Source organism: Chloroflexota bacterium (assembly GCA_016197225.1).
Classification (GTDB): Bacteria; Chloroflexota; Anaerolineae; order Anaerolineales; family VGOW01; genus VGOW01.
This window is the reverse complement of record JACPWC010000085.1, coordinates 1-57671: the sequence shown is the minus strand read 5'-3', so window position 1 is coordinate 57671 and position 57671 is coordinate 1. Positions and strand designations below refer to the sequence as shown.

51 protein-coding genes (1 of these 51 running past the window's edge) are annotated in these 57671 nt (G+C 58.2%); 41 read left to right on the top strand and 10 right to left on the bottom strand.

All coding sequences use genetic code 11. The annotated features are described in order from the left end of the window. The 3 genes from pstA to tatA all read left to right on the top strand — a co-directional run. Window positions 1–636, top strand: the 3' portion of a protein-coding gene (gene pstA / locus HYZ49_15315; GenBank protein MBI3243652.1) for a phosphate ABC transporter permease PstA. It extends 210 nt beyond the left edge of the window; 636 of the gene's 846 nt are visible here — the last part of the coding sequence; the start codon falls outside the window, past its left edge; it ends in the stop codon at window positions 634–636. A 3-nt stretch (window positions 637–639) separates the two neighbouring features. Continuing rightward, window positions 640–1389, top strand: coding sequence for a phosphate ABC transporter ATP-binding protein (locus HYZ49_15310; protein MBI3243651.1), 750 nt, complete (start codon window positions 640–642; stop codon window positions 1387–1389). Window positions 1390–1467: 78 nt separating this feature from the next. Beyond that, window positions 1468–1635 carry a twin-arginine translocase TatA/TatE family subunit gene (tatA, locus tag HYZ49_15305; protein ID MBI3243650.1) on the top strand — a complete coding sequence of 56 codons (168 nt, stop codon included), beginning with the start codon at window positions 1468–1470 and terminating at the stop codon, window positions 1633–1635. A gap of 8 nt (window positions 1636–1643) precedes the next feature. Here tatA and HYZ49_15300 read toward each other — a convergent pair whose 3' ends face one another. Both HYZ49_15300 and HYZ49_15295 read right to left on the bottom strand, forming a co-directional pair. Continuing rightward, window positions 1644–2510: a winged helix DNA-binding domain-containing protein gene (locus HYZ49_15300; GenBank protein ID MBI3243649.1), complete on the bottom strand. Its 867-nt coding sequence runs from the start codon at window positions 2508–2510 to the stop codon at window positions 1644–1646. After that, a complete protein-coding gene (locus HYZ49_15295) occupies window positions 2507–3196 on the bottom strand; it encodes a cupin domain-containing protein (GenBank protein MBI3243648.1) in 690 nt (229 codons plus the stop codon). The genes HYZ49_15300 and HYZ49_15295 overlap by 4 nt, the downstream gene beginning before the upstream one ends. A gap of 225 nt (window positions 3197–3421) precedes the next feature. On the opposite strand from HYZ49_15295, the gene HYZ49_15290 reads away from it, so the two are divergent. From HYZ49_15290 to HYZ49_15210, 17 genes are all read left to right on the top strand, one after another. Then, a complete protein-coding gene (locus HYZ49_15290) occupies window positions 3422–4309 on the top strand; it encodes an NAD(P)-dependent oxidoreductase (protein MBI3243647.1) in 888 nt (295 codons plus the stop codon). After that, window positions 4310–5278: a thiamine pyrophosphate-dependent dehydrogenase E1 component subunit alpha gene (locus HYZ49_15285; GenBank protein MBI3243646.1), complete on the top strand. Its 969-nt coding sequence runs from the start codon at window positions 4310–4312 to the stop codon at window positions 5276–5278. Then, window positions 5265–6269: an alpha-ketoacid dehydrogenase subunit beta gene (locus HYZ49_15280; GenBank protein ID MBI3243645.1), complete on the top strand. Its 1005-nt coding sequence runs from the start codon at window positions 5265–5267 to the stop codon at window positions 6267–6269. The genes HYZ49_15285 and HYZ49_15280 overlap by 14 nt, the downstream gene beginning before the upstream one ends. Window positions 6270–6348: 79 nt before the next feature. After that, complete coding sequence (locus tag HYZ49_15275) at window positions 6349–7770, top strand: aminopeptidase P family protein (GenBank protein ID MBI3243644.1); 1422 nt, start codon at window positions 6349–6351, stop codon at window positions 7768–7770. An 18-nt stretch (window positions 7771–7788) separates the two neighbouring features. Continuing rightward, the gene (locus HYZ49_15270) at window positions 7789–9057 is read left to right on the top strand and encodes a 2-oxo acid dehydrogenase subunit E2 (protein ID MBI3243643.1); all 1269 of its coding nucleotides are present in this window, start codon (window positions 7789–7791) and stop codon (window positions 9055–9057) included. 10 nt (window positions 9058–9067) lie between these two features. Next, window positions 9068–9907: a cupin domain-containing protein gene (locus HYZ49_15265; GenBank protein ID MBI3243642.1), complete on the top strand. Its 840-nt coding sequence runs from the start codon at window positions 9068–9070 to the stop codon at window positions 9905–9907. A 67-nt stretch (window positions 9908–9974) separates the two neighbouring features. Next, complete coding sequence (locus HYZ49_15260; GenBank protein ID MBI3243641.1) at window positions 9975–10886, top strand: cupin domain-containing protein; 912 nt, start codon at window positions 9975–9977, stop codon at window positions 10884–10886. Then, on the top strand, window positions 10879–11583 hold the full coding sequence (locus HYZ49_15255) for an SDR family oxidoreductase (GenBank protein ID MBI3243640.1): 705 nt from the start codon (window positions 10879–10881) through the stop codon (window positions 11581–11583). The genes HYZ49_15260 and HYZ49_15255 overlap by 8 nt, the downstream gene beginning before the upstream one ends. Before the next feature lie 19 nt (window positions 11584–11602). Beyond that, complete coding sequence (locus HYZ49_15250) at window positions 11603–12946, top strand: amidohydrolase family protein (protein MBI3243639.1); 1344 nt, start codon at window positions 11603–11605, stop codon at window positions 12944–12946. 8 nt (window positions 12947–12954) lie between these two features. Continuing rightward, window positions 12955–14004 carry an ABC transporter permease gene (locus tag HYZ49_15245; protein MBI3243638.1) on the top strand — a complete coding sequence of 350 codons (1050 nt, stop codon included), beginning with the start codon at window positions 12955–12957 and terminating at the stop codon, window positions 14002–14004. An 81-nt stretch (window positions 14005–14085) separates the two neighbouring features. Continuing rightward, window positions 14086–15324 (top strand): substrate-binding domain-containing protein, encoded by a 1239-nt coding sequence (locus HYZ49_15240; protein MBI3243637.1) that lies wholly within the window; start codon window positions 14086–14088, stop codon window positions 15322–15324. Window positions 15325–15363: 39 nt separating this feature from the next. Continuing rightward, window positions 15364–16941 carry a sugar ABC transporter ATP-binding protein gene (locus HYZ49_15235; protein ID MBI3243636.1) on the top strand — a complete coding sequence of 526 codons (1578 nt, stop codon included), beginning with the start codon at window positions 15364–15366 and terminating at the stop codon, window positions 16939–16941. Window positions 16942–16943: 2 nt separating this feature from the next. After that, window positions 16944–19421, top strand: coding sequence for an amidohydrolase family protein (locus tag HYZ49_15230; protein ID MBI3243635.1), 2478 nt, complete (start codon window positions 16944–16946; stop codon window positions 19419–19421). Between the two features lie 132 nt (window positions 19422–19553). After that, window positions 19554–21110, top strand: a complete 1557-nt coding sequence (locus HYZ49_15225; protein MBI3243634.1) for a Pyoverdin chromophore biosynthetic protein pvcC — start codon at window positions 19554–19556, stop codon at window positions 21108–21110. Then, window positions 21103–21642 (top strand): flavin reductase family protein, encoded by a 540-nt coding sequence (locus tag HYZ49_15220; GenBank protein ID MBI3243633.1) that lies wholly within the window; start codon window positions 21103–21105, stop codon window positions 21640–21642. Before HYZ49_15225 ends, HYZ49_15220 begins: the two co-directional genes overlap by 8 nt. Before the next feature lie 257 nt (window positions 21643–21899). Beyond that, entirely contained in the window at window positions 21900–22436 is a 537-nt protein-coding gene (locus HYZ49_15215; GenBank protein ID MBI3243632.1) for a hypothetical protein, read from the top strand. Between the two features lie 109 nt (window positions 22437–22545). Further along, complete coding sequence (locus HYZ49_15210) at window positions 22546–23427, top strand: intradiol ring-cleavage dioxygenase (protein ID MBI3243631.1); 882 nt, start codon at window positions 22546–22548, stop codon at window positions 23425–23427. A gap of 71 nt (window positions 23428–23498) precedes the next feature. Here HYZ49_15210 and HYZ49_15205 read toward each other — a convergent pair whose 3' ends face one another. Together HYZ49_15205 and HYZ49_15200 are read right to left on the bottom strand one after the other, a co-directional pair. Beyond that, the gene (locus HYZ49_15205) at window positions 23499–25862 is read right to left on the bottom strand and encodes a GAF domain-containing protein (GenBank protein ID MBI3243630.1); all 2364 of its coding nucleotides are present in this window, start codon (window positions 25860–25862) and stop codon (window positions 23499–23501) included. Between the two features lie 5 nt (window positions 25863–25867). Beyond that, complete coding sequence (locus HYZ49_15200; GenBank protein ID MBI3243629.1) at window positions 25868–26977, bottom strand: ATP-dependent 6-phosphofructokinase; 1110 nt, start codon at window positions 26975–26977, stop codon at window positions 25868–25870. Between the two features lie 62 nt (window positions 26978–27039). On the opposite strand from HYZ49_15200, the gene HYZ49_15195 reads away from it, so the two are divergent. Together HYZ49_15195 and HYZ49_15190 are read left to right on the top strand one after the other, a co-directional pair. Next, window positions 27040–27927 (top strand): hypothetical protein, encoded by an 888-nt coding sequence (locus tag HYZ49_15195; GenBank protein ID MBI3243628.1) that lies wholly within the window; start codon window positions 27040–27042, stop codon window positions 27925–27927. Between the two features lie 17 nt (window positions 27928–27944). After that, window positions 27945–29687 carry a nucleoside kinase gene (locus tag HYZ49_15190; protein ID MBI3243627.1) on the top strand — a complete coding sequence of 581 codons (1743 nt, stop codon included), beginning with the start codon at window positions 27945–27947 and terminating at the stop codon, window positions 29685–29687. A gap of 122 nt (window positions 29688–29809) precedes the next feature. Here the strand turns inward: HYZ49_15190 and HYZ49_15185 are convergent, their stop codons facing one another. Continuing rightward, on the bottom strand, window positions 29810–30700 hold the full coding sequence (locus HYZ49_15185) for a DMT family transporter (GenBank protein ID MBI3243626.1): 891 nt from the start codon (window positions 30698–30700) through the stop codon (window positions 29810–29812). Between the two features lie 133 nt (window positions 30701–30833). Between HYZ49_15185 and HYZ49_15180 the strand changes: the two genes are divergently transcribed. From HYZ49_15180 to HYZ49_15150, 7 genes are all read left to right on the top strand, one after another. Then, window positions 30834–31391 carry a cupin domain-containing protein gene (locus tag HYZ49_15180; GenBank protein ID MBI3243625.1) on the top strand — a complete coding sequence of 186 codons (558 nt, stop codon included), beginning with the start codon at window positions 30834–30836 and terminating at the stop codon, window positions 31389–31391. A gap of 79 nt (window positions 31392–31470) precedes the next feature. Then, entirely contained in the window at window positions 31471–32541 is a 1071-nt protein-coding gene (locus HYZ49_15175) for an extracellular solute-binding protein (protein MBI3243624.1), read from the top strand. Between the two features lie 168 nt (window positions 32542–32709). Continuing rightward, window positions 32710–33480 (top strand): ABC transporter permease, encoded by a 771-nt coding sequence (locus HYZ49_15170; GenBank protein MBI3243623.1) that lies wholly within the window; start codon window positions 32710–32712, stop codon window positions 33478–33480. A 58-nt stretch (window positions 33481–33538) separates the two neighbouring features. Further along, window positions 33539–34312: an ABC transporter permease gene (locus HYZ49_15165; protein ID MBI3243622.1), complete on the top strand. Its 774-nt coding sequence runs from the start codon at window positions 33539–33541 to the stop codon at window positions 34310–34312. An 85-nt stretch (window positions 34313–34397) separates the two neighbouring features. Next, the gene (locus HYZ49_15160; GenBank protein MBI3243621.1) at window positions 34398–35366 is read left to right on the top strand and encodes a spermidine/putrescine ABC transporter substrate-binding protein; all 969 of its coding nucleotides are present in this window, start codon (window positions 34398–34400) and stop codon (window positions 35364–35366) included. A gap of 59 nt (window positions 35367–35425) precedes the next feature. Beyond that, complete coding sequence (locus tag HYZ49_15155; GenBank protein MBI3243620.1) at window positions 35426–37330, top strand: S9 family peptidase; 1905 nt, start codon at window positions 35426–35428, stop codon at window positions 37328–37330. 89 nt (window positions 37331–37419) lie between these two features. Continuing rightward, window positions 37420–38703 (top strand): FAD-binding oxidoreductase, encoded by a 1284-nt coding sequence (locus HYZ49_15150; GenBank protein ID MBI3243619.1) that lies wholly within the window; start codon window positions 37420–37422, stop codon window positions 38701–38703. 6 nt (window positions 38704–38709) lie between these two features. Here HYZ49_15150 and HYZ49_15145 read toward each other — a convergent pair whose 3' ends face one another. Continuing rightward, entirely contained in the window at window positions 38710–39309 is a 600-nt protein-coding gene (locus HYZ49_15145; protein ID MBI3243618.1) for a nucleotidyltransferase domain-containing protein, read from the bottom strand. Between the two features lie 103 nt (window positions 39310–39412). On the opposite strand from HYZ49_15145, the gene HYZ49_15140 reads away from it, so the two are divergent. The 4 genes from HYZ49_15140 to HYZ49_15125 all read left to right on the top strand — a co-directional run bounded on the left by HYZ49_15140 (window position 39413) and on the right by HYZ49_15125 (window position 42242). Then, window positions 39413–39883, top strand: coding sequence for an META domain-containing protein (locus HYZ49_15140; GenBank protein ID MBI3243617.1), 471 nt, complete (start codon window positions 39413–39415; stop codon window positions 39881–39883). Window positions 39884–39952: 69 nt separating this feature from the next. Continuing rightward, entirely contained in the window at window positions 39953–40918 is a 966-nt protein-coding gene (locus HYZ49_15135; protein ID MBI3243616.1) for a hypothetical protein, read from the top strand. A gap of 115 nt (window positions 40919–41033) precedes the next feature. Further along, window positions 41034–41870: a lysophospholipase gene (locus tag HYZ49_15130; protein MBI3243615.1), complete on the top strand. Its 837-nt coding sequence runs from the start codon at window positions 41034–41036 to the stop codon at window positions 41868–41870. An 18-nt stretch (window positions 41871–41888) separates the two neighbouring features. Beyond that, window positions 41889–42242 carry a hypothetical protein gene (locus HYZ49_15125; GenBank protein ID MBI3243614.1) on the top strand — a complete coding sequence of 118 codons (354 nt, stop codon included), beginning with the start codon at window positions 41889–41891 and terminating at the stop codon, window positions 42240–42242. A gap of 171 nt (window positions 42243–42413) precedes the next feature. Here HYZ49_15125 and HYZ49_15120 read toward each other — a convergent pair whose 3' ends face one another. The 4 genes from HYZ49_15120 to HYZ49_15105 all read right to left on the bottom strand — a co-directional run bounded on the left by HYZ49_15120 (window position 42414) and on the right by HYZ49_15105 (window position 45039). Beyond that, window positions 42414–42824, bottom strand: coding sequence for a DUF1232 domain-containing protein (locus HYZ49_15120; protein ID MBI3243613.1), 411 nt, complete (start codon window positions 42822–42824; stop codon window positions 42414–42416). 99 nt (window positions 42825–42923) lie between these two features. Next, complete coding sequence (locus HYZ49_15115) at window positions 42924–43250, bottom strand: AzlD domain-containing protein (GenBank protein ID MBI3243612.1); 327 nt, start codon at window positions 43248–43250, stop codon at window positions 42924–42926. Window positions 43251–43288: 38 nt separating this feature from the next. Beyond that, window positions 43289–44008, bottom strand: coding sequence for an AzlC family ABC transporter permease (locus HYZ49_15110; GenBank protein ID MBI3243611.1), 720 nt, complete (start codon window positions 44006–44008; stop codon window positions 43289–43291). Between the two features lie 59 nt (window positions 44009–44067). Further along, on the bottom strand, window positions 44068–45039 hold the full coding sequence (locus HYZ49_15105; GenBank protein ID MBI3243610.1) for a M42 family metallopeptidase: 972 nt from the start codon (window positions 45037–45039) through the stop codon (window positions 44068–44070). Window positions 45040–45596: 557 nt separating this feature from the next. On the opposite strand from HYZ49_15105, the gene HYZ49_15100 reads away from it, so the two are divergent. The 8 genes from HYZ49_15100 to HYZ49_15065 all read left to right on the top strand — a co-directional run bounded on the left by HYZ49_15100 (window position 45597) and on the right by HYZ49_15065 (window position 57528). Next, entirely contained in the window at window positions 45597–46529 is a 933-nt protein-coding gene (locus HYZ49_15100) for an NAD(P)H-binding protein (protein MBI3243609.1), read from the top strand. Between the two features lie 220 nt (window positions 46530–46749). Further along, entirely contained in the window at window positions 46750–47631 is an 882-nt protein-coding gene (locus HYZ49_15095) for a hypothetical protein (GenBank protein ID MBI3243608.1), read from the top strand. A gap of 101 nt (window positions 47632–47732) precedes the next feature. Continuing rightward, complete coding sequence (locus HYZ49_15090; protein ID MBI3243607.1) at window positions 47733–48359, top strand: response regulator transcription factor; 627 nt, start codon at window positions 47733–47735, stop codon at window positions 48357–48359. Window positions 48360–48497: 138 nt separating this feature from the next. Next, on the top strand, window positions 48498–49394 hold the full coding sequence (locus HYZ49_15085) for a trypsin-like peptidase domain-containing protein (GenBank protein ID MBI3243606.1): 897 nt from the start codon (window positions 48498–48500) through the stop codon (window positions 49392–49394). A 123-nt stretch (window positions 49395–49517) separates the two neighbouring features. Beyond that, the gene (gene menC / locus HYZ49_15080; GenBank protein ID MBI3243605.1) at window positions 49518–50705 is read left to right on the top strand and encodes an o-succinylbenzoate synthase; all 1188 of its coding nucleotides are present in this window, start codon (window positions 49518–49520) and stop codon (window positions 50703–50705) included. A gap of 138 nt (window positions 50706–50843) precedes the next feature. Continuing rightward, complete coding sequence (locus tag HYZ49_15075) at window positions 50844–54752, top strand: DNA-directed RNA polymerase subunit beta (protein MBI3243604.1); 3909 nt, start codon at window positions 50844–50846, stop codon at window positions 54750–54752. 346 nt (window positions 54753–55098) lie between these two features. After that, window positions 55099–56292, top strand: a complete 1194-nt coding sequence (locus tag HYZ49_15070; GenBank protein MBI3243603.1) for a TolB family protein — start codon at window positions 55099–55101, stop codon at window positions 56290–56292. Window positions 56293–56424: 132 nt separating this feature from the next. After that, on the top strand, window positions 56425–57528 hold the full coding sequence (locus tag HYZ49_15065) for a PD40 domain-containing protein (GenBank protein ID MBI3243602.1): 1104 nt from the start codon (window positions 56425–56427) through the stop codon (window positions 57526–57528). The last annotated feature ends 143 nt before the right edge of the window (window positions 57529–57671 follow it).

Genomic DNA, 57671 nt, shown 5'->3' with positions numbered 1-57671 from the left:
GGGACAGGATTGATCGCGGTTCCACTCGGCGTGGCGGCGGCCATTTATCTGTCCGAGTATGCCAAAGACAACCGCCTCACGCGCTCAATCCGAATCGCCATCATCAATCTGGCCGGAATCCCGTCGGTCGTCTATGGCTTGTTTGGCCTCGGCCTGTTCGTGCTCTTCCTCAAGTTCGGCACCTCGCTCGTCGCCGGTTGCCTCACGCTTTCGATCATGACTCTACCCGTCATCATCTCCACCGCCGAAGAAGCCCTGCGCGCCGTGCCACAAAGCTTTCGGGTGGTGAGCCGGAGCCTGGGCGGCACCAAGTGGCAGACGATCTGGCGCGTGGTTCTGCCGCAAGCTCTGCCGGGAATTTTGACCGGCGTGATTCTGGGATTGGAACGCGCCGCCGGGGAGACCGCCCCCATTTTGTTCACCGCCGCCGCCTTCTTCCTCCCTCGCCTCCCCGATTCAATTTTTGATGCAACAATGGCTTTGCCTTATCACCTGTTTGTGATCTCGACTCAGGTGCCGGGCATGCCGATCCAGATTCAATATGGAACCGCCCTCGTGTTGCTGGTCTTCGTGCTTTCGATGAACGTCGTCGCTACCGTCATTCGTTCGCGCGCCCGCGCCCGCAGGCAGTGGTGAGTCATGACTCCTAAAATTGTCATCGAACATCTCTCGGTTCAATACGACGACGGCACCGAGTCTCTGCGCGACATCTCGCTGGAGATTCCGGCCAACAAGGTCACGGTGCTGTTCGGCCCGGCAGGCGGCGGCAAGAGCACTCTGCTCCGCGCCCTCAACCGCTTGAACGATCTGGTGGACGGCGTGCGGACGACGGGCAAGATTTATCTCGACGGCGAGGACATCACCGCCGCTGATGTCACCGCCTTGCGGCGGCGGGTGGGCATGGTCTTTGCCCAACCCGTCTCTTTGCCCATGAGCATTCGCCAGAACGTCACTTATGGTTTGGAATTGGCCGGATATCCGCGTGGCAAAATGGAATTTGCGGTAGAGAAGGCCCTGCGCGCGGCGGCGTTGTGGGACGAAGTGAGCGACCGCCTCGACTCACCCGCCACTGCTATTTCTGGCGGGCAACAACAGCGCCTGTGCCTGGCCCGTGTTCTAGCCCTGGAGCCGGAAGTGGTTCTGCTCGACGAGCCAACCTCAGGCCTCGACCCGATCTCGACCGCCAAAGTGGAAGCCTCACTGCAAGAGATCAAAAAGGACTATACTGTCGTCATCGTCCCGCACTCGGTTCAACAGGCGGCCCGCATCGCCGACACTGCCGCCTTCTTCTTGCAAGGCCAGTTGGTGGAATACGCCCCCGGTCACGACTTGTTCGTCGCTCCCAAAGACAAGCGGACTGAGGATTACGTGACGGGGCGGTTTGGATAAAGATTGACGATGGACGAAGGACGACCGACGACGGGAAATGTCGTCTGCCGTCGGTTGTCTGCCGTTGGAGAATTTCACATGCTTGGCGCACCTGAACTACTCATCATTCTCGTGATTGTGATCGTTATCTTCGGCGTTGGCCGCATCAGCAGAATTGGCGGCGACCTCGGCAAAGCGATAAGCAACTTTCGCGCCGGGCTGAAGGACGAGGAGGGGACTAAGGCGGAAGAGGAAAAGAAGAAGTGATCAGTATTTCAACTTCCTGTCACCATCAACCTCTCTCCCACCCCACTCACTTTCACATTCAACCTCATTTTGCCCTCGCCAGCCAGCGCCTCGGCGGTCTGGCGGGTTTCGGCCAGCGTCCAGCCAAAGGCGCGGGCGGCGTCGCGTTCGGTCGTTGCGATCACATTTCGTAAATATTGATCGAGGATAGCCTGCCGCGCCTGGCTTCGCGTAATCTTGCCTGCTCTGGTTGGAACGTCCGGCAACCAGCGCGGCAGTATTTCATAAATGAAGGCGTAGCGCCACGCGCCGGCCTCGGCCACGCCGACCGGCAAAACCTTTAACCCAGCTTGTAGTTCCGTCAATGCCTTGTCGAAGCGAGACTTGTTCTCGTTGCTGCTCAAACGCGCCTCGCGCTGAAGCCGCACTGCATCGAGCGCCCCGTTCTTGAGCAGAGCCTCGTAAACCGCTTTGGCCTCGGCCGAGAGTCGCCCGGCTTCGTACTCTTCAATGTAATCGTGCTCAGGGTCGCCATAGTTTTCGCTCAAAGCGTAAAAGTTCGGCAGGAAGTCCAGGCTCACCAGCGTCGCTCTTTTGCGAACGACCTTGCCGTAATACCACCATTTCTTATTCAGCGCATCATCCTTCCAGCCCCACGTTCGTTCAATCTCATAGCCACTGTGTTTGCTGGACGTTTTCACCACGCGCCCGGCGATGGCGTCCCACAACGACGGCATTTCCACGCCCTGAATTGGAAATAAAAAACAGAAGCCGACGTCGTTCACAAACGCGACGGCTTCTGGTTGGGTCGTCACCCGCAAATTCATTTGCCTTCGATAGCGGGCGGCGCGGGCGGAGAGGATGCTTTTTTTGTCCGGCGGCGCAGGTTTTTTCATCGATTCCGTCGCCGCTCAAACACGATCCATGTGGCCCGCATAGGTTTAGCGCCGGCGTTGGTGAGGCGATGGGGCGTTGTCGAATCAAAAATAAGGCTGTCGCCCTCACCCAGGGTGAAGCGCTCGAATCCTAACTCCACAAGCAGTTCCCCTTCCAGAATCAAGCCAAACTCACGTCCTTCGTGATATGACATATTGACCCCGGACGTGGCTCCCGGCGCGTAGGCGATTTCCAGGAATTCTACGCCTTCCTCGGCGTTCGCCGTCAGGCGGGCCCAACTGACGCCGCCGTTCAGTTGAATTGTCGGGCGCGCGTTCGCGTGCACAACCGCCATAGGTTGCGGAGTGGCGGTAAAACCTGGAGTAACCTCGCCCGCCGGACGGGTGACGATGGCTTCCCGCAATTCGCTGGCCGTCATCTCACCCGGGTTGGTTTCCGAAGGCGGCTCAACTGCGCCGTTGCTCTTTTCTGGGAAGAAGTAATCAACCGGCACGACCAGAGCGGCGGCAATACTGTAGATCGAACGCACCGACGGAATTGCTTTGCCATTCTCGATTTGACTGAGCATGCTGGCGCTAACTTCGGCCCTGGCCGCCAAATCGCGGAGGCTGATCTTTCGTTGCTTGCGGGCCGCGCGAAGTTTCTCGCCAATCTCAAACGGGTGCTGAATGGAAGTATCAGGCATAATTGACCCTTTTGCTGTTCAACGCTAAAAACGCATTTTCTGATACTCAGCATTATATGACAACATAATTGAACTTTGCAAATGCTTTCTGTTCACCGTAATTAAAATTCATGAGAAATGTTCAGTATTGATTGACAAAAGTCCTTGTCTTATTGTATATTGTTCAATACAGGTGTAAACAAAGACTCCCCGGAAAATACAGTCTAACAGGCAAATAGTCCAACTATGACGCATCTCGGTTTCATTGGCTTGGGATTGATGGGCAGTCGGATCGTCAAACGCCTGCTCAACGCCGGACACTCCGTGACGGGCCACAACCGCACCCGCGCCAGAGCCGAGAGCTTGATTCAGGCTGGGATGCAGTGGGCCGACACCCCACGCCAGGTCGCCACAGCCGCCGACATCACTTTCAGCATGGTCAGTGATACGACGGCTTTGTCGTCTATTGCCGACGGCCCGGACGGGGTGCTGGCAGGACTCTCCGCCGCCTCCGGCAAAATTTACGTGGACATGAGCACGGTCAGCCCGCGCCTCATCCGCAATTTAGCGGGCCGGGTTGCCGCTACCGGCGCGCAGATGTTGGAAGCGCCGGTGTCCGGCAGCATCCCCGCCGCCGAAGGCGGGACACTGATTTTCTTTGTCGGCGGCGAGGCGGAGACGTTGGAAAAAGTCCGCCCCATTTTTGAAATCCTCGGCCAGAAGATCGTTCACGTAGGCGCCAACGGTCAGGGCGTCTCGATGAAGATCGCCATCAACCTGAACCTGGCGACGCAATTGCTTTCGTTGTTTGAGAGTTTACTGCTGGCCGAACGCAGTGGTATCCCTCGCCAGGCCGCTCTCGACGCTCTTCTCAACAGTGTGGCCGCCTCGCCGGCCATGAAGTACCGTGCCCCTTTCATCTTCAAGATGCCCGACGAAGTCTGGTTTAGTGTAGCGATGATGCAGAAGGATTTGCAACTCGCGCTCGAGTTAGGCCGTGAGTTGGGCGTGCCGCTGTACTCTGTCGCCCAGGCCAACGAAATGCTCTCCGCCGCCCGCGCTTTGGGTTACGGCGATGAAGACTTTGCGGCCCTGTTCAAAGTGCTGGCCCGCCTGGCAGGCGAAGGAGATTGAATGGCCGACGTTGATCGCGAGCAATGGCTCCACATGTACGAGCAGATGGCGAAGATTCGCGCCTTTGAGGAGCAGGTCAACGAACTTTACACCAGCGCCAAGATGCCCGGCCTGGCCCACTTGTACATTGGCGAAGAAGCTGTTGCGGTCGGCGTCTGCGAAGCGTTGCGCCGGGACGATTACATCACCAGCACCCATCGCGGCCACGGCCACTGCCTGGCCAAAGGCGCGGTGCTGGACAAAATGTTTTGCGAATTACTGGGCAAAGCGGCCGGCTACTGCCGGGGCAAGGGCGGCTCCATGCACATCGCCGATCAGGACACCGGCAACCTCGGCGCGAACGCCATCGTCGGCGGGAGCGCGGCCATTGCCACCGGGGCCGCCTTCTCCAGCAAACGGCTGGGCAATGGCCGGGTAGCCATCTGCTTTTTTGGTGAAGGCGCGCTGGGACAAGGTGTGCTGTACGAATCCATGAACATGGCCCAGTTGTGGAAACTGCCCGTCGTCTACGTTTGCGAAAACAACCTCTACAACGAATACACCCACCATTCCGAGTCGACAGCCGGTAGCATGAAAGCCCGCGCCGAAGCGTTCGGGATTCTGGCGGTGGAGGTGAATGGACAGAACGTAGGTGAGGTACACGAGGCGGCTCAACAATTGATCGCTCGCGCCCGCCGGGGCGACGGCCCCGCCTTTCTGCTCTGCCACACCTATCGCTATCACGGCCATCATGTCGGCGACATCAGCCGCGCTTACTACCGCTCCAAAGATGAGGAACAGGAATGGAAAACGAATCGCGATCCCCTGCAATCTCTCAAGGATTGGTTGACGGCCAACGGCATGGCCGACGCCGGCATCTTTGAGCAAATCGAAAGAAGCGTGGCCGACGAAGTGTCCGTCGCCGTTAATTACGCTCTCAACGCGCCCTTCCCAGCGCCCGAAGAAGTGAGCCAGCATGTCTTCGCCTAGCGCCAATGGCCGTGAACTGACCTTCGGCGAGGCGATTAAAGAGGCGCTGGCCGAAGAACTGCGCCGCGACCCGCGCGTCTTCATGCTGGGCGAGGACATTGCCGAAGCCGGCACAACGTTCAAAGTGCTGAATGGTCTTGTAGAAGAATTCGGGCCGGAACGCATCCTCGACACGCCCATCTCCGAGCCGGGTTTCACCGGGTTGGCCGTCGGCGCGGCCATGACCGGCCTGCGCCCGGTGGTGGACATCATGTTCGGCGACTTTAGCGGCCTGATCATGGATCAGATCATGAATCAGGCGGCCAAGATTCACTACATGTCTGGCGGCAAGCTCAAAGTGCCAATGGTTCTGCGGACGACGATGGGCGCGGGCCGCCGCTCGGCGGCCCAACACTCGCAATCGCTCCACGCCTGGTACAGCCACATTCCCGGCCTCAAGGTCGCTGTCCCGGCCACGCCCTACGACGCCAAAGGTTTGATGAAGACTGCCATTCGCGACGACAGTCCGGTCATCATCCTGGAAGACAAGATGATGTACAAGACCGTCAAAGGCCCCGTGCCTGCCGAGGAATACACCATCCCGCTCGGCGTGGCCGACATCAAACGTGAAGGCACGGATATTACCCTGGTGGCGACGAGTAGCATGGTCTACGTCGCGCTGGAGGCGGCCCAACTGTTGGACGAGATCGGCGTGAGCGCCGAGGTCGTTGACCCGCGCACGATGGTGCCGCTCGACAAACAAACTCTGATCGAGTCAGCTAAAAAGACGAGCCGGGCGATTGTGATTGACGAGGGTTACGAGCAATACGGCGTCACCGCCGAACTGGCCTCAGTCATCGCCGACGGCGCGTTCTATTACCTTGACGCCCCGGTCAAGCGCCTCGGCGCAATGAACGTCCCCATTCCCTTCTCGCCCGCGCTGGAAGATTTGACCATTCCTAACGCCAAGCAGGTATTTGAGATGGCCAAAGTGTTGTGCGGAAAGAACTAAATCTGGTCGTGTAGTCGAGTGGTCTTGTGGTCATTCGACCATTTGACTATTCGACCACTTGACTAAACAGGAGGTCAGCATGCCACTCAAAACATTCGGCACGATGGCGGTGGATTGGGAAGAGCGAGTCCATTTTGATCGTCTGCGCCGCGAGCGGCTGGCGCGCATCAAGGCCCTGCTCAAGAAATCGGAGATTGGCGCGCTGTTGTGCTTCGACATGAACAACATCCGCTATATCACCAACACCACCATTGGCACCTGGGCGATTGACAAGCTGGGCCGCTTCTGCCTTCTGCCGCAGGACGACGAGCCGATCAACTGGGACTTCGGCGTGGCGGCCAAACATCATCAGATGTATTGCTCCTGGCTCGGCGAGGGCCGCTCACGAGCCGGTATCTCGACCCTGCGCGGCGCGATGCCGCCCGGCGCTCACCGGGCCGAAGACGTGGCCCGCAAGATTCGCATCGAACTCGAAGAGCGCGGTTTGCACAAAGAGCCGCTGGGCGTGGATGTGGTGGAGCCGCCGGTTCTCTTCGCCCTGCAAAAAGAAGGCCTGACCGTGGTGGACGGCCAACAACTGATGCAGGAAGCGCGCGTGATTAAGACGCAAGATGAGATTACCCTGCTCACCATGGCTTGCATGATGGTGGATGCCGCTTATGAAGAACTCTATCGGTTCATGAAGCCGGGGGTGCGCGAGAACCAGTGCGTCGGGTTAGTCAACAACGTGCTGTACAGCATGGGTTCAGAACACGTCGAGGGCGTCAACGCCATTTCCGGCGAACGCTGTAACCCGCACCCGCACATTTTCAGCGACCGCGTCCTGCGCCCCGGCGACCTCGCTTTCTACGACATCCTCCACAGTTTCAACGGCTATCGCACTTGCTACTACCGCACGTTGTCGGTTGGCAGTGCTTCGCAGGCGCAAGTGGATGCCTACAAGCGTTGCCGCTATTATCTCGACGTTGCCATTAACGCCATCAAGCCCGGCATCACCACCGCCGACGTGGTGAAGCTGTGGCCCAAGGCTCAAGAGTTCGGCCTGCCAAACGAAGAAATGGCCTTTGCCCTGCAATACGGCCACGGCGTCGGTCTCGCGATTTGGGAGAAGCCGGTCTTCAGCCGCCTCGTCTCCTTCGACAGCCCCGAAATTATCCAGGAAGGCATGGTCTTCGCCCTGGAAACGTATTGGCCGGCCACCGACGGCTGGTCGGCGGCGCGCATTGAAGAACAGTTGGTGGTGACCAAAGACGGTTGTGAAGTCATCACCCGCTTCCCGGCGGAGGAGTTGATGGTGGCCGGGATCAAGTATCAGGTCGCCACTGGCCCGCTCTCTAACATCCGTGAAACTCAGTCGCACAAGAACATTGACTATACCGGCGTAGATTATGGCGGAGCCGGACTGCCCGATGACCCCGTTCGCCCGCCACGCTCGGCTGGCCGGGGCAACAATCACAAAGCCAAAGTTGCCGCGAAGCCGAGAAAATCCCGGACCCGCTAGAGCATTAAGGACTCTGTCGTGGCTAAAGATGTCATCATGCCCGCGCTTGGCATGGCCCAGGAAACCGGCACGCTCCTGAAATGGTTCAAAGCCCCTGGTGAGACAGTCACCAAAGGGGAACCCTTGATGGAAGTGGAAACCGACAAAGCCTCGGTTGAAGTGGAGGCCGCCGCCTCGGGCATTCTGGCGCAGGTGACGGCCAGACCGGGCGATGTGATTCCGGTCGGGCAGGCGATTGCCGTCATTTTAAATCCAGGGGAAACCGCCACTGCGCCCAAAACCGATTCTATCGCCCACTCCCTCACTGCCTCGCCCGTCGCCGCCCGCATGGCCGCTGAGCACAACCTTGACCTGACTCAAATCAAACCGCAGGGTGGCCGCGTGCGAAAAGAAGATGTGCTGGCTTACCTGGCCGCACGCCAAGACCTGTCAGGTACGCTTCGCGAAAACCTGACAGGTCTTAAACCGAATGGCCGCGTACTGGCCTCACCCAAAGCGCGCCGCCTCGCTCAGGAGCGCGGTTTGGATTTGGCAGACATTTCCGGCAGTGGGCCGGAGGGCGCGGTGCTGGCAAATGATGTAGAGACGTTCCGACGGAACGTCTCTACCGAGGCCGAAACGCTCACTGTCAGCCGGACGTGGCGGGTGATGGTCGAGCGCCTCACACAAGCCTGGACGACGATCCCGCACTTCTACTTGTTGCGCGAAGTCAACGCCGCTCAACTCATGTCGTGGCGCGACTCGGCTCAATCGCGAGCCACAGAAAAGATCACTTACACCGATTTGCTCGTCAAGCTGACCGCCGCCGCGCTTCGCCGTCACCCGCGAGTCAACGCCTCCTGGAAAGACGGCGGCCTGACCCTGAATCCCGAAGTCAACATCGGGTTGGCCGTCGCCGTGGATGACGGCCTGATTGTGCCAGTCATTCATCATGCCGATCAATTGGGACTGAGTCAACTGGCGGCGCGGCGCAAAGAAGCAGTGACCAAAGCACAGGCAGGCAAACTTTCACTCGACGACCTGAGCGGCGGCACGTTCACTATCAGCAACCTGGGCATGTATGGCGTGGATGCTTTCAACGCCATCATCAACCCGCCGCAGGCCGCCATCCTGGCCGTGAGCCGCATCGCCGACCGGGTCGTGCCGCTGAACGGCCAACCGGCGGTGCAACCGATGCTGACCTTGAGCCTGTCGTGCGACCATCGCGCCGTGGACGGCGCGCGCGGGGCGCAGTTTTTGCAAACGCTGGCCGAACTTGTTGAAGAGCCGATGAAGTTGCTGGACTAAGAAGGCGCTTATGCACTACGTATCCAAACTCGACGAAAGCATGTTTCAAACCCCGGCGCTCTACGCCAAACAAAGCACCGGTTTCAAGCGGGCGACGTATGTAGATCACTCTGTCGGCTCGGTGCACATGGGCACAGGCATCTGCTTTCTGGACACCAACGGCGTGATTCAGCCGCACCTGCACTCCTTTGAAGAGAGTTTCTATATTTTAGAGGGAAACGTCATCGCCCAAATCGGCGAGCAAGCCTACTTGCTCGGCCCCGGCCATTTTGGCTTGATCAGCACCGGCGTTAAACACGCCTGGCGCAACGCTGGCCGCAGGTCCGCGCGCTGGCTGGAGATGCAAGCGCCTCAGCCGCGTTCCTCTGACTACGGGCGCGATACGTTTTTCGTCGGCGGTGAAGCGCCCATCCAGGCAACGCCCCCCGATCCGGCCACTGCCCTGCTGGGCTATTTTGACGAAGCGCAACTGCCGCGCCCCGGCGGGCCGTCACAAATGGAAGGCTTCAATCCCGTCACCGGCGTGGCCATCAAGATGTTCGTGGATCGATCCTTCGGCGCGATTCATCAATCACTGTTTCTCATTCAATACCAGCCCGGCGCGAAGATTGACCTGCACGATCACACCTTTGAGGAATCCTATTTCATCGTCAGCGGCGGTGTGCGGGCCGCCGCCGACGGCCAAACCTACGACCTCGGCCCCGGTGACGTGATCTGGACGGGCGTCGGTTGTGTTCATAGTTTCGCCAATGTTGGCGACGAGCCGGTGCGTTGGATCGAAACCCAAGCGCCATTACCGCCTTCAAAAGAGGTATTTAGATTTGAAAGAGATTGGGCGCAGTATCAGTAACACACCCTGTCATTCTGAGCGGCGCGAGGCGCTACTCAGAATGACAAATTGAATTGAGGAGAACCACATGCCGTCAAGACATATCGTTCGCGCCGCCGCGCAGGAAGAGTTCATAGCGCCGAAGGCGTTTGAATCGTTGAGTAACGGCTATCGCCGTTGGTGCATTGTCAATGGCGAGAACGGCTCTGTCCATCAGGAGTTCAGTATTTGCGAACTTGACCCCGGCGGAACCATCGGCGCACACATTCATGCCTTTGAAGAAAGCATTTACCTCCTCGAAGGGCAACTTATTTGCGAAACCGGCGACGGGACATACGCGCTCGAACCGGGCGATTACGGCGCGATCCATGTTTCATCGGCGCATTCTTTTCGCAACGCTGGCAAGACTCGCGTGCGCTGGGCAGAGATGCTCGCCCCTCAACCCCGTTTGGATGGAGATGGGGACATTTATCCAGTAGCCGCCCTCCCGAAGGTTGAACCGATTGCCGTGGATGCCCGCGATCCGCGCACACGTTCATTTGGTCACATCTCGCCTGACAACATGAATGCCGGAAAACAAACGCAGGATATGCTCGCCGTCTCTGCCAGTATGCGAACGGCCTTGCTCGTGTACAGCGGCATCACCGTCAAAATGATGGTGGATAGCGACCTCGGCGCGCAACTCGCTACGATGTTCATGGTGCAGTATGAACCGGCGGGCGTGGCGGGCGCGCACGATCATCCGCTCGAGGAAACGTATCTGATTCTGGAAGGCGAAGTCTACGGCTGGTTCGATGGCGTGAAATATCACCTCAAGCCTGGTGATTGCGCTTGGGCAGGCGTTGGTTGCGTTCATGAGTTCCGCAACGCCACCGATGGCATTGTGCGCTGGCTCGAAACGCAGGCGCCGCAACCGCCGCGCCGCCACTCGTATCGCTTCCGCCGCGACTGGAAGTATCTCGAAGAGGCGTTGAAAAAGGAGAAGCATCATCATGGATAAACTTGGCACAGTTGTTGTTGTGGGGGGCACCTGTGAACTTGGCAAACATTTGGCTCAACACTACGCGGACAAGGGACACCGCGTTGTTGTCACCAGCCGCGATTTGGGACGCGCGCAAGCCACCGCAAAAGAAATCGGCGGGGACTGTGTTGGCATCAGCGTTGACCTCTCAACGCCGCATCAAATCGCCCCCGCGCTGGCCGAGGTGGACGATGTGCTTCATCTTGCGCTGGTAGCCCTTCACCGCGATAACAACAAAGTCCGCGAGTACAACATTGATGAAGCGATCAAGTTGGTCACGTTGAAACTGGTCGGCTATACCGAATGCGTGCACGTGCTCTCCTCGAAGATGCGCGAAGACGCGTCCATTCTCATTTACGGCGGACTGGCGCGCAACCAGCCGTACCCGGGCTCAACCACCATCACTACCGTCAATGGCGGCGTTGCCACGCTGATCAATTCACTGGCGTTGGAACTTGCGCCGATTCGAGTCAATGCGATTCATCCCGGTCAAGTTGGCGATACACCCGCCTGGATGAAGCAACCGGATGCCGTGTTGGAAAATTTAAAATCTCGCACCGCCCTCGGCAGGCTCGTCACCACCGAAGATGTCACTCATGCCGCTATCTTCCTGCTCGAAAATCGCGGCATCACCGGCGTCAATCTGCGCGTGGACGGCGGGCGCATGATGAAGTAATGAGCAACACCAGAACTGCATGACCGATAAAACCCTCCTCAAGAACGGCATTGTGCTGACCCTCGATAAGAAGGTCGGCAACTTCCATCGAGCCGACGTGCTCATTGATGGGACGAAGATTGCCGCTGTGTCGCCGAGCTTGAAGGCCGAAGGCGTAGAGGTGATTGACGCCTCGGAGATGATCGTCATGCCGGGCTTCGTGGACACGCATCGCCACGTTTGGGAGGGAATTCTTCGGAACATTGGAACAGACGTCCCGTTGGAAGGCGAGGCGAGTTATCTGTCGTTCATCCTGAACACGCTGGCTCCGGTCTATCGTCCCGAAGATGCCTATATCGGAAATCTCGTCGGTTTGTATGGCGCGATTGATGCGGGCATCACAACCATTCTCGATTGGTCGCACATTCAGGCGACACGCGAACATGGCGAGGCGGTCATCAAGGCGTTGCAAGAATCGGGCATGCGCGCGGTGTTTGCCTATGGCTACCCATGGTGGAAGTACCCCGATGAGAATCAAGATGTCTGGATTCGAGAGATTGCCAAACAATATTTCTTCTCGAAAGACCAATTGCTCACATTTGCCATCGCGCCGCCTGGACCAGAATTCACGCCGTTCGAGGTGGCGAAAGCGCAATGGACTCTGGCTCGTGAAATTGGCGCGCGGATCACGGTGCATGTGGGTGTTGGCACTTCGGGCAAGCATGGCAAGCTCGCAGAGATGGGCAGGGCAGGCTTGCTCAAGAATGATACGACTTATATCCATTGCACCACGTTGAGCGATGATGAGATCCAAATGATCGCCGATACAGGTGGAACGGTGTCACTCTCTTCGCCCGTTGAAATGATGATGGGTCACGGCATGCCGCCCATTCAACGATTTTTAGATCGCGGCCTGCGCCCCAGCCTGAGCGTGGATGTGGAAACCAATGTGCCCAATGATATGTTCACGCAAATGCGCTCGGTCAACTCCTTACAAAAAGCGTTGATCTTTGAAAAGAAATTGGAGGGCAAAGGCGGCTTGCCTGCGTTTCTAACGTCACGCGATGTGATCGAGTTTGCCACGGTTGAAGGCGCGCGCGCGAACGGACTACTCGATAAAACTGGCACACTTACTCCGGGCAAACAAGCCGACCTCATCATGCTCCGCACGGATAGCCCGAACATTTTGCCTGTCAATGATCCCGTCAGCGCTGTCACCTGGGGCATGGACACCAGCAACGTGGACTCGGTCTTCGTGGCTGGCAAAGCCCTCAAACGAAACGGGAAGTTGCTGAACGTGGATTTGGATAACCTTCGCCAAATGGCTTATCAATCACGCGATTACGTTGTTGCTCAATCAGGCTTCAAGTTGCCTGAAATATAAGATACACGATGAAAAATCAAACCCAATCTCCGCTTCTGACCTCCGTCGTTATTTCGTCCCGTTACCTGTCGGTATGGATTGCGATTGGATTGCTGTTGATCACCGCGTTTTGGATTGCGCCAGAGACGCTCACGCGCACCTCTTTCACTGCGGTCCTGCCATTGACATCATTCCTGGCTCTTGCCGCGCTGGGTCAGATGCTCGTGGTAATGACAGGCGGAATTGATTTATCCATCCCCGGCGTGATGACGCTGGCCGCAATTATGGCTGTGGGTGTAGCAGGCGGTGTTGATGAGCGATTGCCTGTGGCATTGGCATCGGCGCTTGGGGTCTCCCTCTTGATCGGGTTTATCTCAGGCGTTCTGGTCGGCGTGCTGAAGTTGAATCCGCTCATCGTGACACTGGCGATGGGTCAGATTGTCTATGGCGCGACGCTGGCGTATGCCGAAAACGTGCCTAACGAAGCGTCTGTGCCGCCAAGTTTTTCGGCATGGATCACGAATGCGCCTTTATTCGGCTTAAGCAACCTGGAATGGACTGCAATTGCCGCGTCGCTTATTTTGGTCTTGATGTTTCGTTATACCGAATTGGGCCGCAGGTTTCAGTCTGTGGGAGCCAACCCCACCGCGGCATGGATTCTGGGCTTGCGCGTCAACGTCTATGTCATTCTCGCATACGTGACCGCCTGCTTGCTGTACGGCATAAGCGGAATCATGCTGGCGGGTTTCTTGCGGAGTCCCAGCCTTGTGCTGGGTTTTCCGTATTTGTTGGGTCCGATAGCGGCGGTAGTCATTGGCGGGGCTTCACTAACTGGCGGGTTAGCCAATGCAATATCCACCTGGGCGGCGGCTTTCTTCCTCGTATTGTTGAATCAGATGCTCCGGGTGTTGGGTCTTCCAACCGCGTTGCAGTTTGCGGTCTTCGGCATAGCGATTATCGGCGGCATGGTCATCTCTGGCGACCGAATTGTCACGCTGATCGAGAATTCGCTAATGGGTATTTCCAGATTCAAGGAGATGGATGCTGAAGCAAAGAAAGGAGGTGCGAAGGCTCCGTGACCGCCAACAGGAGTCACAGCCAGAATCCTAAAGATTTCATCAACACTATTTTGTCTACCAACCAACCTAAAGGAGAAGAAAATGAAACGTTTATTCGTGATAAATATGATGATCATTCTGGCGCTGGCGCTTGCCGCATGTGGCGGCGGGGCGACGGAAGCACCGGCGACGGAGGCTCCAGTGGCTCTGGGTCCCGGCATCGAAGGCGCCGATCAATATGGTGAACGCTATGACGCCGATTCTGCAGTGCTGACGAAATCCATTGGCACTGCTGAAAATGTGCCGCAGATCGCACTGGCAGCCATGTATCGCGCGGGGTTGCCTGTTGACCAGGCACGGCAGGATCTGGCGGTCAAATGCTGGAAGGAAAAAATTTGTGATACCGGCACCGGTGGGCCGATTACGGTCGCCCTTGCTGACGGCTTCGGGGAAAATTTCTGGCGGCAAATGACTCACATGGAGTTCATCCTGCAAGCGTTGACGTATCCTGAGATCGGCAAGATTATCTACGTCACCGCCCTCGGTGATACACAGAGATCCATTTCGGATTTCCGCAGTCTGGTGGCGCAGGATGTGGACATCATCATCGGTTTCCCGGATGCAGGTGATGCCCTGCTCCCCGCTGTTCGTGAAGCGACTGAGCGCGGGATCATCTACATTACACACTCGTACGGCAGAATCGGCGAGCCAGGCAAGGACTATCCCACATTTGTTGCCGAGGATGTTTGTTTGTTGGGCCAGCTTTTTGCCGAAACATTGAATCGAGAAGTTGGAAGCGGCAAGGTTGCCTTCCTGGGTGGCACCCCGGGTAATGCGCTATCTGCCTATTGGCAATCCTGTGAAGAACCCGCGCTAAGCCCGGATTTGACCCTGGTGGGCCGCGCAGACACGAGTTGGACGCGCGAAGGCACGCTGGAGGCAGTCTCTGGCTTCATCAGCAGCGACCCCGACATCCGAGGCTACAGTTACGAAGCCGCCGATTCGTTCATGGGCGGCGTGCGCGCCTACGAAGCCGCCGGGCTCCCGCTCGATGTCGTGGTGACCCTGCGAACCGATGAAATGAGTTTGTTCTGCGAATGGAAGAAAATAAGCAACCCGAATTTCAAGATCTTCTATGCGTCGGGCGGCAACTACCAGTCGCGCATTGCATTGACGGCGGCCATGATGAGCCTCAAGGGCCTCGAACTCCCGGCGGATGGAATTACCATACCCACCGTGATGCGCCAGCTGGATGCGAGCACCTGCAACCCGGATGTGCCGCAGGAGGCCTCGACTTCATCGCTGATCCCGTTTTCCATTTTCACGGAGATGGGAAAGTGAGCTCGTGTCTGGCGTAACATTCCGATGGGAGCGCGGTCCATGCCGAAAGACGAACAACCGTTGGTGCTTGAACTTCAAAGGCTCTCCAAGCAATATGGCACAGTGCAAGCCCTGTCCGATGTCAGCCTTGAATGTCGCGCGGGCGAGATTCATGCTGTGGTCGGCGAGAACGGTTCAGGTAAGTCCACGCTTCTCGGAATTGCCAGCGGTTTTGTGGAACCCGATCAGGGTGTGGTGCTGATCGGTGGAAGACGACTCCGTAAAGATTCCCCAGCCGAGGCCCGCCGCCTCGGCTTGGGGATGGCCTATCAAGACAACTCACAAGTTCTCGCATTATCAGTGAAAGAGAACTTGTTGCTGACAACGCCGCAGGATCGCCGCCCGCCTTATTGGCAGATGAAAAAATGGGCGACGGATACACTGGCTGAGTTTGAATTGGACCTGTTTCCCGACGCGCCCACAGGGTATCTTACGCTGGCACAACGCCAGCTATTTGAAGTCGTCAAAGCGTTGATGGGTGACCCTAAAGTGCTTCTTCTCGATGAGCCGACAACGGCTCTGGGTCCCGATGAAGTTGAATTATTACATCGCATTATTCGCGCTCGCGCAGAACGCGGAGTGGGCGTCGTTTACGTCAGCCATCGCCTTCCGGAAGTGCTGACAATCGCCAGCCGGGTGACTGTTTTGCGTGATGGGCGAAGTCAGGGTATGTATAGTGCATCAGACATGTCGGAATCTGATCTCGTATCGTTAATGATTGGGAGGCCATTCCACGCGGCGTTTCCTCCAGCCCTGGAAAATTCCTCCGAGTCGGAAAGTGTGTTGATGATCACCGGGTTTCAGGGTCCGTTATTTGGGCCGATCAACCTGACGGTCCGAAGAGGCGAGATCGTCGGTCTGGCTGGGGCGGAGGGGAATGGTCAGGGTGAATTTTTCAAATGCCTTTCGGGTCAAATCCCTCCAAAAGCGGGATTAGTTATGTGCGATAGCAAGGAGTTAACGTTAATTTCTCCCGTTGATGCTGTGTGGGCAGGTATTTTATTGCTGGCAGGAGACAGAAAACATGAAGCATTGTTCCCAGTGCTCGGTGTGCGGAACAATGCCACGATTCAAGTGCTGGACAAGTTCAGCAACCTGGGCTGGGTGAATCGAAGGCGCGAACAACATACGGTGACCGACTTGATCAACCGCCTCAAAGTACGGACACCCTCTCTCGAACAGCCTGTGCAGTTCCTTTCCGGCGGTAATCAACAGAAGGTTTCGCTGATACGACCGCACCTGCGCGAGACCGTGAATGTCATTTTGGCGTATGAGCCGACGCAAGGTGTTGATGCCAGCGCCCGTCTCGATATTTATGAAGCGCTGCGCGCGAAAGCAATGGAAGGCGCGGGTGTGATCGTCAAATCCAGCGACCCGATTGAACTCTCCGGTTTGTGCGACCGAGTGATAGTTATGTCGCGCGGGCAGATTATTGACGAAATTCAGCGCGCCGACTTAAGCGAGAAAAGGATCATCGAATCCATTGTGGGTGGCGTAGGGTTTGGATTGAAAGCGGGTCGCCCGCGAGTTGCAGGTCCGCGCGCCGCGACGAATCTGGATAAAGATAGAGGAGATTAACCATGCTCAACCTTGCCCGTCGCAAAATCAGGAATGCCATTCGAGACGTTCGCAATGGCTCTATGTTATGGCAGAAAATCAAACATGTATTCAGGGTCAGGGCATGGACGTCTGTTGCGCTTCAACTTATTCTGATCCTGATCATTGGCAATTACACGGCTTCAAGGTCTCCCGCTTTCCTGTCGGAATTCAATCTGAATAGTTTGTTGTTGGCTACCATTCCTCTGGCGCTGGTCACAATGGCGCAAATGAACGCGCTGGTAGCAGGCTATCTTGATATCTCGGTCGGCTCGATCATGACTATGGGCGTGATCATCGCCTCCTTTATCGTGACCGATGGCGCTCCGCCGAAAGTTGTCGCGCTGGGCGGGCTGGCAATTCTCGGCATGGGCGTCTCCGTGGGACTCTTCAATGCTACTCTGGTGCGTTGGGTCAAATTACCCTCCATTATTGCCACGCTTGCCACCTTGAGCATTTTGGACGGCATTGCCCTTTCACTGCGTCCCGTTGCCGCGGGCTTGATCAATTTTGATGTATTGGATTCCATAACTGCCAGTGTTGGTTTTATTCCCATTGCTTTCATGGTCATGCTGATTGGGGCGATTATTTGGGATGTGTGGCTATACGCGACTCCAGCAGGACTCACACTACGCGCGGTGGGGCACGACGCGCAGGCCGCGCGGCGCATTGGCGCGGCGACCACGCGAATACGCGTGGGCGTGTTTGTGGCTTCAGGTCTTATGGCGGCGCTCGCTTCGTTCTTTCTCGCCGCGCAGGTGGGCGTGGGAGATCCGCGCGCCGGCACGAGTTACGCATTGTCCAGCCTGGCGGCGGCTGTTTTAGGAGGTTCCAGCCTAATGGGCGGCCGCGGCACCTTTATCGGCGCAATCGTATCAGCCTTGTTCCTCACGCTAATTATCAATATCCTGCCCCTGCTTGGCTTGAGTAATGTGGTTGGCTTGATTTCCGTTGGCGTACTTTTGTTGTTGGGATTAGCCTTTTATCAAATCAACGATCTTAAGGAGTTGGTCAAACTTAACTTCAAGCGAGTCCAGCGATTGGTCAAAGGCTCGCGCCTGAACCAGTTGCGCGAGTTGCCCAATGTTTACGTGAGCGACGCTACAGCCGTACCGGATGCCAATAAGCAAATTTTACTTAGAGGCGGCACGGTGCTTACGATAGATCCGTCAGTGGGAAATTTCATAAACGCGGATGTGTTGATTGAAGGCACAAAAATCGCGGCAGTCGGTCCTGGTCTGCCTGTCAACGGGGCGGAGATCATTGACGCTTCCAACATGATTGTCATGCCCGGCTTTGTGGACACGCACCGGCATATTTGGGAGGGCTTGCTTCGCAATGTGGGCGCTGACACGCCTCTGGAGGGACGCGACGGCTATATTCGCTTCGTGTTGGGAAAATTCGCCCCTTCTTATCGTCCGCAGGATGCCTATGTTGGAAATCTCATCAGCGCCTTGGGCGCAATCGACGCGGGAATTACTACTCTGCTCGACTGGTCGCATATTCAAGGTTCACCAGAACATACAGATGCTGTGATTAAGGCTCTGCAAGACTCGGGCCTGCGCGCCGTCTTCGCGTATGGTTTTCCATGGTGGGGGGATTGGAACGACCGCCAGCCCAGCTGGTTCGTGCGCGCCGCGAAGAAATATTTCTCCTCGAAGGACCAAATGATCACTTATGCCTTAGCCGCGCCGGGACCTGAGTTTGTTGATTTTGAGATCGCCCGTGATCATTGGAAACTAGCGCGTGAAGTGGATGCCCGCATTACCACGCATGTAGGCGTGGGGTCTTATGGTATGGAAGGCAAAGTGCAGGAGATGGGCGAGGCTGGTTTATTGCGCGATGACACCACCTACATACATTGCACAACGCTTAGCGACACCGAAATCCAAATGATTGTGGATACCGGCGGAACCATATCGCTGGCGTCGCCCGTAGAAATGATGATGGGTCATGGAATGCCGCCCATTCAGAAATTCCTGGATCGCGGCTTGAAACCCAGCCTGAGCGTTGACGTGGAGACCAATGTGCCAGGCGACATGTTCACCCAAATGCGCTCGGTTATATCGTTGCAACATGCCTTGTCATTTGAAAAGCAACTGGCTGGCGATACCAATGCGCCTCCGCGTATCACCACCCGGGATGTGCTGGCCTATGCCACGATTGAAGGCGCGCGCGCGAACGGCTTGGCGCATAAGACCGGCTCGCTCACGCCAGGCAAGGATGCCGATATCATCATGCTGCGAACGGATAAAATTAATGTGATGCCGATCAATGACCCCATCGGCGCGGTGGTCTGGGGAATGGACACCAGCAACGTGGATTCCGTCTTCATCGCCGGGCGGGCCATGAAGCGCAATGGCAAACTGTTGCACGTTGATTGGAATGCGGTAAAAAAAGCGGTGACGGAGTCGCGTGATTACGTCGTCGCCAAGTCGGGGTTCAAGTTGCCGCAGATTTAAATCGATGAGGAGTGCCGACTCATTAGAATCATCACCGAGTCGGATATTTTCCGTTGAGTCGCGCGCGAATGGAGCAGGAGGTGAAACGCGCGGCCTCGGTTACGTTATCCATTCACGATAAAGGAGACCACTATGTCTGTTGAAACTACCCAGCGCACCAAGCCCCTCACCGGCGCGGAGTATCTCGAAAGCCTGCGCGACGGACGCGAAATTTGGATTTATGGTGAACGGGTCAAAGACGTGACCACCCACCCCGCCTTCCGCAACACGGTGCGAATGCTGGCCCGCCTGTACGACGCCCTGCACGACCCGGCTCGCAAGGACATCCTCACCACCGAAACCGACACCGGCAACGGCGGCTACACCCACAAATTCTACCGGGCGCCGCGCAACGTCGAAGAGATGGTCGGCGCGCGCGACGCTATTGCCGAATGGGCGCGCATCACTTACGGCTGGATGGGCCGCAGTCCCGACTACAAGGCCGCCTTCCTGGCGACGCTCGGGGCCAACTCTGCCTTTTACGAGCCTTACGAAGAGAACGCTAAACGCTGGTACAAAAAAGTTCAGGAGGAAGTCTCTTTCGTCAACCATGCCATCGTCAATCCGCCGGTGGATCGCGATAAGCCGCTGGACGAAGTGAAGGACGTGTACATGCACGTCACCAAGGAAACCGACGGCGGCCTGATCATCAGCGGCGCAAAGGTGGTGGCGACGACCTCGACTCTCACTCACTACAACTTCATCGCCAACAACGGCGCCCTGCCCATCAAAACCAAAGAATTTGCTTTTGTCTGCATCGTCCCTAACGACGCGCCCGGCCTCAAACTGTTCTGCCGCCCCTCTTATGAATTGACAGCCGGGGCGACGGGCGGTCCATTCGATTACCCGCTCTCCAGCCGGGTGGACGAAAATGACTCGATCATTGTCTTTGACAACGTCTTTGTGCCGTGGGAAAACGTCTTCGCCTACGGCGACATTGAAAAGGTCAACAACTTCTTCCCGCGCTCCGGCTTCCTGCCCCGCTTCATGTTTCAGGGGTGCACCCGCCTGGCCGTCAAACTGGATTTTATCGCCGGGCTGTTGCTCAAAGCCGTCGAGGCGACCGGGGCCAAGGACTTCCGCGGGGTGCAGGCGCAAGTAGGCGAAGTGTTGGCCTGGCGCAACCTGTTCTGGGGACTCACCGATGCTATGGCCCGCACCACGACGCCCTGGACGCCGGGTTACGTTTTGCCCAACCTGGATTACGGCCTGGCTTACCGTGTCATGTCCAGCATGGCCTATCCGAAGATAAAGGAAATCATCCAGAACACGCTCGCCAGCGCCCTGATCTATTTGCCGTCGAGCGCGCTGGACTTGAAGTCGCCGGAGATTCGGCCTTACCTGGATCAGTACGTGCGCGGCTCCAATGGCTATTCCGCCGAAGAACGCATTAAGCTAATGAAGTTGATGTGGGATGCAGTCGGCACCGAGTTCGGCGGGCGGCATGAATTGTACGAGCGCAACTACTTCGGCAATCACGAGAGCATCCGGTTCGAGACCCTGATCGTTGCCGAGGCCATGGGCCAGACGACGAAGTACAAAGGCTTCGCCGAGCAGTGCATGGCTGAATACGACCTTGACGGCTGGACAGCGCCCGACCTCATCAACCCCGATGACATCAGTATAGTAATGAAGGGGATGAATGGCTGACGGCTCGATTAATCCACGCGAATTTCGCAATGCTTTAGGGCGCTTTGCCAGCGGCGTCACCATCATCACCACCGAGTACGAGGGCCAGGCGCACGGCATGACGGCCAATGCCTTCGTTTCAGTCTCGCTCAACCCGCCGCTCGTCCTGGCCTCGGTGGATCACCGCGCTCACCTGCACCGCCTCCTGCCGCTGAGTGGAAGATACGGGGTGAGCATTCTGGCTGAGGATCAACAGCCGTTGAGCGATCACTTCGCGGGCCGTAAAGTAGAAAGGCTGGAAGTGTCCTTCATTCGCAAGCACGAGATGCCGTTGATTGGCAACGCGGCGGCCCACCTCGTGGCGCGGCTGGTGGAGGCGCACCCGGCAGGTGACCACACCTTGTACATCGGACAAGTGGAATTTTTGGAGTGGCGGGAGGCGCGCCCGCTGTTGTTTTACTCCGGCCAATACCGCCAACTCGACGGGGAACGGTTGAAACCGCCGCAATGGCTGGAAGATGATTTCTCGCTGTTCACTATCAACACAGTGTAATGTCTCACAAGGAGAATCCTATGGCCCTCGCTAAATTGACTGTAGCCGATGAGCAACGCAAGTCAGTTGCATTGGAATATCTCAAGGCACTGGATTGATTTCGTGGACGAGTTGCCCGGGACAAGACGGCCACCGGCAAATCCGGCGCGTTAATTGCGCGAGTGGCCGAGAGAGGAGTTGAATAGCTGAGTGAATCTCAAAGCATAGCTGTAAATGAAAGTTGATTTCCGATTATCTCAATTTATAAGGAGAACTCTATGAACAGCAACATGCGCTTCAGTGTCTCGAACAGCAGGCTGGTCACGGCTCTGGTCGCCGGCTTCGTCGCCACTCACATGGCGACCGTCACTGGCTTCTGGTACCGGATGATCGGCTTCAACCCCGGCGAGGGGTATGTCACCCTCAGCTGGCCCTGGTTCAACGGCTTGTTACTCATGCCCACCGCTAACCTGACCGATCAGCCTTTTTCGGCGGCGGAGATTTGGTGGGCAGGTGCTGTATTTCACACATTTACAGGCGTCTGCTTCGCGCTGATCTATGCCTTTTTGATTCACCCCCGGCTGCCACTCAAGAATACCATGATGGGCAACCTCGGCAAGGCGCTTATCTGGGCCGGGGTGCTGGGCCTCGTCAGCGCCCTCTGGTGGGTACCGGCTAATTTCCCGGCCTTCACTCCAGGTTTTCTCAGCTTGAACCTGGGCGTCAAAACCACTATCGGGATCTTTATCTGGCACGCAGTCTACGGCATCCATCTCGGGGCGTTCTACAACCCCACTGACGAAATGTCGAAATGAGGCTGGGCGGCGAAACCGTTTGAAAACCTGACAGGCCTGCTTCGCGCCCCTTCGCTTCGCTACGGGGTGCTTCGCAAAGACCTGTCAGGTTCTTGGGCAAGGACAAGCCATGCGAAACCTGAGTGAAGACAACATCACCGCCGTCGTCCTGGCGACGCTTGCCAACACCCAAGACGGGCGGCTCAAAGAAATTATGACCGGCCTGGTCAAGCACCTGCACGCCTTCATCAAAGAAGTGAACCTGACGGAGGCCGAGTGGATGGCCGGCATCCAATTCCTTACAGCCACCGGCCAGATGTGCGACGACAAGCGGCAGGAGTTCATCCTGCTCTCCGACACGCTGGGCGCGACCACGACCAAAGACCTCATCAACAACCGCAAGCCGCAAGGGATGACCGAGTACACGATCTTCGGCCCGTTCTATCGCGAGGGCGCGCCGGAACTGCCGTCGAACGCCAGCATCGCCGGCGACACGCCGGGCGAGCCGGTCATCGTCTCCGGGCGAGTGTTCGCGCCGGACGGCAAGCCGCTGGCGAACGCCCTGCTCGACGTGTGGCACTCCGACTCGGAAGGGTTTTACGATGTGCAACTGCCTGGGGCAGACATTAATTTGCGTGGCCGCTTCCGCACCGACTCCGAGGGCCGCTACACCTTCTGCACCATCAAACCTGCCTTCTACCCGATTCCCGAAGACGGGCCGGTGGGCAAGATGTTGCGGGCGCTGGGCCGCCACCCTTATCGTCCGGCGCACATTCACTTCATCGTGTCGGCTGAAGGTTATAAGACGGTGATCACGGAGTTATTTGCTGAAGGCGATCCGTATTTGGACTCGGACGTCGTCTTCGGCGTCCGGGATTCGCTGGTTGTAGACTTTGTGCGGCGCGATACGCAAGCGGAAGCGGATCGCCACAATACGGCCACGCCCTTTTATACTGTCACCTACGACTTCGTGCTTGAGCCTGGAGACCCTAAAGGTCTTAAAGACCTTTAGGGTCTGATCCCTGACGCCCTCACTTCTCGAACTGCACGACGTTTCCAAATCCATCGAGTGATTATTCTGTTTCAAGCCACCAACTGCAAAAACACATTGACCACTTCCGGGTCAAAGTGCTTGCCGGATTCTTGCCGGATATAATCGCGCACTCTGTCTTCCGGCCAGCTTTTGCGGTAGGGGCGGTCGTTGCGCAGGGCGTCCCACGTGTCCACCACGGCAAAGATGCGCGCACCCAGCGGAATCTGCTGGCCCTTCAATCCGTGCGGGTAGCCGTTGCCGTCCCAGTGCTCGTGATGATAGTAAGGGATGTCGAGCGCGCCGCGCAGGTAAGCGATCGGGGCGAGCATTTCGTGGGCATAGACCGGGTGGCGGCGCATGACAAGCCACTCCTCGTCGGTGAGCGGGCTGGGCTTGAGGAGGATGCTGTCGGGCACGCCCATCTTGCCAATATCGTGCAGCAGGACGCCCCGGCGAATTTGCACCAGCGCGTCATCGCGGATGCCGATGGCCTGGGCCAGGCGCAGAGTCAACTCGGCGGCGCGCTGGGTGTGGCCCTCGGTTTCCTGGTCGCGCAGTTCGAGCGCCTTCGACCAGCCTTCAATGGTGGCGTCGTAGGCCAGCGTCAGGTCGTCGTTGTAGCGGCGGAGGTCGGTGAGCAGTTCGTCGTTGTCCATAGCAATGGCGGCCTGGGTGGACAGGCTTTCAAGAAAGTCCAGCCATTCCGTGTCCGGGTTGAAGGGCGAGCGGTGAAAAACTTCAAGCACACCTTTGACCTGGCCTTTGGTGATGAGCGGCACGCCGAAGTAGGTGACAAAGTCTTCGCCTACCAGCAGGGAGTGAAGGGGGAAAGCGCCGCCGGTTTTGTTGAGGTCGGGCACGGAAACCCGGCGACGATCCAGGGCCGCTCGCCCGGCGTAGCCCTCGCCGAGCCGTAAACGGGATCGGGCGATGCCCCGGGTGCGAAAGCCGATGTCGGTCACATGCTCCAGCATCTTGATGCTCTGGTTCAGGCGCAGGAGGTTGACGGCGTCCACGCCAAGCTGGGTGGCGGCTTCGGCCAGGATGAAGTCGAGGGTGGAATGCAGGTCGAGGCTGTAGGTGATGACTTTGTGGATGTCGTGCAGAGCGGCCAGGTGGCGCACACGGCGCTGGGTGTGCTCGTAAAGGGTAGCCCGGTGGAGGGCGCTGGCGGCAATATCGCCGATGGCGGCCAGCAGACGCACTTCGGCTGGCGAGATGAAAGTAGCGCGGATGATCCACAGCGCGCCGATGGTTTCGTCGCGGGCGATGAGGGGCACGCAAGCGGCGGCTTGCACGCCCTCCCTGGGCACCAGATCGGGCCGGGCAATATTGGGGTCTTTGCGAAAGTTGTTGTTGAGGTAGGGTTGGCCGCCGGCAACCACCTGACCTGTGATGCCCGCCCCAGACGACAGACGCAACCCTCTCGCCTCGTCGGCCCCAACGCCACTAAACGCCTCAAACACAAGTTCCCCGCCGACGGGGTCCACCATCACCACCGCGCCGCCGTCAACTTCAAGTAGCTTGACAAGCTGATCAAGGGTGGTGTCCATGATGCTGGCCCGGGTGGAGGGGGCGCGCAGAGCGCCGGCTACGGCGACGATGGCCTCCATTTCGCGTTCGCGCTGTTTGCGTTCGGTGATGTCCTGAGCCGCGCCGATGATGCCCGTCGTCCGGTTTTGCCCGGCGTCGAACTCGGCCTGGGCATAGTTGCGCATCCAGCGCACTTCGCCCGACTGGGCGATGATGCGAAACTCGTTCACGTCGGCGGCCCCGGAGACCAGGGTGGTGATGTGCTTTTGCATGGCCGGCCAGTCTTCGGGATGGATCAATATTTCGAGGCCGCCCGCCTGGCGCAGGTCTTCAACAGTGTAGCCGGTGAGGCGCGAGAAGGAGTCGGTGATCCAGCGATAGTGAGGTTTGCCATCCGGCCCGACCGAGAAGCTGTAGATGAAATCGGAAGTGAGTTCCGAGATGGCCCGGTAGCGGGCTTCGTTTTCGCGCAGGGCTTGCTCGGCCAGTCGGCGCTCGTTCCGCACATTGGCTTCGCGCAGTTCGCGCTCGATGGCCGGGGCCAGGCGGGCCAGCCGGTCTTTCATGATGTAGTCGTGCGCGCCGGCCCGCATGGCTTCCACCGCCGTTTCTTCGCCGATGCTGGCCGAGACGATAATGAAGGGCAGGTCCGGGTCTTGTAGCCGCACCAGTTCCAGGGCCGCCGTGCCGCTGAAACCGGGCAGGGAATAATCGGCCAGGACGATGTCCCACGGCCCGCGCTCGAGCGCCTGCGAAAGCGTTTCGGCGGTTTGAACGCGATGACAGTCGGGGTTGTAGCCGGCCCGCTTCAGTTCGCGCTCCACCAGCATCGCGTCTTCCAGTGAGTCCTCCACCATTAAGACTCGCAATGGCTTGCTCATCCTCTTCAGTCTCCAAAACACACGCCCAGGTCGCGGGCAGTGAGAATGGTGTCCGAGTCCAGCGGCACGGTCTTCATGCGGCGGGTGGCTTCTTCCAGCGGCACGTAGTTGACGGTGGGCGGGTCGAGGGCCACCATCACCCCCGACTGGCCCTCTTCCAGCGCCCGCACCGCCGCCGCGCCGAAGCGCAGGGCAATCAAGCGATCAAACGAGGTGGGCGCGCCGCCGCGCAACAAGTGACCCAGCACCACCACTCGCGTTTCTTTGCCGGTGTGGGTCTCCAGCTCGCGGGCCAGCTTTTCGCCAATGCCGCCCAGGCGCTCAGCCCGGCCCGGCTCTTTTTCGCCTACGGTGGTAAAAGTTCCACCGAGCGGTTTCGCGCCTTCGGCCACCACGACGATAGTGAAGTTGTGGCCCTCCTGCTCGCGCTCTCTTATTTTATGAATCACCTTCCCCAGGTCGTAGGGGATTTCGGGAATCAAGATCACGTCGGCTGAGCCGGAGACTCCGGCGTTGAGGGCGATCCAGCCGGCGTAGCGGCCCATCATTTCCACCACCATCACCCGCCGGTGCGAGGCGGCAGTGGTGTGTAGCCGGTCGAGGCATTCGGTGGCGAACGAGACGGCGGTGTCGTAGCCGAAGGTAATCACCGTCTTGTCGAGATCGTTGTCAATTGTTTTGGGCACGCCGATCACCCGCAAGCCCTTTTGGGCCAGCACGTTGGCAATGCCCAGCGAGCCGTCGCCGCCGACCGAGATCAGCGCGTCAAGGTTGTGGAGGCGGAAGGCGCGAACCAATTCGTCGGAGCGGTCCACCTCTTCGCGTTGACCGTCTTTGTTCAGGAGCGGAAACTTGAGCGGGTTGCCCTTGTTGGTCGTTCCCAGAATCGTGCCGCCCAGGTGCGTGATGCCCCGCACCCGTTCGCGCGTCAGGTGAACCATGCCGCCGTCGGCGTATTCTTCAGGCATGAGCAGGCCGTTGTAGCCGTCGCGAATCCCGTAACACTCCCAACCGCGATTGAGGGCCGAGAGCGCCGCCGCCCGGATCACGGCGTTCAACCCCGGCGCGTCGCCGCCGCCGGTGCAGATCGCAATTTTTTTGATGCGTGGCTCCATGCAACTGATCTCCTGAAAGATTGAGTAAGGCGATTATACGACCTGCTGGTATGATTCGCGAGATGCCAACCTCGACAAAGTTTGACCAATTCAAGGACTACGTTCGCGCGCGCGGCTGGCGATGGAAACCCGGGGCGACGATCCCGTATGGCGAACAGATCATCGTCGGGGACGCCGCCTCTGAAGTGGTTGCCAACTTCTGGCCCAAACGCGGCGCGCTTAACTTGCAGGGCCGCGAGTCGGCTCTCAGGGCCGAGCTACAAGCCTGGCTGGATGAGCACGCGAAGCGCGGCCCGACCACAACCATCACCGGCCCGCACCTGGGCCTGGACGAATCGGGCAAGGGCGACTGGTTCGGCCCGGTGATTGTGGCCGCGGTGTACGTGGACACTTCGCAAACAGAGACGGCCTTACGCAAGATCGGCGCGCGCGACAGCAAGCAGATTGACTCCTCTCTCGTGAGCCGCCTGGCCGATCAGATCGAGCGTCTTATCCCCGCCGAACATCGTCGCCTTCAGGCGCTTGAGCCAGGAATGCTCTGGGAGGGCGCCGACAACATGAACGTGCTTCTGGCCGAGGCGTATGCTCAGGCGGCGCGGCCTGTTTGGCGCTCGGCTCAGGCCAGCAAGATCGTCTGCGATCAGTTTTCGCAACGCGCCGATCGTTTGGATCAGGCTTTTGCCGCCGCCGGCCTTCCTAAACCGCTTCAGCAACATCACGCCGAATCGGCCAGCATCGCCGTGGCGGCGGCCTCGGTGCTGGCCAGCGCCGCCTTCGCCCGCGCGTTGGAGACGCTGGGCGAGATGGCGGGCTTTGGCAAACCGCTGCCAAAAGGCGCATCCGACATTCAACAATTGGAGGCCGCCGCCCGCTGGATCGTGGCGCGCCAGGGCGCTCAGGCTCTTAAGCGTTATGCCAAACCTTTCAAGCCGGTGATGGTGTTTGTGTAGTAGTACAATCACCCTCTATGACTCAACCCTCTTCCAACTCAACTGTGCATTCTGCCGAAGCGCGGGCGACGGTGCAAGTGCGCTGGCCCGATGGCCGGGCGTTTGAAGCGCCGCTGAACACGGCCCTCGAAGCGTTTGTCCGCGCGCCGCAACCGCCCGGTTCGGCAGGCGCGCCGGTGGTGGCCGCGCTGGTGGACGGCAAACTGCGCGAACTAACTTACAAGTTGACCCGTGACGCCTCGCTTGCGCCGGTGACGATGGCGACCGAAGACGGCATGAGAATCTACCGGCGCGGGCTGACCTTTCTGATGATCGCCGCCGCCAAAGAATTGTTCCCTGAAGCCGAAGTGGTGGTGGATCATTCGATTGCCTCCGGCGGCTACTTTTGCCAGGTGCGCGGGCGCGACAACTTAAACGCCGTCGAACTCAAACGGCTGACGGCCCGCATGAAAGAGATGGCAACCGCCGACCTGCCCATCGTCAAAGATGTAGTGCCGCTGGCCAAGGCCATTGAACTCTTCCGCGCGCGGGGCGAGAAAGACAAGGTGAGCCTGCTGGCCGAGCGCCACAAGGATTATCTGGTGCTCTACCGCCTCGGCGGGCTGGCCGATTATTTTCACGGCTACATGGTTCCGTCCGCCGGTTACTTGCGCTGGTTCGATCTGCAATCCTCGCCGCCCGGCTTCATCCTGCAATTCCCTCAGCGCCGCGCGCCAACCGTTATTGAACCGTTACGAATGCCCGACCGGTTGATGGTGGCTTTTCGCGAATACGGCGAGTGGCTCGACAGGCTGGGGATAAGCAACGTCGGCGCGCTCAACGAGGCCATCGGGTCAAGCCGCATTCGCGAACTCATCCTGGTCTCCGAAGCCCTGCACGAGCAACGCATCGCCCAGATTGCCGGCTGGGTGGCCAAGGGACGGAGTGACATCAAGCTGGTGCTCATCGCCGGGCCGTCATCGTCGGGTAAGACCACGTTCTCCAAGCGGCTGGCGGTGCAACTGCTGGCCAATGGCCTGCATCCATTTGCCCTGGCGATGGACGAGTATTTTTTGGATCGCGACAAAACGCCAAAGGATGAAAATGGCGAGTACGATTTTGAGTCGCTCCGGGCGCTCGACGTTGAGCGTTTCAATGTAGATTTGCTGAAGTTGATGGGCGGGCAGGAGGTCATTCTGCCGCACTACGATTTCAAGACGGGCCGGAGCGGCGTGGGGGAAACGGTGACGCTGCCCCGTGGAACCGTCATTCTGGTGGAAGGCATTCACGGCCTCAATCCCGATCTTGTGCCGCACATCCCGCCGGAACACACCTTGCGTATTTACATCTCGGCCCTCACCCAACTTAATCTTGATCTACACAACCGGGTGAGCACAACCGACACCCGCCTCATCCGCCGCATTGTGCGCGACGCGGCGACGCGCGGCTACGCGGCGGGCGACACCTTGAAGCGCTGGGAGAGCGTGCGGCGGGGCGAGAGCCAGCATATCTTTCCATATCAGGAGTATTCGGATGTGATGTTCAACTCGGCGCTGGTGTACGAACTTTCGGTGTTGCGGCCACTGGCTGAGCCGCTTCTGAGGCAGGTGCAACCCGAAACGCCCGAATACGTGGAAGCCAAACGCCTGCTGGCTCTGTTGGCCTGGTTCCGCCCGTGCGACCTCGAAGCTGTCCCGAACAATAGCCTGCTAACGGAGTTCATCAGGTTTCCCAATCTGTTCGACGGTATAAGCTGGACAAAATTGTTCTTGACCGGGTGAGGTTAGCTCGTTTATCCTGCGCCGACAGTGTCTTGGATATTCTTTTCATCTTGCTTTGACAACGGATTTAACGAATTGAACGGATTACATCTTTATCCGTTGCATTCGCCAAATCCGTTGTCCTAACTCGCAGGCCGGTTGACGAGCCAGACGCCGAAGAGAATGATGGCCCCGCCGAGCAGGGCGGCGAGAGTCATGGCTTCGCCCAACACGATGGCGGCGACGACGACGGCCACCAGCGGCTCGACGTATAAGAACACGCCAAGCTCCGAGGCCGGGACGATCTGCAAGGCGTCGTACCAGAAAATGTAAGCCAGGCCGGAGCAGGCCACGCCCAGGAAGCCAACGCCCCACCAGCCGTTCAGAGTCAGGCGGTTAGCCTCGCTCAAGCCCGGCCCGGCAAAAAACAGAACTGAAGCAAACAGCCAGCCGAAGGCCATCACGTAAAACGTCATGCGCGTGGCCGGGTGTTGTTGCAGGCCGCGCCTGGAGAGAGCCGAGAAGACGGCCCAGTTCACGGCGCTGATGAGGATAAGGAAGTCGCCCGACGTTCCGAAACGGCCACCCACCAGCGCGGCGGCTTCCCCGTTGCTCACGACGAGCAAAACGCCGACGGCGGCCAGTCCGATTCCGATCACTTGCCTGCGGCGCAATCGCTCCTTCAACACTGCCCAACCCAGAATCGCCATGAAGACCGGAATCGTCGCTACGATCCAGGCGGTGGTGGTGGCCTGGGCCGTCACCAATCCGTTCGATTGCAACCACTGGTGAAAGGTGATGCCCAGAAAGCCGAGCAGGGCAAAGTAGCCAAGTTCTTTGGGCGGCACGAGGGCAAACTGTTTACGGGCGAACACGGCCGCGCCCAGGATGACGACGCCCATCGCAAACCTGAGCCAGACGATGGTGATGGGCGAGACCTCACGCAGAGCGACTTTGGTGGCGATGAACGACGCGCCCCAGGCGACGACGGCCAGGGAGACTTCGGCAAAGGCGACGAGTTTTTTGCGTTCCATAAACAGGGCGGGATTATCGCCCGGTTTTTTCGCTTCGAGAAGGCCCAATTTATAAACTGGCCGTAGACTGAAATTTTTTTCAGTATATAATCAATTGCACATCGTCCAAGTTAAGCCAAATTTCGGAGAAAATATGCCGGACAGTGAAAATACGCTTGGGGCCAGCATCCGCCGCGCCCGCAAGCGCCGGGGCCTCACCATTCAGCAAGTTGCCAAACTCTCCGGGCTGAGCATCAGTTTCATCAGCCAGCTTGAGCGCGATCTGCTTTCGCCCTCTGTCAATTCGCTGCAAAAAATTTCGCGGGCGCTCGGCATCCAGATCGGCGGCTTCTTTGAGGGCCAGGGCAACACGGGCCGCGTCGTCCGGGCGGGCGAACGCCCACGACTCATTTACCCCAATCGAAACGAAGAAGAATATCTGCTCACGCCGGTGCGCTCCAAAAAGCTTCAGGTGCTCTACTATCGCCTCAAACCTGGCGCGACCAGCGGCGACACGCCCTACTCGCACGACAGCGACGAAGAATGCGGCATTGTGCTGCGCGGCAGTTTGGAAGTGTCGGTGAACGGCGAGGTCTACATCCTGAACGCCGGCGACGCCGTCACCTTCGACAGCCACCTGCCGCATACCTGGCGCAACATGGGCGACGAAGAATGCGAGGCCCTGTGGGTGGTGACGCCGCCAGGCTATTGAAGGAGGTGAGCAGGGGAACGACAAACGTCAAATCGCCGTTATCAGCAACTATTCTCAATCTCAAAAAGAGGGAGATGCTATGAAACGCCAACTGTTTGCTACTATGATCGTTGCCAGCTTACTGCTGGCCGCCTGCGGCGGGGGAGCCGCCACCGAACTCCCGCCCGATCAACTCACCGGCTCTCTGACCGTCCTCGATTGGGCCGGATACGACGCCCCCGACTTTTGGGTGGACTTCCAGACCACCTACCCCAAAGTCACCGTCAACTTTGAGATCGGCGCTTCGGACGCCGACATTTACACCAAGATGAAGGCCGGAGATCAGGCTGATGTCTTCCACCCTTACACGGGCTGGTTGCAGTTCTACGTGGACGAGGGCCTGGTCGAAGAGATAGACACCTCCAAACTTTCCAACTGGAGCAAAGTGCCGGACAGCTTCAAGAAGATCGGCCAGATCAACGGCAAACAATATTTTTTGCCCTGGGATTGGGGCTTCACCTCCATCCTCTATCGCACCGACAAAATTCCCGAAGGCATCAACTCGTGGTCGGCCCTGCTGGATCCAAAATTTGAAGGCCACATTTCCATGTGGGATGACGGCCCCGGCGCAGTCACCATCTCATCCTACATTCACGGCTACGATGAAACCAACATCACGCCTTCACAGCTTGCCTTAATCAAAGAGGAATGGACACAGCAACGCGACTCGAATCTGTTTTACTGGGCCGGCGAGCCGGAGCTGGTGGATGGGATGGCTAACGGCGATGTGTGGGTGGCCTACGCCTGGCAGGGCGCGTATGCCACCTTGCTCGGCCAGGGTGTGCCGGTTGCTTACGCCAATCCCAAAGAGGGCCGCAACTCGTGGGTGGGCGTGTACGGCATCCGCAAAGGCACAGCCAACATAGACCTGGCGCTGAAGTTTTTGGACGACAAACTGGCGACGCTAACCGGCAACAACGTCGTCAACCTGTTTTACTACGGTCATTCGAATCAAGACGTGATGAACGGCATCACCGACGAGACGCTCAAGCAGGCGTTCTCGATCGGCGACCCGGCCATCCTCGACAAGACCAACTTCACCCCTAACCTCACCGCCGAACAGCGCGACGCCTGGACGGCGATGTGGGCGGAAGTGAAGGCCGCACCCTGACCCCATCCCCGCCCGAAGGGAGTCCCCTCCCCTGTTTGCCCTCTTTGCAAACGGGGAGGGCTAGGGTGGGGGCCAACTGCCATGCTCGACCGCCGCGCCACCTTTTGGGCGCTCTACCTGCCGCCACTGCTCTGGCTGGGCGCGTTCTTCGTCGTCCCGCTGGCGCTCATGGCCGCCTTCAGCACCCGCGCCGAGTCGGGCGGCGACTTACTGCGGCTTTGGACGCCGACTTTCAAGCAATACTTCGATCTGTTTACTAGCGGCGCTTACTGGGGGCTACTGCGGATCTCGGCTCTCATGGCGCTGGCAATCGCGATCATGGCGACGACCCTGGCTTATCCCATCGCCTACTTTCTCGCCTTCCGCGCCGGACGCAGGGCCGGATTCTATCTGGTGCTTCTGCTCGTCCCGTTCTGGACCAGCTACCTCCTGCGCGTCATGGCCCTAAAGATCATGCTCGGCTCGAACGGCGTCGTCAACTCCTTTCTCACTTACACCGGCCTCATCGCCGAGCCGCTCACCATTCTGCTCTACAACCGTTTTGCCGTCGTCATCACCTTGATCTACGTTTGGATACCGTTCGCGGCCCTGCCCATCCTGGCCGCGCTTCAGCGCATTGACCTTTCACTCTTCGAAGCCGCCGCCGATTTGGGAGCGAGGCCGTTCTGGCAATTCTGGCGAGTAACGTTGCCTCTCAGTCTGCCGGGCGTGCTGGCGGCGTTCTTCATGGTCTTCATCCCAACCGTCGGCGAGTACGTCACGCCCCTGCTCGTGGGCGGCAGTCAGGGCTTCATGTACGGCAACATCATCCAGGACTTCTTCACCAAAGCCGCCAACTGGCCGCTCGGCTCGGCCCTCTCGATGATCATGCTCGTCAGCACCCTGGTCATGGTCGCCATCGCCTTGCGCCTTGTGGATTTGCGAAAGTTGATTGAGTAGGGGCGGCCCCTTGTGGCCGCCCAGGGCAGGTACAAGGCCTGCCTCTACAACTGGTTCAATGAAAACCCGCTCACCTGTCATCACCGGCTACTACTGGGGCCTTATCACCCTGCTCTACCTGCCCATTGCCATCCTGTTCTTGTTCTCGATCAACGCCAACACCACCCTCTCGTTCCCGCTCAGAGGACTCACCCTCGACTGGTATCAAAAACTGCTTCAATCGGATGCTGTCTTGCGCTCGGCCCGCAACAGCCTGATAGTGGCCGCCGGGAGCAGTTCAGCCGCCACCATGTTGGGCGTCATGGTCGCCCTGCTCGCCACCCGTTACCAGTTTCGTTTCAAAGGTCTGCTCATCGGCCTGGCCGTCCTGCCCCTCATCGTGCCGCTCGTCGTGATGGGCGTGGCCCTGTTGTTGCTGTTCAGCGCCTTACACATTGATCGCTCGCTGTGGACGGTTGGCGTCGCCCACACCGTCGTCGCCCTGCCCTACACTCTGCTCATCATCGTCGCCCGGCTGGCCGGGTTCGACGCCAATTTAGAAGAGGCGGCGATGGATTTGGGAGCGGACTACCCGACGACTCTGCGCCGCGTTGTGCTGCCCATCATCGCCCCGGCGATGGTTTCCGCGTGGCTCACCGCCTTCACCGTCTCATTTGACGAATTTGCGCTCGCGCTCTTCCTTGCCGGAACCGAGCCGACTTTCCCCGTCTATCTCTTCAGCCAACTGCGCTTTGCCAACCGTCTGCCGATCATGATCGCCCTGGCCGTGCTGTTGATGATCGGCACGCTGACGCTGGTGTTTGTGGCTGAAAGGATCAGGCGGGCAGAATAAGAATCTCACCGCAAAGGCGCAAAGGGCGCAAAGAAAGACAAGGGAGTCCTCCTTTGCGATCTTGGCGGCTTTGCGGTTCAAAAATATGGAAACTCAACTTGCCCTCCTCATCTGGCCCGACTACATCAACCCCAAAACGCTTGCGCAGTTTGAGAAAGAGTTTGGAGTTAGAGCGATATTGGAAATCGTGCCGAGCGCAGTGGAACTTGTAGAACGGATGAGGGCAGGCCCCGCGCCCGACGTGCTGGTTCCGCCCGATTACGCCGTGCGCGAGCTGAACGCCGAAGGCCGCTTGATGGCGCTCGAACACTCGCAACTTCCCAACTTGCCTTATCTCGAACCACGCTTCCGCGCCGGGCGCGCCCACGACCCCGATTGCCGGGTGAGCATCGTCAAAGACTGGGGCACAACCGGCTTCATGTATCGCTCTGACGTGGTTTCTGAGTCGCCGCAGTCGTGGGCCGACTTCTGGAGTTTAGCGGAGAAGTATTCAGGGCGAGTGACGGTGCTCGACTCGCCGGGCGAAGTGATCGGCGCGGCGCTCAAGATGCGCGGCCACTCGTACAATGCGACCGGCGCCGAAGCTCTGGCGCAAGCGCGGGCCGACCTGCTCAAACTCAAGCAACACTTGCTCGCCTTCGACACCAATTACCGGCCACTGCTTGCCTCAGGCGTTGCCTGCCTCGCGCTGGGCTGGAACGGCGACGCGGCGGCTCTCAACGCACAGGGCGTGCCGGTGCATTACGTCGTGCCCTCCGAAGGCTCGCAAATTTGGGAAGACGATTGGGCCATTGCCGCCAACGCCTCTCACCCTGAAACCGCTCACGCTTTCCTCAACTTCGTTTTGCGCCCCGACGTGGCCGCGCAAGAGGCCCGTTACACCGGCTATGCCACCGGCAACAGCGCCACACTCCTGATGCTCGACGAGGCCGCGCGCAACAATCCGTCCATCTACCCGCCCGCCGAAGTTTTGCAGAAGTTGGAATCGGGCATGCCGCTGGATGACGGCGGCAATCAGCGACGCGAATTGTTGTGGAAAGAAGTGCGGAGCTAAGCCCGGATTTGTGGTAAAACAAACAAGATTTGCCACCCACATCTCGAAAGGATAATTTCATGCTCCGCATCGAATCGCTTCTCTCGGCCCGGTTGTTTATCGCCCCTCAACGAGTGGGCGACCGCCTCTATTTCCTCAGCAACCTCAGCGGCAGGCTGAGTTTGTACGTCATGGACGCCCGTGAAGGCGGCTCGACGCCCGAACCGCTCCTGCCGCCCGACATCGCCGTGCAGAACCCGCATCTGATGAACGGCCACACCTTCTTCGTCTTCGCCAGGTTGGGCAAGATTTTGCTGATGCTCGATCGCGACGGCGACGAGAATTATCAGCCGATGGTCATCCCCTTGAGTGGCGGCTACCCCGAACCGGCCTTCGGAGATCGCTTCAACAATTATCGTGTTCACTGCCTGCACTGTGATCCGGATCGCAACATCATCTATCTCAACGCCGAATCGCGCAGTGAGGCCATGATTGAAGCGCATCAGGCGAATCTCGAAACCGGCGATGTGCTAAAGCTTGGTCAGAGCAAGTGGGGGGCGTTCGTCTCCGGCTACAACGGCGACCACACGCAAGCCATTCTTGGCGACGGCTACACCATCGGCGACGTCGTCCTCTATCGCTGGACGAAGGAGAGCGGCGAGATGAAGTTGTTATACGGCACGCCGCTCGAACAGCGAGCCGAGGGCCAGACTGTCCCGCTCACCTCGTTTGGCCGCGCTTATTTCGTCAACGGGGATCGCGGCCTGCTTCTCACCACCTCACTCTTCAGCGACAACTACAGTTTGGGCTATCTCGACCTTGACGACCCGAAAGAAGTTAAGCCGGTCGCCATCTCCGGCATCCGCCACAGCGGCCTGGGCGAGTTGACAGACTGCCACCATCTCAACGGCAGTCGCTACAACGTCGAATACAATATTGACGGCTGTTCGTGGTTGTACGAAGGCGTATTTGACGAGGTGAAGCTGGAGATGAAACTTGAGTCCGTCATCTGCGGCGAAGGCGCGATTGCCAACGGCGTGCTGGAGCATGCCGACTACGAAGAAGCCGGCGGCGCTTACGCGATCTCATATTCAACCGCCACCTCACCCACTCAGATTTACACCGTCAAAAACGGCGCGGTCACTTTGCACACCCGCGAGCGCGTGCTAGGCATCTCCGCCGAGTGGCTCGCGCCCGGCGAAGACGCCTCGTTCACTTCACATGACAGCCTGCGCGTCTCGGCCCGCCTCTACTTGCCCGCGCCCGCGCTCAAGTTCGAGGGGCAACGCCCGCTCGTCTACTACGTTCACGGCGGCCCGCAGAGTCAGGAGCGCCCGGACTTTGCCTGGTTCTCCATGCCGCTCATCCAGTTTCTCACCCTGAACGGTTTCGCCGTCTTCGTCCCCAACGCGCGCGGCAGCACCGGCTACGGCCTGAGCTACACCAAGCACGTTGACCATGATTGGGGCGGGCAGGATCGGCTTGATCACGTTCATGCGATGACAAAGATTCTACCGAACGACAAGCGCGTTGACGTGAAACGCGCCGCAGTAGTTGGCCGGTCTTACGGCGGCTACATGACTCTCACTCTCGCCGCCCGCCACCCCGAACTGTGGTCAGCCGCCGTGGATATGTTTGGCCCCTACGACCTCTTCACCTTCGTAGATCGCCTGCCCGAAACGTGGAAGCCGTACTTTCACATTGCCATTGGCCACCCGGAGAAAGACCGCGATCATCTGGTGGAGCGCTCGCCGCGCACCCACATCGAAAACATCGCCTGCCCGCTGCTGGTCATTCAAGGCAAGAACGATCCGCGCGTCGTCGAGCGCGAGTCGCGGGACGTGGTAGAACAACTGCAAGCCAAAGGCAAGACCGTCGAATACCTGATGTTCGAAGACGAAGGCCACGACGTGCTCAAATACGATAATCGCGTGCGGTGCTACAACGGCATCACCGACTTCTTCAGGAAGTATCTCAAACCGTGAACTATTACTAGTGAACAGTCAACAGTGAACAGTGAACAGTGAGCGGCAACAACTGTTCACTGTTCACTAACCACTGTTCACTGCCCAACATGCCTCTCAAAGAACTTCCCTTCTGGTGGGACACCGCCAACTTTCCCCCCGCCGACCCGGCCCTTCCCGCCGGCCAAGTGGATGTGGCCGTGATCGGCAGTGGGTTCACCGGGCTGGCCGCTGCCCGAATGTTAGCCAAGCGTGGCGCAACGGTGGCCGTGCTCGAAGCCGAGACGATTGGCTGGGGCGCAAGCTCGCGCAACGCCGGCATGACCCTCACCGGCCTCAAAGTTGGCGCGAGTGCATCGTTCGCCAAATACGGACGCGACCTCACCCGCCGCATGTTTGCCGCCTCGGTTGCCTCCATTGACTGCGTCGAGCAAATCGTCAAAGAGGAAGCGATTGACTGCAACTTCGCGCGCTCCGGCCATCTCGAAGTGGCCTGCAAGCCGGCCCACTTTGCCGATTTTATTCACTCCGCCGAAGTGATGGCGAAGGAATTTAATCATCAAGTGCGGCTGATTGAAAAGAACGAACTGCAAAGCGAGATCGGGGCGGACATTTATCACGGCGGGCTGGTGGATGAAGTGAGCGCCGGCCTGAACCCGGCCCGTTACGTGGCCGGGTTAGCCGCCTCTGCTAAAAAAGCGGGAGCGACTCTCCATGACCAGGCGCGAGTCGAAAGAGTGGAACGGGACGGAGCCGCGTTCCGGCTGAACACGAGTCGGGGAACCCTGAGCGCAAAAAATGTTTTTGTCGCCACCAGCGGCTACACCGGCCCGGCCACGCCATCCCTGCAAAAGAAAATCATCCCCATCGGCTCCTACATCATCGTCACCGAACCGCTCTCTGAGGAATTAGCGCGCAGCGTCAGCCCGCGCAACCGGATGATCTTCGACTCGAAAAACTTTCTCTACTACTATCGCCTCACGCCCGACAAGCGGATGCTGTTCGGCGGGCGAGCGGCCTTCTTCCCAGAGTCGACCAGCACTGTGCGCGAGAGCGCCGAAATTTTGCGGCGCGGCATGTCCGACGTGTATCCGCAGTTGCGCGAAGCTAAAGTGGAATATGTGTGGGGCGGCACGCTCGACTTTGCCTTTGATATGATGCCGCACGCCGGAAAGCTAGACGGTGTGTTTTATGCGCTTGGCTACGCCGGGCACGGGGTGGCGATGGCGACTTACCTGGGCACGAAGATGGCCGAGACGATTTGCGGCGACAATGTGGACAACCCTTTCGCCGAACTGCCCTTCCCCGGCGCGCCGCTCGGCCTGTACGATGGCCGGCCCTGGTTCCTGCCCTTCGCCGGGGCGTGGTATAGGTTTTTGGATTGGGTGAGTTGAGGGGAGTCAGTCGGGCAGACCCAGCTTGCCCCGAATGAAGGCGCGGACGCGGGTGGCGTCGGCTACCAGGCGGTCGTTTCTTTCATAGAGTATCCGGCCTTTCGTCACAACCTCTTTGATGAAAGAGTCGCCGATGGCGATTCGATGCTCGGTGTCTGCCGGGGTCTGCACCAGCACATCGAGACCAAACGACCTCAAGGGTAGCTCGTTCAGAATATCTATCGCCGCCTCAATCACGTTTTTGTCGGTCTCCATCACCACCAGCAAATCCACGTCACTGCCGCGCCGGGGAGCGCCGTAAGCGTACGACCCGAAAAGGATGATTTTGTCCGGGTTGAACTTTTCGGCGATCCGGTCAACGATTTCCTGGATGGCCGACATGGGGACCGTCGCCTGCTCAAGGCGGGCCGACTCCCACCGCTGGTACTCGTCGTACTTCAACACCACGGCCAGCTTCTCGCCGTTTCGTTCGAGGACGATGGGCGTGGTTGCGCTTTCAATATCGGCCCATTTCACCCTCACCGCCTCAGCCGCAGGCTTTTTGGGCGCGCGCCTGGCCCGATAAGGCGCCTGGACTTCTTTGACCCGGGAGCGTTTTGTTGGCATGGACGAATTATACTGTGCGGGCGCAGGCGGGCAAGCCGCTGTATACTTCGTTCGCTGGACTGCCCTTCGCCGGCGCGTGGTATAGGTTTTTGGATTGGGTGGGATGATGATCCTGACGCGTGGGTCAGCATATTGCCCCAAACGACGATGGATTGTTGGCGTTGCATTCATCATGATGTTGCTGACAGCCTGCACGGGAACTCCTGCAACTTCGACAACCCCAGCCCCAACAGATACTTCCACAAAGCTCAACGTCAACCCGCTGGCAGGCACTCGCTGGAGGCTGGTTTCATTGGACGGACAGACGCCAATGGAAGGAACGACGATAACACTTGCGTTTGAGGAAGGGATTCTAACGGGATCGGCGGGCTGTAATACCTACGGCGGCGGCCCTGATAGCGGCCCGTATTTAGCCACGACTGACGGCAGGCTTACGATTACCCAGACTGCGTTCACATTAATGGCATGTCTTGAACCCGAAGGGATAATGGAGCAGGAGACCGCCTATATCGAGGCGCTACAACAGGCGGCAACTTATCGGATCATAAACGGTCATCTCGAAATCTTTGACTAGACTGGTGAAGCCAGGCTTGTGTTTGAAAGCGAACACTGAAGCAACAGCTTCACGAGTCAAGGCCCACCTATGACAGCAACTTCCAGAACCCGCCAAACCGTGCATCCCGCCTGCCGCGATTTTGTGGCCGTGGTCGAAGAACTTTTGGAGCGCCGCCGGCGTGAGGCGGCGCAATCCGATCACCCTCGCCCATCCTGGCGGCAGGATGATTGGGGGCCGCGTACCTGGACACGCACCGAATTCGAGGACATGGTCTATGGCAGTTACAAGCCCATGCGCCAGGGACGCGTCACGCGTCCCCCGCGCCGCGAAATCGTAATGGACATCGCCGATTACCTGAATTGCTCGCTCGAAGAGCGTAACCGTTTATTACTTGCCGCCCGTGCAACGCCAATCACACCTTATCTTACAGGCACAAAACTTGAGGAAGCCTTGGAAGCCGCCATAGGTGTCGTCCAAAACCTGCCCCTGCCCGCCATCATCATTAACCGCGACTGGCATATTCATTACATCAATCAGCATACGCTTACTCTCAACGGTGTTACGCACGAAGATGTCACTGCCATTCCTCCGCCTCAACTAAACATCCTGCATCTCTTGTTCGACCCTGCCCTTCCGCTTCAACCGCATCTCATCCAAAGCCGCGAGTCGTGGACCCGCATGGCGCGCCAAACCATTTACGGATTCAAAATGGCAAACCTGCTCTGCCAGTTTGAGCCGTGGTATCAGGATCTAATCAACCAACTCATGGATTTGCCTGAGTTTGAAAATCACTGGCGCACGGTCCGAGTGGATGCGGCTTTTGAATCCGATCCCAGCGCCCAGACTCAACCCATCTCCGCGATTGTCGAGGTTGCCGTGTCCTCCGCACGGCCTCAGCCAAAACGCGCCCGCTTACGCCCGCTGTTGATCTCTGTCGGCTACTTCCAATTCGACTTCCCGCAAATCGTGGCGTTCCTGCCTGCCGACGATGAAAGCCGCTTCATTCTGCGGGAAATCGGAATCCCGGTTCCTGACACATTCCCCTCGCCCTAACAACCTCCTCGGCAGGACATTTTGTCCTTTGCGCGGATGCTAGAATGAATTTGTACTTTGCGTGCAAGGATTCTCTTTGTTTGCCTATATCAAATCCATTTGGAGGTAGAAAGAAATGAAACACGAAACTGGAGATTTTCAAAGCGTAGACGGTTTGCGTTTGCGAGAGCAAAGTTGGTTGCCCGACGGCGCGCCGAAAGCGGCTGTCATCTTGCATCATGGGCTGTGGGATTATTCCGATTATTACGCCCCCTTCGCCGAAGAATTAACCAAACACAATTTTGCAGTTTACGCATTCGACATTCGCGGACACGGAAACTCAGGCGGCGACCGATATTTCATCAAATCATTCGATGAATATATCTCAGACCTGGATGTATTCCGCAAACGTGTACAACAGCGCGCCAACGGCAAGCCCGTCTTTTTGTTCGGGCACAGTTTGGGCGGATTGATCTCAACGACATACGTGCTCGCGAATCCGAAGAATGATCTGCGCGGCGTCATCATCAGTGGCGCAGGCCTGAAGGAGGGACATGATGTGACGCCGTTGCTCAAAAAGATTGTCCCCATTCTCGGCTCCATCGCGCCTAAATTGCCCTCTTACAAACCTGATTTCAACTTCGGTTCGCGCGACAAAAGCGTGATAGAGAGAAAACTAAAAGACCCGCTCATTGACCATAAAGGACTGCCCGCGCACGCGGGTGCGGAAGGCTTGCGGGCCATTGCGAATGCCCAGGCCAACATGGAAAAATTTTCCGCACCCGTGTTGATCATGCACGGCATGGAGGATCATTGGACAAACTCGGAGGGCAGTCAGCAATTGGCAAAACGGGCCTCCTCCACAGACAAAACATTGAAAATGTACGACGGCTTTTATCATGAACTCCTGACTGATACTAATAAAGCCGTAGTCTGGAACGATATCATCGTGTGGATGGATGCGCGGCTATAAATTCAAGGAGCTGCATCAATGTCCAACCCTGCTCGTTCCATTACGGTCTTCGGCATTTATCTTGCCATCGCTGGCTTATCGTTTTTCCTCGTCCCCAACATGGTTTTGCTACCGTTGGGTTTCCCCACCACGACCGAAGTGTGGATTCGGTTGACGGGTCTCCTAACTGCGATCCTCGGCATGTACTTCCTGTACAGCGTGCGCTATGATGACCGTCACTTCTTCCGCGCAACGATCTTCGCCCGCCTGATCTTCTTCACAGGTGTCACCACGATTGTCATCCTGAGACTAGGGAGTCCATTGCTGATTGTTTTTGGTTTGGTAGATCTGGCAGGCGCGGGATGGACCTGGTTTGCCTTGCGAACTCAATAAGGCATTTGTAGAGCGCAACCACTTCATCATCGGCCAACAAGGCTGGGAAGAAGTGGCCGATTATGTCCTTTCGTGGTTAAATAGCAAGGGAATATAAATATCTGGGTTATGCAGTTGCCAAAACTTCCGCCGCAAATGTAGAGACGACCGGTGAGGTCGTCTCTTTTTGTTTTACGGATTCGGCTCGTCGGGCGGCGGCTCGGAGTAAGTGCCTTCGATGACGTTCGAGTCGTCGTCAGCGGGTTTTGTCTCTCGCTGTGAGTCCACTTTCCAGCCGTCGGTCTCGCCCCGGAGGGCGCGCATGTGTTCTTCGACAGCGTTCTGCGGGCATAGGCTGACGAAGGTGCTGAGACCAATGAAGATCACGGCCAGGTCGTCAAGTTGCCCCAGGATCGGTATCACATCGGTCACAATATCGAACGGCATAACAAGATAAGCCAGTGAGCCGACGGGCAAAGCCTTAAGCCAGAGCGGCACGCGCGGGTCGCGCATGAGCAACCATACCAGCCGCGCCTGCAAAATAAGATTGCGAAAGAAGTTCATGTTGCTATCGTAAAGGGTCGGGCGTTTATCGTTGGACATGGGTCACCTCAATATCTGTGAGCTATGCTCCCTCTGGATTTGGCAATCCAGCGGCGGACGCGAAGCGGGAAATCCGCCGCGAGCTTTCGGGTGCCTTGATTATACAATCAGTTTCAACCCCCAGAACACTGCTAGGCCGACGAGGATCGTCAGCAGGGCGTTGCGGGTGCGCCAGGCCACAATTGCGGCTACGATTCCGGCCAGCAGGCGCTCATTCTGCCACGAGATGTTGATCGGTTCGCCACCGGGGCGCAACAGTTCGGGCAGGATGATGGCCGAGAGCACGGCCGGCGGCACGTACCGCAACGCCCGCCGCACCCAGTCCGGCATTTCGATCCGGCCCCAGGCCAGGATGAACGACAGCCGCGTCAGAAAAGTGACGAGGCCCATTACAAGTATCGTCAGCCAGAGTTGAAGAGGGGTCATCAGAGAATTAACCGCGAAGCCGCGAAGCGCGCAAAGTTTTATTTGGTTTCTTCGCGCTCTTGGCGTCTTCGCGGTGAAAAGGATGCGAGACGTTCGGCGATCAGCCCGGTGAGGATGCCCGCCAGCGCGGCGGCCATCAGGCCGAGCTTGTAGGGCCAGTCATAAGCCGCCACTGCGACAAGGGCGGCCACGACTGCCGCCAACACCGAAGGCCGGTCGGCCAGCGCCGGGATGACGATAGCGATGAACGTGATCGCCAGCGTAAAGTCGAGTCCCCAGCTTTCCGGCACTTGCGCGCCGAAGAATACGCCGACGGCGGTTGAGAGTTGCCACGTTCCCCACAGCGCCAGCGCCGTGCCAAGATAATAATAGTGTCCGCCATTGCCTCCAGCCGGGTTGCGATAGCGCACAATGGCAACCGCATAGGCTTCGTCGGTCAGCAGATAAGCGATCAGCAACTTCCAGCGCCCCGGCAGGTGGGCAACGTGAGGCGCAATGGAGGCCGAGTACAGCGCGTGCCGCAGGTTGACGACGAAGGTGGTCAGCACGATGACCAGGAAGGGTGTGCCAGCCGCAAACAGAGTCGTGGCGATGAACTGGCTGGAGCCGGCAAAGACGATTGACGACATGGCTTGAGCCATCGAAACCGGCAGGCCGGCGCCGACGGCCAGCACGCCGTAGATCATACCGAACGGCGCAACGCCAAGCAGGATGGGAAGCTGGGCGCGAAAGCCGGAGAGGAATTCTGAACGGGGCATGAGGGCGTAGTGCGTATTGCGTATCGCGCGGACGCGAAATTTACGCACTACGCAATATTTCATTCAGCCAGCAAGTATTCGGCAATCAACTTCGCCGTGTTCAACAGCGACTCTTTGTGGGTGCGCTCGTAGTTGTGCGAGGCGTCTACACCGGGGCCGACGAGGCCGACTTTGACATCGCCGCCGGCCCGCCAGTAGGCCTCGCCGTCCGAGCCGTAGAAGGGATAAATGTCAGTCTTGTAGGGAATGTTGGCCGCCTTTGCCAGTTGGACGAGTTTGCGGTTCATGTCAATATGATACGGCCCGCCGGAGTCTTTCACGCAGATGCAGGCGCTGAATTCGTCGGAGGCCTGGCCAAGGCCGACGGCGGCCATGTCAACGGTGAGCAGTTCCACCAGGTCTGACGGGAAACCGGCGGCGGCCCCGTGGCCGACTTCTTCGTAGTTGCTGATGTGAATCGTGGCGCGTTGCGCCGGTTTCAATCCGGCATCATGGATGGCCTTCATCGCGCCGAGGATGCAAGCGACGGCGGCTTTATCGTCCAGGTGGCGCGAGCGGATGAAGCCCGCCTCGCTCACTTCGACTCGCGGGTCGAAGGCCACGAAATCGCCCACTTCGATTCCAAGAGCGCGAGTCTCGGCGGCGCTGGCGGTGCGTTCGTCGAGCCGCACTTCCATCGTGTCGTCGTCACGTTTCGTGTCGCCAACTTCTCCGCCGTGAATGTGGGACGAGGCTTTGTAGAGCAAAAGCGACCCACGCAAACGGCGGCCACCACTTGAAAAAACGATGCACCCTTCTCCTTCCACCGTGTTCCAGTGGAAGCCGCCAATTTTAGTCAGCTTGAGTCGCCCGTTGGGCTTGATGTCTTTGACCATCGCCCCCAGCGTGTCCACGTGAGCAGTGAGGGCGCGAGGGGCAGAGTCGGCGTGCCCGGCCCAGGCGGCGACCAGCGCGCCTTTGTTGATCACTTTCTGCTGAACCGGAAACGCTTTGAGGGCTTCGGCAGTGTAGGCGATGGCTTCCCCGGCCATTCCGGTGGGGCTGGGAATGTTGAGCAGGCCGATAAGAAGCTTCTCAATGTAATTCGGGTCAAAGTTAAGAGAGTGCGACAAGGCAATGCCTCCTGTAGAAAGGATAAGGGTCAGGTTGCTGAGTATTAAGTGACAGAACTCATAGTTGTCAGCCGTTTGATCTCTTGATTCTTCTTGCGTCAACTGAGTTTGCGAGTGAGAACAGAGTCAATGCTTCCAATGTGAATTGGGGAATTCTATCTCACCTGTCCTAGTTTTGGGGAGGTAGTTTTCCGTAAGCGACAGAAATAATAGATCGAGTTCCCAACTGACCACGTAGCGCGAGAACCAGTCCAGCACGGCCACAGATATAGCCAGCCGCCGCGGAGCCGGATATAGAGCCTGTCCTGAGCTTGCCGAAGGATAATATCGATCCCCCAGGCGTGATTGGGGTCGGTCACGGTGAGGTGGCGCAATAAATGACGAAAACACGGCTTGCCCAGATTCACCCGGGCAAGCCGTGTTCTTTTTTCCCCATCTTGACCCCCCGCCGCTAAAAGCGTATTATCCCCGCTCAAATGATTCTAGTAACGGGGGCCACAGGGTTTGTGGGCCGGGCGCTCTTGCCGCGTCTGGTCGAGGGCGGGGCGGAGGTGCGGTGCCTCATTCGCCCGTCCAAGATCAGCCCGCGCCTGCCCAAAGGCATCCCCCTGCAAATCGCCATCTCCAACATTTCCGATTTTCGCGGGGTGCGGGCGGCGATGGTGGGCGTGGACACCGTTATTCACCTGGCCAGCGCCGAGTGGTGGGGCGGACGCGGCAACCTGGAAAAGGTGGATGTGGAGGGGACGCAAAAGGTTTTAGAGGCGGCCAAAGAGGCCGGGGTGGGCCGGCTCGTCTACCTCTCCCATCTCGGCGCAGAAAAAGCGTCGGCCTTCGAAGTCCACCGAGTCAAAGGCCGCATCGAGGAGATGATCCGCGCCAGCGGCATTCCCTACACTATCATTCGCACGGCCCTGCTTTATGGCGAAGAAGACATTTTCATCAACGGCCTGGCCATGGCTTTGGCGACCCTGCCCAGCGTCTTCCTGATGCCAGCCAATGGCAAGGTGCTTCTGCAACCGCTGTGGGTCGAAGACCTGGTCACCTGCATCGAGTGGAGCCTCGACGACCTGACCACCCTCAACCAGACTCTCTCGCTCGGCGGCCCCGAATTTCTTTCCTTTGAACAGATCGTCAAAACCGTCATGAGCGCCACCCGCATGTCACGCAGTCTGGTGCGGGTGGGCGCTCCCTACTTGCGTTGGGGCGCGCGCCTGCTCGAAACATTTTTACCGCGCTCGCCGCTCACCATCCGCTGGCTCGACTATCTGGCCGTCAACCGCATCTGTGAATTGGTGAGCGTGCCGCGCCACTTCGGACTCAAGCCGGCCCGCTTCGAGCAGACGATTGACTACATGGCCGCCCGCAACTGGGGCGCAGAAATGCGCCGCTTTGTTTGGGGAAGATGATAAATTTATCAGGGTCTCCCGGCTTGAACGGGAAATAGGACGCAGACGCAAAGCGCGCGGATAAACGCAGATTTTATTTTTTATCAGCGAAAATCAGCGCGCAAAGCGTCTGCGTCCAAAATGTCTTTTCACGCCAAACCCGGTAGAGCCATTTATCATTTATCGTTCGTCATTTATCATTCGTCATTCGTCATTTCCTGTTTGTCCATCATCAAGCTCTATGATTAACATTCGCTTCATCGAAACCATCGCCGAGTGCCGCGCTGTCGAAGAGCTTCAGCGGCAGGTGTGGCAGGGCGACGATCTGGAAGTTGTGCCGCTCCACATGCTCATCACTGTTGCCCACAACGGCGGCGTGTTGCTGGGCGCGTGGGACGGCGACCAACTCATCGGCTTTGTCTTCGGCTTCCTCGGCGCCGACGAAGGCGAAGCGCACCGGCCGGCCATGACTCGCCTCAAGCACTGCTCGCACATGATGGGCATCCTGCCCGGCTATCGTGACCAGGGCCTCGGCTACAAACTCAAGCTGGCCCAGCGCGACGCGGTGCTAAAGGAAGGCATCCGTCTCATCACTTGGACGTTTGATCCGCTCGAAAGCCGCAACGCTAACTTGAACATCGCCCGCCTCGGCGCGGTCTGCAAGACCTACAAACGCGAAGTGTACGGCGACATGGCCGACGTGCTCAACATCGGCCTGCCCTCGGATCGCTTTCAAGTGAATTGGTGGATCACCTCCCAGCGGGTCAAGCAACGACTCAGCGGCGACCGCGCCCGGCTCACTTATCAAGCCTTTGCCTCTGCCGGGACGCCCATCGTCAATCCCACTCGCCCCAACCGTGACGGCCTCCCGGTCATGATCGAGAACATCACCGAGCCGCTTGGCGCGCTCGGCCTGGTCGAAATCCCCGCCAACTTTCAAGCCGTCAAATCCGCCGACAACGGTCTGGCCCGTGAGTGGAAGGCTCGCCTGCGCTCAATTTTCGAATCTGCCTTTGAAGCCGGTTACATCGTCACCGACTTCATTTACGAAATCATTGATGGCCGCCAGCGCGCCTTCTACGTTCTCTCTCAGGGCGAGGCGCGCTTGAGCGGCGAGAGTTGACTCCCCTCCCTTGTTCGCGCTCTTTGCGAACGGGGGAGGGGTTGGGGGTGAGGGCCGAGCCGCAAACGTTCCTCCAACATCTCCCGGCGTACAATTCGCCCATGCTTCGCCTCCTCATTGCCTCACCCTTCCCGGCCATGCGCGCCGGGCTTCGCGCGCTTCTCAACTCGCCCGACTTTTACATCATCGGTGAAGCAGCAGACAACGATCAAGTGTTGGACTCGGCTGAACTGACCGCCCCGCAAGCCCTCATTTATGATTTGGCTTTGGATGCCGACGACACCCTGAACACGTTGTGGCAGTTGCGGCGGACTCTGCCGGGGGTGTTGGTTCTGGCCCTCAGCGACTCGCCCGCCGACCCGCGCACCATGCGCGCCCTGCAAGCCGGGGCGCGAGGTTGCCTGCCCAAAACCGTCAACGCCGAGGAACTCACCGCCGCCGTTCGCCAGGTTGCCGACGGCGAACTCGTTCTGCCGCCCACCGCAACGACGGCTCTTTTGCAACAACTTCGCGGCGACGATACACCCGCCGAGACGCTCACCACCCGCGAACTGCAAGTTTTACAAGCCGTGGCCTTCGGCCAGACCAACAAAGCCATTGCCATGAAACTTGGCATCAGCGATCACACCGTCAAGTTTCACCTCGCTTCGGCGATGAGCAAGCTGGGAGCCGCCTCGCGCGCCGAAGCAGTGGCCGTGGCGATGAGGCGGGGCCTGCTTTCACTCTAACGGGCCTACCCATTTGGACGGGGCAATCTTGGCCGGGTGGCGGAGGCCGGGCGAGGATATAGAGTGCTAAAGTGTCAAAGTGTCAGGCGGCGATTATTGATGACCAGACTACCTGACAACTTGACTTAGGAGACCAATATGGCAAACGCACTTCAAGCATATTCAGATGAAATGGCCGCCGCGATTGAGAAGGCGGCAAAATCGGTGGTGACCATTGACGCTCGCAATCACGTTCCGGCCTCCGGCATCGTGTGGAGCGCCGACGGCGAGATCATCACCGCCGACCACATCGTTCAACGCGATGAAAACATCAACGTCACTTTGCCCGACGGCTCGACTCGTACTGCCACCATTCTGGGCCGCGACCCGGCCAGCGACCTGGCTTTGCTGAAAGTAGACGCAAGCGGACTCGCGCCAGCCGAGTGGGCCGACAAGGTGAAAGTGGGCAACCTGGTCTTTGCCGTCGGTCGGCCCGACGAGGTGATGGCAACATTAGGCGTCGTCAGCGCGGTTGGCGGCCCGGTGCATGGGCGGCGGCGACATATCGAAGCCTACATTCAAACCGACGTGCTGATGTATCCCGGCTTCTCCGGCGGGCCGCTGGTGGACGCCAGCGGGCGCGTGGCCGGACTCAACAGCAGCGCTCTGGGCCGGGATGCGAGTCTGGCTCTGCCGCTGGCGGCGGTGAAACCGGTGGTCGAGTCGCTCAAGACTCACGGCCAGGTCAAGCGCGGCTTCCTGGGCGTTCACACTCAACCCGTGCGCCTCGACTCGGCGCTGGCCGAGAAGCTCAAGCAGGAGACCGGCCTGATGGTGATCGGCACCGAGGCCGACGGCCCGGCGGCGAAGGCCGGCTTGCTTCAGGGCGATGTGCTGGTGAGTTTGGGCGAGGTGGCGCTGGTTGATATTCGCGATCTTCAAGCGGCGCTCGGCCCGGGCACGGTGGGCAAGGCGCTCAAGGCCAAGTTGATTCGTGGCGGCGAGGTGAAGGAAGTGGCCGTCACGGTGGGTGAACGACCGTCTGAGTCAAAATAACCTCTGACATCGTCAAACGATAAACGTCAAACGACAAGCGCGAGAGGGTATCTCGTCTGTCGTTTGACGTTTTAATCACGCCGCTATGCTAAAATCACGACACCTTATATTTTCGGAGACTCTATGACTTCCATTCGCGAGCACAGCTCCCTACGGGTCGAACAAATCGAACTTCGCCACATTTCAATGCCGCTGGTCGCGCCGTTTGAAACGTCGTTTGGCGTGGAAAAGGAGCGTGAGGGGATCATTGTGACTCTGCGCGGCGGCGGGCTGACCGGCTGGGGCGAAGTGGTGGCCTCACGCGAGCCGGGTTATTCTGCCGAAACGGCCCAGACCGAGTGGCACATCCTGCACGACTTTATTATTCCGAACGTGCTTGGCAAAGAATTCGCCGATGTTGAAACGCTGGAAAAATTATATGACGGCGTGCGCGGCCACCCGATGGCCAAGGCCGGGATTCAGGCGGCGCTCTACGATTTGCTGGCGCAGGCGCAAGGCGTGTCACTGCAAAAAATGCTGGGCGGGCGCGGAGACAGGGTGCGGGTCGGGGTGTCGGTTGGTATTCAGCCCAGCGCCGAGGCGCTCGTCGAACGAGTCCGGGCTTACCTGGCTGACGGCTACACCCGGATCAAAATGAAGATCAAGCCGGGCCGCGACGTGGCCGACGCGAAAGCCGTCCGCAAAGCCTTCCCCGACATTCTTCTGCAGGTAGACGCCAACTCGGCCTACACGCTCGACGATGCCAAGACGATCAAAGCCATGGACGATTTGAATCTCCTGCTCATCGAACAGCCGCTCTCGGAAGATGATATTTTTGATCACGCCAAGCTTCAGCAACAATTGAAGACGGCGCTCTGTTTAGATGAGAGCATTCTCAGCGCCCGCCACGCGCGCTGGGCGCGCGAACTTGGCGCGTGCCGCATCATCAACATCAAGCCGGGCCGGGTGGGAGGCTTGCGCGAAGCGATTCGCATTCACGACTATTGCGCCGAACATGATATTCCGGTTTGGTGCGGCGGCATGTTGGAGACGGGCATTGGCCGGGCGGCCAACGTGGCCCTGGCCTCTCTGCCCAACTTCAAACTGCCCGGCGACATCTCAGCCTCGGCCCGCTACTGGAAAGAGGACATCGTCGAGCCGGAGTTCACCCTCAATGCTGACGGCACGTTGAGCGTGCCGACCGGCCCCGGCCTGGGGGTGATGGTTCGCGAAGACTTGTTGGAGCGATTGACTATAAAGAAGGAAGTCTATCGCGAAACACAGAAGCGGGGCATGGCCTTTCCGGGACTTCAAGCGCGGCAAGAGAATTGAAAAATTTTGCTTATTGACACTTCCCTGTCGTTTCCATATAATCCAGTTTCGCTATCCACTCATTCGACATAAGCGACCTCCCAACCTCTTTCACCAAGAGGTCGTCTTTTGTTTTGCCAGGCCACAGGAGAGTACCGAATGGCGTCTTTGATTGACCGAACCTCTTACGCCCGCATCACCGACACTTACAACCTTCCATCTCTTATCGAAGTCCAGCTTGAATCGTTTGAATGGTTCAAGACCGAAGGGCTGGGCCAGCTCTTCGACGAGATCACCCCGGTTGAGTCATTCAACAAGGGGATGAAGTTGTTCTTCCCCAGCCGCGCCCCGGAATCGAAAGAGTGGGGGCTGAAATACTGGTTTGAAGATCCCAAGTACGATCCTGACGAATGCCTGGATCGTGACATGACTTATGCCGCGCCGCTATACGTCAAGGTGTTGTTGGCCGGGCCGGAAGTGTCGGAGCCGATCACGTCCGACATCTTCCTCGGCGACTTCCCTCTGATGACCGAGAACGGCACCTTCATTATTAACGGCACCGAGCGCGTCGTGGTCTCCCAGCTCATCCGCTCGCCGGGCGTTTATTTTGAAGCCGAAGAAGATCGAGCTACTGGCCGGCGGCTGGCCGCGGCCAAACTCATCCCGGATCGCGGCGCGTGGATGGAGTTCGAGACTCGCAAGAGCGACTATATCACCGTCAAGTTCAACCGCAAGCGCACCGTGCCGGTGACCATGCTCTTCCGCGCCCTGGCGGCGGTGGACGACGGCCTCGGCGTGGAAACGCCGATCAAGAAAGGCATGGAAGATGAAATCCTGGCCCTGTTCGCCGGGGTGGACACCAACCCGGATCGCCAGTACATCGCCGCCACCCTGCGCCAGGAGCCGACCTGGGAGATGAAAGAGAAGCGGCCCATCGCCCAGGAAGCCATGATCGAGTTCTACAAGCGCATGCGGCCCGGCGACCCGCCCACGCTCGACAACGCTCGCGAGTATCTCGAACAGCAATTGTTCGATCAGCGGCGCTACGACCTGGAGCGGGTGGGCCGCTACAAGCTCAACCAGAAACTCCAGCTTTCCGAGATCATTCCGCTCGCGCATCGCACGATCACCAAACATGATCTGATCGCCCTGATCACCCGGATGATCCAGATCAACAACGGCCTCGAGAACCCGGACGACATTGACCACCTGGGCAACCGCCGGGTGAAAACGGTCGGCGAACTGATCCAGGCCAAGCTTCGCATCGGCCTGCGCCGCACCGAGCGCATCATTCGCGAGCGCATGTCCATTCGGGAGCAGGGGGCGGCCTCCCCGGTGACGTTGATCAACATTCGCCCGGTGGTGGCCGCCATCCGCGAGTTCTTCGGCTCGTCGCAGTTGTCGCAGTTCATGGATCAAACCAACCCACTGGCCGAGCTTCGCCACAAGCGCACCTTGTCGGCCCTGGGGCCGGGCGGCCTCCGCCGCGAGCGCGCCGGCTTCGACGTGCGCGACGTTCACCATTCGCACTACGGGCGCATCTGCCCGATTGAAACGCCCGAAGGCCCTAACATCGGCCTCATCGGTCGTTTGGCCTCGTATGCCAAAGTCAACCCATTTGGTTTCATTGAGACGCCATACCGCAAGGTTTACAAGGCTTTGCCTGCCAGCGACAAGCGGTTGATCGGGCGGCACTTGCGCGAGGATGTGGCTCACCCGAAGACGGGCGAAGTGCTCGCGAAAAAGGGTGATGAGATCACCAAGGACCTGGCAAAGCAAATTGCCAAACTTGGTGAAGCCGATGTCGCCCTTGTTCCTTACGTGTCTGAAGACGTGCTCTATCTGTCAGCCGATGTGGAAGACCGCTACATTATTGCTCAGGCTAACGCGCCGCTCAACGAGTTCAACGAGTTTGTGCGCACTCGCGCCTCGAGCCGCTCCCATTCCAAGTTCATCTTTGCGCCGCCGGAACAGATTGATTACATGGACGTTGCCCCGTGCCAGATCGTGGGCATTAGCGCCGCCCTCATTCCCTTCCTGGAGCACGACGACGCCAACCGCGCCCTGATGGGTTCCAACATGCAGGCTCAGGCCGTGCCCCTCCTGCGGCCCGAAGTCGCCACCGTCTCCACCGGCATGGAGCGCCACGCGGCCCTGGACTCGGGGCAGGTGGTGCAGGCCGACGAGGACGGCGAAGTGGTGAGCGTCACCGGCAAGGAAGTGGTGGTGCAGACCGGCAGTAAGAAGAAGGCCTACCGCCTGCGCAAGTATCAACGCTCGAACCAGAGCACCTGCATTGATCAACATCCGGTGGTGACCAAAGGCCAGCGGGTGAAGAAGGGCCAGGTCATCGCCGACTCGTCGTCAACCGTCAACGGCGAGATCGCCCTCGGCCAGAACGTGCTGGTGGCCTTCATGTCCTGGGAAGGCGGCAATTACGAAGACGCGATCCTGATCTCGGAGCGGGTGGTGCGCGACGACCTGTTCACTTCGGTTCACATTGAGAAGCACGAAGTAGAGGCCCGCGACACCAAGCTCGGCCCGGAGGAAATCACTTACGACATTCCGAACGTGGGCGAGGACGCGCTGAAGGATTTGGACGAGCACGGCATTGTCCGCATCGGGGCCGACGTTGGCCCGAACGACATTCTGGTGGGCAAGATCACGCCCAAAGGCGAGAAGGAACTCTCGCCGGAAGAGAAATTGCTGCGGGCGATCTTTGGCGAGAAGGCCCGCGAGGTGAAGGACTCGTCACTGCGCCTGCCGCACGGCGAGAAGGGCAAGGTGGTGGACGTGCGGGTGTTCACCCGCGACGAGCACCGCGACCTGCCGGCCGGGGTGGAGAAGATGGTGCTGGTGTCGGTGGCCCAGCGCCGCAAGCTGACCGAGGGCGACAAGATGGCCGGACGCCACGGGAACAAAGGCGTGGTTTCCCAGATCGTGCCGGTTGAAAACATGCCCTACATGGAAGACGGCACACCCGTTGACATCATCCTCAACCCGCTCGGCGTTCCGGGCCGTATGAACATCGGCCAGATTCTTGAGACCCATTTGGGTTACGCGGCGGAGCGGCTCGGCTTCCGGGCAGTGACGCCGGTGTTTGACGGGGCGAACGAAATTGAGATTGAGGCCGAGCTGGCCCGCGCCTGGTTGATTGACCGGGCCTGGCAGGACGTGACGGAAGTGGCCTGGGATTGGCTGCTTGATCAGGCCATTGACCCCGAAACAATCGAGTCGGAAGATGAAGCGCGGCGGTTGTACCTGGAGAGCTGGCTGGGCAAGAAGTATGAAGCCGAACTGCTGGCGACGCATGAAGTGTACGCCCGCCGGGCGGCGCTGGCCGAGTGGTTGCGCGAAAAAAGTTATGACCCGGAGGCAATCCTGGTCTTCGATAATCATTTGCGAGGCCCGGCCCGGGCCGAGGCCGATGCCGGCGTCATTGACGCCTGCCTGCGGGTGTGGCTGGCCGACCACGATGTGAAGGCCGACACGCATCGCGTTCGCCGCGAGGCTTTGCGGGCCAAGGCCGAAGAGGTCATGAAGTCAAGCGAAGAGCCGCTTCCGATATTGGGCAAAATGAGTCTCTTCGACGGCAAATCGGGCCAGAAGTTTGATCAGCCGGTGACGGTCGGTATCATCCACATGCTCAAGCTGGCCCATCTGGTCGAAGACAAGGTTCACGCCCGCTCCACCGGCCCGTACTCGCTGGTGACCCAACAGCCGCTGGGCGGCAAGGCCCAGTTCGGCGGGCAACGCTTCGGCGAAATGGAAGTGTGGGCGCTCGAAGCCTACGGCGCGGCTTACACTTTGCAGGAGATGCTCACCGTGAAGTCGGACGATGTGCAAGGGCGCGTCAAGACTTACGAATCCATTGTGAAGGGCGAAGAGATTGAGGAGCCGGGCATCCCGGCCTCGTTCCGGGTGCTGGTGAAGGAACTGCAGAGCCTGGGCCTGGCGGTGGAGGCGGTGACCGACGTCGGCGATCCGATCAGGTTCGGCAAGGACGAGGAGAAACAGCGCACGCCGAGGCTGGGCCGGACGGGGTTGACGGGGCTGATGGAAGAGTAAGCGTGATGTGAAATTGAGGTTTGGGCAGAGGCCCTCGAAGTTCTGTAAGAGACTTCGAGGGCCTTTTTGTTTGCCAATGTTTATGCGAGCCAGGCATATTAAGTCACGAAGTGTACCGTGACATTGTCACTGAATATAGGCGAATGTCACGATTTAGCAAAAACGCTTGCCTTGCCCTGCGTCTTTGTCGTACGATGGCGCGTGCATGTAGCTAATTTGAGGACGGTGTTATTGAAACGCCGCTGTGTGGGTCGTTGCCACGAATGAGCCGGATTCACAGGCGCATCAGGTGACGCAAAACGCGGATGCCCATTATCCGATTTGGACGAGCGGAAAGTGATGAGTTATGGTCAAACGATTGCTCCTTCTCCTTCTTGTCTTTCTCCTAACAGCCTGCCAGGGCAGTAGTGTAGCCATGCTCGCGCCTACGCCAACTACTGAGCCGCCCACAGCTACACTCGCGCCGACCGATAATACGCCAAAACCAACAGCCACGCCCGAACCAACTGAGATTCTGACGCCGACCGCAACCTCTACGCCAGTCGAAAGGTTAGTCTATCCTGAAGGGTTGTCCGCAGTTTTTGTCAATAGTGATGGGAGCAATAAAGAAAAGCTTGAGTTACTTTCACCCGATTCGGTGCCTGCCGACACAGCCGTTCAGAACTTACAACCCTCACCCGACGGAAGATACTTGGCCTTTGGGGCGGTAACAGGGTTTTATCAACCAGGCACATATTACAGTGCGATGCATATTATGGATTTGCAAACCAAGTCTGCGATTGCGGCGACAAAAAATGGGGAGTGGAACGAGCTAGGCGGCGGCGCGTCATGGTCTCCTGATAGTCGTAAGATGGTGTTTTTTAGTAACGCGATCTGGGATAACGATATTGGGCAACTGGAATACCTGACTTCGTATGGCGATACGCGGAAACATCCTCTATACCCGGTTTGGTCGCCGAGCGGAGAGTATATAGCTTTTGCATGTTTTGAGAGCGAGTTCTCTTTCCCAATGAGCAGTTTAGGAGAGAGTCATGGTGAACTGTGTCTTATTCGCCCCGATGACACAGAAGTGCAAACATTGGTTGAGCACATATATTTGCCAGACTCGCGGCCTCCCAATGCTTTTTCTTGGTCACCCGACGGTCGCTGGATTGCTTATCTCGCAGGAGACACTATGCCTGATATCGCCATCGTCAATATCGAAACGAGAGAAACACGAATATTGGCATCCAGCCCGGCAAAGGATACCAATCCCGACTGGTCACCAGATGGAACACGAATAGCTTTTGCTAGCAATCGAAACGGCAAAGATGAAGTCTTTGTTGTTGGGTTAGATGGTAGGAACCTGACCAGTCTGACGCCGAATTCTGAATTTGATAATTTCAACCCAGTTTGGTCTCCTTCTGGAAACCATATTGCTTTTACATCTTTTGATCCAGGAACATCAGTCCACATGCTCACAACAATAACAACAGATGGAACCGTTTCAACACAAATCGGTTTCTCTGGAGCACGCCCGGTGTGGACGAGCGGAAAGTGATGAGTTATGGTCAAACGATTGCTCCTTCTCCTTCTTGCCTTTCTGCTAACAGCCTGCCAGGGCAGTAGTGTGGCCACGCTCGCGCCTACGCCAACTACTGAGCCGCCCACAGCTACACTCGCGCCGACCGATATGCCAAAACCAACAGCCACGTCAGAACCAACTGAGATTCCAACGCTGGCCGCAACCTCTACGCCAGCCGAAAGGTTAGTGTATCCCGAAGGGTTATCTGCGGTTTTTGTCAACAGCGACGGGAGCAATGAAGAGAAAATTGAACTCTTTTCGCCCGACTCGATACCGGCTGATACAGTGCTCGATATCCGACCCTCACCCGACGGGAGATACTTGGCCTTTGGAGCGGTAACAGGGTTTTATCAACCAGGTACGTATTACAGTGCAATGCACATTATGGACCTTCAGACCAAGTCTGTAAATCTGGTAACCAATACTTGGAACCAACTTGGCGGTGGCGCATCATGGTCTCCTGATAGTCGCAGATTGGTGCTTTCTAATAATCGGATTGTTGTCTGGGATAACAATGCAAACCAACTTGAGCATTTGACTTCATACGGAGATGTGCAAATGCACCATCTATATTCGGTCTGGTCACCTGATGGGAAATATATTGTTTTCGCCTGCTTTGAGAGCGAACGCTCATTTCCAGACCCATCTACTAATAATCATGGCAAACTCTGCATCATGCATCCAGATGGCACTAATCTGAAAGTGCTCGTTGATCAGGCGCTCTTATTGGGGGGAAGTCAGTGGGATATACTTGATACTGAGTATAACGTTTTCGCTTGGTCACCAGATAGTCAGTGGATAGCCTATATGGTAGGCGATGTTGAGCCTGATATAGCGATTGTTAATATTGAAACTGGCGAGACACGCATGTTGGTGTCCGGCCCCGGCAGAGATGTTAATCCAGATTGGTCGCCAGATGGTTCTCGTATAGTCTTTTCTAGCAACCGAAACAGCAAGTACGAAATTTTTACAGTTGGGGCGAATGGGGAAGGTTTGGCCAATCTCACGCCTGATTCCGAAGCTGACAATCTTAGTCCGTTTTGGTCTCCAACTGGCAATCATATTGCTTGGCTGTCTGTAACTATTACAACATTGCCATCGCAGACAGATATAACCTCATTAGGCGTGGTGATGAATCCTGATGGCTCAGGAAAGATGGATGTTGGCGCATCTGTACGCCCCTTAGTTTGGATACGCAGTCAAACGCCATAGCTTGACTCTCGTTTCGAGCAAATTTAAGTTGTCAAAACCGAATTATCAGCCAACGAAGTGTAGATCGCAGGCGACAAACGCAAGCACGACAAGATCGTTTCCAATAATGATGGCAGAGGCGCGAGATACTTGGAGACGTTCCC

What these genes read in the sequence shown, in the direction of transcription:
- HYZ49_15310 (MBI3243651.1), top strand. Translation starts at nt 640, where the DNA reads ATGACTCCTAAAATTGTCATCGAACATCTCTCGGTTCAATACGACGAC.
- tatA (MBI3243650.1), top strand. Translation starts at nt 1,468, where the DNA reads ATGCTTGGCGCACCTGAACTACTCATCATTCTCGTGATTGTGATCGTT.
- HYZ49_15300 (MBI3243649.1), bottom strand. Translation starts at nt 2,510, where the DNA reads ATGAAAAAACCTGCGCCGCCGGACAAAAAAAGCATCCTCTCCGCCCGC.
- HYZ49_15295 (MBI3243648.1), bottom strand. Translation starts at nt 3,196, where the DNA reads ATGCCTGATACTTCCATTCAGCACCCGTTTGAGATTGGCGAGAAACTT.
- HYZ49_15290 (MBI3243647.1), top strand. Translation starts at nt 3,422, where the DNA reads ATGACGCATCTCGGTTTCATTGGCTTGGGATTGATGGGCAGTCGGATC.
- HYZ49_15285 (MBI3243646.1), top strand. Translation starts at nt 4,310, where the DNA reads ATGGCCGACGTTGATCGCGAGCAATGGCTCCACATGTACGAGCAGATG.
- HYZ49_15280 (MBI3243645.1), top strand. Translation starts at nt 5,265, where the DNA reads ATGTCTTCGCCTAGCGCCAATGGCCGTGAACTGACCTTCGGCGAGGCG.
- HYZ49_15275 (MBI3243644.1), top strand. Translation starts at nt 6,349, where the DNA reads ATGCCACTCAAAACATTCGGCACGATGGCGGTGGATTGGGAAGAGCGA.
- HYZ49_15265 (MBI3243642.1), top strand. Translation starts at nt 9,068, where the DNA reads ATGCACTACGTATCCAAACTCGACGAAAGCATGTTTCAAACCCCGGCG.
- HYZ49_15260 (MBI3243641.1), top strand. Translation starts at nt 9,975, where the DNA reads ATGCCGTCAAGACATATCGTTCGCGCCGCCGCGCAGGAAGAGTTCATA.
- HYZ49_15255 (MBI3243640.1), top strand. Translation starts at nt 10,879, where the DNA reads ATGGATAAACTTGGCACAGTTGTTGTTGTGGGGGGCACCTGTGAACTT.
- HYZ49_15250 (MBI3243639.1), top strand. Translation starts at nt 11,603, where the DNA reads ATGACCGATAAAACCCTCCTCAAGAACGGCATTGTGCTGACCCTCGAT.
- HYZ49_15245 (MBI3243638.1), top strand. Translation starts at nt 12,955, where the DNA reads ATGAAAAATCAAACCCAATCTCCGCTTCTGACCTCCGTCGTTATTTCG.
- HYZ49_15240 (MBI3243637.1), top strand. Translation starts at nt 14,086, where the DNA reads ATGAAACGTTTATTCGTGATAAATATGATGATCATTCTGGCGCTGGCG.
- HYZ49_15235 (MBI3243636.1), top strand. Translation starts at nt 15,364, where the DNA reads ATGCCGAAAGACGAACAACCGTTGGTGCTTGAACTTCAAAGGCTCTCC.
- HYZ49_15230 (MBI3243635.1), top strand. Translation starts at nt 16,944, where the DNA reads ATGCTCAACCTTGCCCGTCGCAAAATCAGGAATGCCATTCGAGACGTT.
- HYZ49_15225 (MBI3243634.1), top strand. Translation starts at nt 19,554, where the DNA reads ATGTCTGTTGAAACTACCCAGCGCACCAAGCCCCTCACCGGCGCGGAG.
- HYZ49_15220 (MBI3243633.1), top strand. Translation starts at nt 21,103, where the DNA reads ATGGCTGACGGCTCGATTAATCCACGCGAATTTCGCAATGCTTTAGGG.
- HYZ49_15215 (MBI3243632.1), top strand. Translation starts at nt 21,900, where the DNA reads ATGAACAGCAACATGCGCTTCAGTGTCTCGAACAGCAGGCTGGTCACG.
- HYZ49_15210 (MBI3243631.1), top strand. Translation starts at nt 22,546, where the DNA reads ATGCGAAACCTGAGTGAAGACAACATCACCGCCGTCGTCCTGGCGACG.
- HYZ49_15205 (MBI3243630.1), bottom strand. Translation starts at nt 25,862, where the DNA reads ATGAGCAAGCCATTGCGAGTCTTAATGGTGGAGGACTCACTGGAAGAC.
- HYZ49_15200 (MBI3243629.1), bottom strand. Translation starts at nt 26,977, where the DNA reads ATGGAGCCACGCATCAAAAAAATTGCGATCTGCACCGGCGGCGGCGAC.
- HYZ49_15195 (MBI3243628.1), top strand. Translation starts at nt 27,040, where the DNA reads ATGCCAACCTCGACAAAGTTTGACCAATTCAAGGACTACGTTCGCGCG.
- HYZ49_15190 (MBI3243627.1), top strand. Translation starts at nt 27,945, where the DNA reads ATGACTCAACCCTCTTCCAACTCAACTGTGCATTCTGCCGAAGCGCGG.
- HYZ49_15185 (MBI3243626.1), bottom strand. Translation starts at nt 30,700, where the DNA reads ATGGAACGCAAAAAACTCGTCGCCTTTGCCGAAGTCTCCCTGGCCGTC.
- HYZ49_15180 (MBI3243625.1), top strand. Translation starts at nt 30,834, where the DNA reads ATGCCGGACAGTGAAAATACGCTTGGGGCCAGCATCCGCCGCGCCCGC.
- HYZ49_15175 (MBI3243624.1), top strand. Translation starts at nt 31,471, where the DNA reads ATGAAACGCCAACTGTTTGCTACTATGATCGTTGCCAGCTTACTGCTG.
- HYZ49_15170 (MBI3243623.1), top strand. Translation starts at nt 32,710, where the DNA reads ATGGCCGCCTTCAGCACCCGCGCCGAGTCGGGCGGCGACTTACTGCGG.
- HYZ49_15165 (MBI3243622.1), top strand. Translation starts at nt 33,539, where the DNA reads ATGAAAACCCGCTCACCTGTCATCACCGGCTACTACTGGGGCCTTATC.
- HYZ49_15160 (MBI3243621.1), top strand. Translation starts at nt 34,398, where the DNA reads ATGGAAACTCAACTTGCCCTCCTCATCTGGCCCGACTACATCAACCCC.
- HYZ49_15155 (MBI3243620.1), top strand. Translation starts at nt 35,426, where the DNA reads ATGCTCCGCATCGAATCGCTTCTCTCGGCCCGGTTGTTTATCGCCCCT.
- HYZ49_15150 (MBI3243619.1), top strand. Translation starts at nt 37,420, where the DNA reads ATGCCTCTCAAAGAACTTCCCTTCTGGTGGGACACCGCCAACTTTCCC.
- HYZ49_15145 (MBI3243618.1), bottom strand. Translation starts at nt 39,309, where the DNA reads ATGCCAACAAAACGCTCCCGGGTCAAAGAAGTCCAGGCGCCTTATCGG.
- HYZ49_15140 (MBI3243617.1), top strand. Translation starts at nt 39,413, where the DNA reads ATGATGATCCTGACGCGTGGGTCAGCATATTGCCCCAAACGACGATGG.
- HYZ49_15135 (MBI3243616.1), top strand. Translation starts at nt 39,953, where the DNA reads ATGACAGCAACTTCCAGAACCCGCCAAACCGTGCATCCCGCCTGCCGC.
- HYZ49_15130 (MBI3243615.1), top strand. Translation starts at nt 41,034, where the DNA reads ATGAAACACGAAACTGGAGATTTTCAAAGCGTAGACGGTTTGCGTTTG.
- HYZ49_15125 (MBI3243614.1), top strand. Translation starts at nt 41,889, where the DNA reads ATGTCCAACCCTGCTCGTTCCATTACGGTCTTCGGCATTTATCTTGCC.
- HYZ49_15120 (MBI3243613.1), bottom strand. Translation starts at nt 42,824, where the DNA reads ATGTCCAACGATAAACGCCCGACCCTTTACGATAGCAACATGAACTTC.
- HYZ49_15115 (MBI3243612.1), bottom strand. Translation starts at nt 43,250, where the DNA reads ATGACCCCTCTTCAACTCTGGCTGACGATACTTGTAATGGGCCTCGTC.
- HYZ49_15110 (MBI3243611.1), bottom strand. Translation starts at nt 44,008, where the DNA reads ATGCCCCGTTCAGAATTCCTCTCCGGCTTTCGCGCCCAGCTTCCCATC.
- HYZ49_15105 (MBI3243610.1), bottom strand. Translation starts at nt 45,039, where the DNA reads ATGGCCGGGGAAGCCATCGCCTACACTGCCGAAGCCCTCAAAGCGTTT.
- HYZ49_15100 (MBI3243609.1), top strand. Translation starts at nt 45,597, where the DNA reads ATGATTCTAGTAACGGGGGCCACAGGGTTTGTGGGCCGGGCGCTCTTG.
- HYZ49_15095 (MBI3243608.1), top strand. Translation starts at nt 46,750, where the DNA reads ATGATTAACATTCGCTTCATCGAAACCATCGCCGAGTGCCGCGCTGTC.
- HYZ49_15090 (MBI3243607.1), top strand. Translation starts at nt 47,733, where the DNA reads ATGCTTCGCCTCCTCATTGCCTCACCCTTCCCGGCCATGCGCGCCGGG.
- HYZ49_15085 (MBI3243606.1), top strand. Translation starts at nt 48,498, where the DNA reads ATGGCAAACGCACTTCAAGCATATTCAGATGAAATGGCCGCCGCGATT.
- menC (MBI3243605.1), top strand. Translation starts at nt 49,518, where the DNA reads ATGACTTCCATTCGCGAGCACAGCTCCCTACGGGTCGAACAAATCGAA.
- HYZ49_15075 (MBI3243604.1), top strand. Translation starts at nt 50,844, where the DNA reads ATGGCGTCTTTGATTGACCGAACCTCTTACGCCCGCATCACCGACACT.
- HYZ49_15070 (MBI3243603.1), top strand. Translation starts at nt 55,099, where the DNA reads ATGGTCAAACGATTGCTCCTTCTCCTTCTTGTCTTTCTCCTAACAGCC.
- HYZ49_15065 (MBI3243602.1), top strand. Translation starts at nt 56,425, where the DNA reads ATGCCAAAACCAACAGCCACGTCAGAACCAACTGAGATTCCAACGCTG.